We start from the raw sequence: 53,413 nt of genomic DNA, 5'->3' as shown, positions 1-53,413 counted from the left end.
TCATCTAAATCAGAATCATCCCAATCATCATAATCCTCATCATCTAAATCAGAATCATCCCAATCATCATAATCCTCATCATCTAAATCAGAATCATCCAAATCGTCTAAGCTATCATCCAACCCATCATCAAAATGATTAATACCTATTATATCATTTACTGCGTCGTTTCCATCTATGGTTATATTTTCATGTGCACTTGCTGCTGAAATAGACAGCACCAATATAAGCAATGAAAATATAATTACTTTAGTTTTAGATTTCATTCATTAAACCTCGATTTTAATTTTTATTCCTAATTCTCTTTAAAAACTAGAAATAATGTTTTTAGCTTTAAATGATATTATTTCCAATATTAAAATGCATTATTCAGTACATTATTTTTAAAAAATAATAAGATCCAAGCTAAAAAAATTATTCCCAATATTTAAAATTAAGAAAAAATATTTTTCATTAATTTAAATATTTTATAAAAATAGTGGGAAAATCCCTAAAATTTTTTTAAGGGATTTTGATTTCAATTACTCCAAATAATACAAAAATAGAAGTATCTTCTACAATAAATGGAGAAATAACATTATGTTTTTTAAAGAGAACATAATCGTGGTTATCTTCTTGTTCATCACTGGTAATGGTATCAATTTCACTAACTTTTGGAAGATTTTCATAACTCTTATAATGTTTAGTTAAGTTAGTGTTAGTGCATTCACATCCAATCATATGATAAAAAGTAGATTGAATATTTTCTGGTATATTGTTAGATAAACAATTAATCTGTTGGTCAAATTTAAAACTTTGTATTGCTAAAGTTTTATCAGAATTGTCTTGTGCATCACGCCAACTACCTACATCATCAGATAATTGTAAATCAGATTCCATATCAAATGAATTAATACAAACATCAGGGATTGTATTTAAATCAGATGTTTGATTCATTAATGTTATATTGTCGCGAATAATCAGCATATCCGAAATATTACTATCATCAGAACCTATAAATAATTCCATTTCATCATTCAAATCATGCGAATTGATTATTAAATCTACATCCTGATAAATACTGTAATCTGAATAATTAGAATCGTATTTATGGTTTCTTAGCATTGGATTATAATTGGACGATGGAATATTCGTCATTACATTATGAGTAGATGGCGAGTTCATGATTTTATCAAAAATATCAAGAAATGCATTTACATCAATTAAATTGATATAAGAATCAACATATTCCGCCCCAAAGTCCATAAAATTAATCAAATCATATTTCAACTGATTAATCTTCATAAAATCAACAATATGGCTGTTGCTATTAAAAACATCTCCAATTTTATTTTCTTCAATTAATTTTTCTAATGAATCGGATTTTAAATAATCAAAATATTGTCTGTAACTGGAGTATGTTTCCGCAAAAATGTCTTCGGCATGAATGTCATTAATAATATCATTTAATGCTTCAACACCTATAGCATCAGGGGATTGAAACTTAGAAAGCATTCCATTAATACTATTTTCATTATCTCCAACATCTGCGTCATCAACCTTTGAATAATATGAAGATGAAGATGATTTGTGAATAGCAATATCCTTAATTGAAGAAGATTTATGATAAGATACGCCATTAAATCCATAGTCTGCAGAGGCATCATGCTTGTCCCATGAGCCAGGACATGTATCCTGTTCAATATCCTCTTCTGAGATATTTTCATCATCATCCATAACCTCATCATCTAGGATGGGATTCTCGCTAATGTTATTTTCATTATAACCTTGACCGGAGTCAAACTCAACATAATCTGAAGTTGAATCAGTTCCATCATCAACTGTTATATTTTCTTCTGCACTAACGGCAGACATTAGCATGAATATTGTTATTAATGAAAAAATAATAATTTCTTTTCTAAATTTCATATTCGCAACACAATGACAAATTTATCGATTGACATATAAATAATTTTTGTTTTACTATTTCACCTGCCCATGCTTAAAAACAATAAAAAATAAAGATTGATAAGTTAAACTAATATTAAAATGTTAAAAATCATATAATAATTATATAACTAATTTTAAGATTAAAAAAAAGAAAAAATAAACAAGAAAGTTCAAACGATTCTTTGTGCGGGAATTGAGCGATACCACCCCACATCCCAAATTTTAAGTTAGCTCATCAAAATATTTTTAAAAAGATCTTCATTAAATTCCATCCCCCCTCATAAAAAGATGATTAACAAATATCTGATTTGGAATATCACACTAAAGATAAGATTAACAAACATACTCCAACCATGATATTTAAGTATTCCTTGTTTTTATATCCTAAAAAAATTATTATTAAACATAATATTATTTGAATTATTGTTAATATTATCCTTAACATTAATTAGCCAACTCTTTTAAGTTTTTTAATTGAATGTAGGAAGTATTATATACTACTGAACTAGAAAAATATGAGTAGATATTATGGGAAATTAATCCCATAATATACATTTCAGCAGTTCAATTAATGCAGTGATAAACATTAGAACTGCTGAGATGAAGCTCATTTTTTCATCATCCATTGTAGTATCACCTCCCTACGAAATAAATATTTATTTATCCGATTATATAAGTTTTAAGAAATGTATGGCCTTAAAAATTGTTTTCACTATTCAAAATTGCTTTGAAAAAACCATACTATATAAATATTTCCACAATCTTAAAAAAAAAATAATTATCTGTCCATTTCATGAAAATGTAAACTATTTAAAGGACAAAATACAGACAAATATTAAATAAAACAGAGGTGAATGCACATGGCAAAACCTATTGGTGAAACTCCAACATTATATGGTAAAGAAGCTAGAGACTTTTTAAGAAAAATGAATGAACCTCCTAGCAGAGAAGACCGTGAATTTAGAAAAAAATGCGAATCTCAAAGAATAGTTCTATTTTAACTTTTCTTGAGATCAAGATAGAAATAAAAAGTTTGTTCAGGATTTTGTTTAATAATCCTGTCCAACTTCTCTTTAATTAATTTATCATCTCTTTTTAAATTTGAAAAGTGATTATGAACTGCATAAAAATTATAAGCACTGGCATAACCTTCAACAACAATAAACCTTAAACCTACATCATTTTCAGATAATTCCCTAATGGAGTTTATGACATTTCTGAGAATATGCGAACCTAAACCATTATTTGTATATTTTTTATCAATTGCAAATCTTCCTATTTTTATCGCAGGCAATTGCTTCTTTTTGGGAACTTTTTCAATATTTTCATTGTAATGATGTTTTAATTTTAACCGAATATTTTCATCACGAATATTCTTTAAAGGGATAGTATCAGTTAGTAATGATACAAAGCCAATTATCTCATCATCACAAGTGATTAGCTTAGTGATATTTATTTTATCCTGTTGTTGGATTAATGCATCATTTTTAACAAAATCATTTAAATCATCAGAGCCACATTCAAAATTACTTAAATCATGTTTTTCAGTTAATGTTTCAAATTTATAATTGTCTTTAATATATTCAATATCCATAATACAACCTTTATTTATTTTATTTTACATTACAAAAGAAAATTCATCTCAATTTAATGATTTAAAACATTTGACTAATTTCAATTGAATATAAAACAGATTTAATATTACTTTAGTAAAAAATAATACATATTAACTTCTGAAATGCGACAGTATGTAAAATCACAGATATTAAAAAACAGGACGAACCACACGATACCATCCTACTTATGAAAAATTCAAAATTAAACATTAATCGTTTAAAATAATAAATAAAACTACAAACTTATTGAATTAATTCAAAACAAGTTAAAAAATATACAATAATCAAATAACAAATTATTAAACTAAAAAAAGAAAAAATAAACAAGGAAATCTATACGATTCCTTGTGCGTTCATAGCATCAACAACTTTCTTGAATCCTGCAATGTTTGCTCCTGCAACATAGTTTTTGTCCATACCGTATTCTTCAGCAGCAGCTGCAGCATTTTCGAAAATGGTTTCCATAATAGTTTGGAGTCTACCGTCAACTTCTTCAAAAGTCCAGGATAATCTTTCTGAGTTTTGTGACATTTCAAGTGCAGAAGTTGCTACTCCACCAGCGTTTGAAGCTTTACCAGGTGCGAATAATACGTCATTTTCTTGTAAGAATTCGGTTGCTTCAATAGTGGTTGGCATGTTTGCTCCTTCAGCAACTGCTAAAACTCCGTTTTCAACTAATGTTTTAGCGTCTTCTAATTGTAATTCGTTTTGGGTAGCACATGGAAGAGCGATGTCACATTTAATGGTCCATACGCCTTTGCCTTCGTGGTATTCAGCACTGTCTCTAGCTTCAGCATATGCAGTTAATCTTTCTCTTCTAATTTCTTTTACTTCTTTTAATAACTCAACGTCGATTCCTTCAGGGTCATAAATCCAACCGGTTGAATCGGAACAGGTTACAGGTTTACCGCCTAATTGTTGAGCTTTTTCGATAGCATAAATTGCTACGTTACCTGCACCGGAAACTGCAATGGTTTTGCCAGCAATGTCAATGTCATTAGCTTTTAACATAGCGTTGGTGAAGTATAATAATCCATATCCGGTAGCTTCGGTTCTTGCAAGGGATCCTCCGAAGGTTAATCCTTTACCAGTTAATACTCCTTCGTATAATCCTCTGATTCTTTTGTATTGACCAAATAAGAAACCGATTTCCCGGCCACCTACACCGATATCTCCAGCAGGCACATCAGTGTCTGCTCCGATGTATTTGCATAATTCAGTCATAAAAGATTGACAGAATGCCATGATTTCTCTGTCGGATTTTCCTTTAGGATCAAAGTCAGATCCACCTTTTCCTCCACCAATTGGAAGACCGGTTAAGGAGTTTTTGAAAATTTGTTCGAAACCTAAGAATTTAATAATACCGAGGTTTACAGATGGGTGGAAACGTAATCCGCCTTTGTAAGGTCCGATTGCACCGTTGAATTGTACACGGTATCCGGTGTTTACTTGCACTTGTCCGTTGTCATCTACCCAAGGGACACGGAATTTGAATTGTCTTTCCGGATTTGTTAATCTTTCAAGAAGTGCGTTTTTCTTAAATTCATCTTCATTTTCTTCAATTACAACCCTTAAGGATTCCAATACTTCGCGTACAGCTTGGTGGAATTCAGGTTCGGAAGGGTTTTGTTCTATAATGGTTTCTATTACTTCATCTACGTATGACAAAAAACATTCCTCCAAATTTATAATTTGAATTAATAAATATTATTAAAATAATTTTTATGAAAGCAACATATTTTAACAATATAATTAGATATTTGAATCTCATAGTATTTAAATATTTTTCAATATTTGATAAAAATATACATATATTATTCAAAAAAAATTAGATTTATCTTATACATATTATAATATATATAAAAAATATTAAGAAAATAATTAAATCTTTTTGGATATTAATTCAAAATGTCTAACTAAAATTATCAATTATTGTACAAAGTCGGAATACATTTGCCACCAAAGAATTCCGAGTAGTGGAAAATTAAAATGTACAAATAATTTAACACCGCCACCCAAAATACCGAACATAATCTCCCATTTCACATATAAAAATAAACAAAATAATACCAAAATGAAAAAAGCATATCTCTTTATATACAATAATTTACATAATAATCTACAGTAACATAGCGAATTTTAAATTTAATCAACAAATGGAGAAAAAAATAATGAAAATTACCAAATCCCAATATGATGAATTGAAAAACAGCTATTTATCAAAAAACAGAAGCATGCATTCATTGTATATGGAAATAAATAAAGAAAACACCATAGATAAACAGTTATTCTTTAAATTAATCAATAAAATAAGAAAAGAAGAAGGATTAAGTGATTTTTACACTCCAAAATCTAAAAGAACAATGTTTCCAGATGAAAACCCTTATGTATCAGTTTAAAAAAAAAAATGGAAAATAACCACATCAGAATTAATGTGATTAATATTCAACATAATACCTCAATATCGCAGCAATTCCACCAAAAGCCCTGAAGAGTTGCATTCCCTCTTCGGTTTCAGTAGAAATAAACTCGACATCAGTATTCATTTCTTCAGCTTTTTCAATAAAATCGTCAGCCAGATCCATGGAAGATTCTTCTTTTAATGTTTCACCACAGTTAGGACATTTTTCCTTAAGGCCGTCGGCTTCTGATTGATTCTTAACTGTGACTTCCTTTTGAGTTCCACAGCTTGGACAAGTCAACACTTTGCGCATGCTTGTCAAATCTTCAGATAAAAGCAAAATGTCAACAGCACCCATAATCAAATTGTTTCTAACTTCATTTTCACCATAAGAGCAAAGGCCTTTGTCTTTGGTCAGTTCCTTGATGAATCTTTGGACAAGTTTCTTTTCATGCATTACATCAAGATTTTCCAAGTCATCAGCAGATTTGGCAATTACTTCACGGATACCCTCATCACCAGTGTAGGAAGTATCGACAATAGTTATTACCTTTTCCTTAAGTTCATAATGTAAGTATTCCCCATCATAGAAATCCTTCTTGGTAAAACCAGGCCCTCCGATAATGATTCCTTTCAAGTCATCTTTCAAAGGAAGGAATGCTTCGTTCATATGGTCCCCAATACGTTTCAAGAACTGGTGAGCCAAATCTTCAATTACACGGTCGAACCTTCTTTGTGATTGTCCCCCGGCTTTGTGTTTTCCAGGAACACCACTGGTCAAATGACCTAAAATGGTTTCTTTTTTACCTTTTAGTGTAGCGTAGGTTGCTTCGTTTCTGTCAATAACAGCAACACCATAAACATCACGCTCTTCAATCATATATTCCAAAGGTTCAACGAAAAATTCGTTGTTACATTTGTACCAATAGGTTGTAACCGGTTCAGGAGGTTCAATAATGTATTTTTCCATCTTTTCAGTACCTGGACCTCCTTTTGGAATCATTCCAACAAAAAGAACCAGCCCGTTTTCAGGAGGCTGTCTGTATAACTTGATACTTTCTAAAATTACAGCAATTGCAGATTGTACATTTTTTCTTGTTTGTTTACTCTTAATGTTAGCACTCTGACCCATTTCATCTCTCATGTGCTTACCAACATCACTTAATTGTTTAGTTGGTGGAATATAAACGGAAACAAGCTCTGTACCTCTACCTCTTTTATTTGATAACTCTTTTAAGGTTTTTTTAAATTCATATAATTCTTTTGATGATACGTCTGCCATGTTATCCCTATAAAAATTAAATTAATATAATAGTAATAAATATCTTTTTTTAAATATAAATAATTAATGAAAAAATCACTCTAATTTATCATTTCCATATTTTTCAAATAATTTAAGATTGTCATCGTCGATGGTATTCATTTCAAGCAAATCCATTCCGGTAATGTCCATTATTTCCCTTGCAAGGAAAACGTAAGTGTCGGGATAGTCATTATATCCGAATATGTGCCAGATTACATCGCCATTGAAGACAATCTCAAGATACCAGTCATAACCTTCCAAATCATCAGGATCATATGCATTTGACTTAAGATGATATTCATTCTGGCTCCACATGTAAACATGATACTTTTCAAGAAGATTTAAAATCAACTCTCGAACAGAGGTAGTAAGTTCCCCTTCAATATATCCGTCAATCGTACCCCTTTCAAAATTAATAATCAGTCTTGGATTTGGCAGTTCATAAGGATAACAGCGATAATGACCGAATTCTATGCATTTTACATCAAGCTTAACTCCGTCCAGATAGACTCCATCCCTTCTGATGTCATGATACAATGGAGTGGCCAATGCCTTTTGATGGTTGAGATGCAGTACGTCAAAGCCAAAGAAGTCACACAGAAGCTTGCCGAATTCAATCCAATTTGGAGGAAAGTTATTCTTAAACGAATATTCTTCATAGCCATCGGAGGAATAGATTATCACAATGCATGAGTAAATCATCTCTATCTTTTCAAAATAGGAGAACTTTTCAGACTGATAATTTTCAAACAGCTTCAAATCATTGAAATGGCTTAAAAAATCACCAGCATCTTTATCTTTAAATTTTCTTATTTCGCTGGTCATATTGCGTCTCAAATCCACCAAAATATCTATCCATGAATCGTCGCATAGGCTGTTTTCATCCAAAAACTTGTCGCCGCTGCCCCTCTCTGAAATTTTATAGTATGCCATATTGGCCAGAAAATCAATTGTAAAACATTCATAATGGCGATTGAGGCGCTTGAAATTAAATCTCTGAGTAATCTCTATTTTTTCAATCATGCTAACTAATATTATCTATTACAACTTTAATATAATTATTTGAAAAATCAATTAAAAAAATATATAAACAATTAATATTTAATTAATAAAATAAGTGATATTATGATGAGACGATGTCCGCAATGCGGTTCCGCAGGTGACGATATATATGGATTTTGTATAAAATGTGGATATGAGTTTCCGAAAGTTGAGCATGACAAACACACATGTCCCCTATGTGGATTTACGAATCCTGATGAAGCGGATTACTGCGTCAAATGCGGCAGCCCTTTAATTTTTAAGAAATCATTTGAAAACCAGAAAAATGTAATCAATCCTATTGTGGTTAAAAAAGAGTTTTCAACAGGACATGATATTGAATACAAAAAAACCAGCAGATTGCTGATATTCATAGGATATTTCTTTGCAATAATCGGAAGCATAATCGGACTTCTGATTGCACTCTATCTGATAACCCGAAAAGATCCGAGTGCAAAAAGACACGGATACATTCAGATTGCTATAATACTGTTCTACCTAGTAATACTTGCAGTACTATTCATAACAGGTTCAATCCCACCGGAAGTTCTAACAGACTACAAAAGCTTACTTATAGGCAACTTTACCCCTTTCCATAGGTAAATACATTATAATGGCTCCTTCGCCACTTTCATAATATCCCGGAACCACACGGTCCTTTATGAAATTGAACCTTTCATAAAACTCAACCGCACCAGCATTACTTTCTCTAACCTCAAGATAGATTGCATCAATCGGAAGCATTGAAAGAATGGAAATTGCACGTATGAGCAATTCTGTTCCAGCTCCCTGACGGCGATAGTTTTTATCAACAGCTATTGAAATTATATGGCCTTGATTTTCATATTTTACCCAGAACATCACATATCCGACAACATAATCGTCCTTTTCAGCTACCAGAAAACCAATTCCCATTTCATACAACTGCTGAAACATGTTTATTCCATATGATTGGTCAAATGACATGTTTTCAATTTCAAAAACCCTCTTTAAATCTTTCGGAACAAACTTTCTAATTTTCATACAAAAAAATATTATAGAAAAGCATATATTTAATAATTTTGATTGATTAAATTATTCTAAGGAGTAAATAAAATGTGGCAAGATTTCGCAGAGTATATCCTGAATGAGGTTGGAGATGAAGATGTCAAAATTGCAGAAGTTGCAGTTGGAAAATTCGGCATGACTGCAGAGATGCTGTCTTCAAAGGAAAACATCAAATTAATCAAAACAGACATCAGCCCGGCCGATGAAAGCGTGATAAAAGACGACATTACAAATCCAGACTTTAGGATATATGAAGGCGTTGACATGATTTATTCAATAAGGCCCCCAAGTGAACTGCAGCCCCATCTGGTAAATCTGGCTCAAAAAATCAACTGCCAGCTAATTATCAAACCATTGACAAACGAAGATTTGAATACACCTGGAGTTAAAATGAAACTGAAAAATTTCAACAGGGCAAGCTTTTACATTTTAAGGTGATAACATGAGTGACATACTTACCCGATACGACACATCACTGGACGGACTCAGCTCAAGTGAAGCTGAAAAAAGACAGAAGAAATACGGCCTGAATGAAATTGCCGAAAAACCACCTACACCATTGTATATACTATTTCTATCCCAATTCGTAGATATCCTGATTGGACTTTTAATCGTTGCTGCAGTTGCTGCATTTGCAATTGGAGACGTTATAGATGCAGGAGTGATAATTCTTGCGGTTATGCTGAATGTGATTATGGGATTTATCCAGGAATACAGATCACAAAAGGCCATTGAAAGCCTTAAAAGCTTCATTACAAAGCATGCCATCGTAAAAAGGGAAGGCCAAATTAGGGAAATTGATGCAAAAACATTGACTGTTGGAGATATCGTAGTTCTTGAAGAAGGTTCAAAGGTACCTGCAGATTTGGTTTTGATTGAAAGCAATTCCCTCAGCTGTGACGAATCACAACTTACAGGAGAGTCCAAAGCAGTAGCAAAAGAGATTGACGACAAACTTTACATGGACTCCAACATCCTTTCAGGGAACGGACTTGGCGTTGTTGAAAACATTGGAATGGCCACAGAAATCGGAAAAATTGCAGACATTGTCCAGGAGGATGATGAGGAAACCCCTCTTGCAAAGCGTGTTGGAAAACTTGGAAAGACCTTGTCTGCAATTGCAATAGTCGTATGTATAGCCATATTCATCATGGAGTTTTTAAAGGGAATACCTCTTGTCGAAACATTCATGACTGCAGTTTCACTGGCAGTTGCAGCAATTCCTGAAGGTCTTCCGGCCGTATTGACATTGACACTTGCCCTTGGAATGTCTGAAATGGCAAAGTCCAATGCAATCGTCAGAAAACTCTTATCAGTTGAGACTTTAGGATCATGTACTATCATCTGCAGTGACAAGACCGGTACATTGACCGAAAATAAAATGACTGTAGTCGAGAGCTTTTACACAAATGAAGATAAAACACACTTAATAGGAAAATTATGCAACAATGCAGTTCTTGACAATGACAAAATCATCGGAGATCAAACCGATGGAGCCATTCTAAAGCATTGCAAGGAATACGATGCATCACTTGAAAGGATTGATGAAATACCACTTGACAGCAATCGTAAAATGATGACTACTATACACATATTGGATGGTGAAAATAATATTGTTTTATCCAAAGGTGCTCCAGAAATAATTTTAGACAAATGTAAATACATAGATAGAAATGGAAGTATTGAAATTATTGATGCTGAAACCAAGGAAATGATACTTGAAAAGATTGGTGAAATGAGCGGACATGCACTCAGGACAATCGGATTTGCATATAAGATAAATGACACCGAATCGCCGGAAGAAGATTTGACATTTACAGGACTGCTCGGTTTAATCGATCCACCTAAAAAGGATGTAAAAAAATCAGTAAATGAGTGCATAAATGCAGGAATCGGCATAATAATGATTACTGGAGACCACGAAAAGACAGCCTGTGCAATTGCAAAAGACATAGGCATTCTAACCGACGGAAAGGTAATGACCGGAAAAGAACTTGACCAGTTAAGCGACGAAGAATACCTGAAAATCGCTCCTGAAATTCAAGTCTATGCTAGAGTAAAACCAACACAGAAAATGAAAATCGTGGAAACACTTAAAAAACTGGACAACATTGTTGCAATGACAGGTGACGGAGTAAATGACGCTCCAGCACTTAAAAAAGCATCAATTGGAGTTGCAATGGGTGACGGAACAGATGTTGCAAAAGAAGCATCAGACATGATTCTTCAAAACAATGACTTTACAACAATCGTGAAAGCCATTGAAGGGGGAAGGAAAATATATGACAACATCAAAAGATTCGTCAAATATCAGGTTTCCACAAATGTAGGGGCAATATTGACAATCGTCGGGACTTCCCTTCTGAATCTGCCACTGCCATTCAATCCGGCACAATTGCTATGGCTCAACATCGTAATGGACGGACCACCAGCACAAATGCTCGGTATTGAAGGAGCTGAAAGGGACATTATGGAAAGGCCTCCTGAAAAGGGAGACATACTGACCAAAAATACAATGCTTCAGATATTGATTTTAGGCATAGTGATGGCAATCGGAACAATATGCGTATTCACATATGAAATATCCACCGGCGTTTCAACAACAAAGGCAATGACAGTTGCATTCACATTATTTGTAGTATATCAATTGCTGAATGCATTCAATGGAAGGGCAAACTCAGAAAAATCAAGCAAATTCCTCTACTTAGGAATCATCATATCATTCCTGCTTCAGCTGTTGATTTTATACATTCCGCAGTTGCAGATAATATTCAGAACCACATCAATAGACATGATTGATTGGATAATAATTTTGATTGTATCATCAACAATACTGATAACTCAAAAGATAATGGATAAGGTGATGAAATGAAAATACTCCTGCTTGGAGGAACTAAGGACTCAACAAACATCATAGAATTTATTAAAAGCAGATATGATGCATACATCCTAACGACAACCACCACAGAATATGGTGCAAAACTGGCCATGCAAGGCGGAAGCGACGATACCATAGCTTGTCCACTTCCAAAGGATGAAATCATCAATATAATAAATGAAAATGACTTTAACATTCTTATTGATGCAACCCACCCATTTGCAAAGCACATTACACAAACCAGCACAAGCATAGCAAAAGAGTTAAAAATTCCATATCTTCGTTTTGAAAGGCCCATCACCGACCTGAAAAATATCGATACATCACACATCCATTATGTAGATTCATTTGACGATGCGGGAAAATTGATAGCTGAGAGTTTCAATGAAGGAAATGTTCTGCATTTTGCAGGAGCCAACACCATGGAAGACATCCTGAAATATGTTCCCGCCGAAAGGTTCTATCCAAGAATTCTGAAGGTGGAAAGCTCACTTGAAAAATGTGAAAAACTAAACATCGACCCAGGCCACATCATCCCAATGAAAGGAGCTGCAAGCCTTGAAGAAAACATAGAGCTTATTGAAAGATACGATGCATCAGCAATGATTACAAAGGAAAGCGGTGAAATAGGCGGAGTCGTTGAAAAGATACAGGCCGCAAATGAAAAGGACATTGCAGTAATAATGATTCAAAGACCAAAAATAGATGAATTAAATAAAAATGATATTGTATCTAATATGGATGAATTAGATATTAAATTAAAAAACTTTTTTTAAAAATAGATGTAAACGCCGAGACTGGGATTTGAACCCAGGCGAGGGAAACCTCACAGGATTTCAAGTCCTGCGCCTTACCAGACTAGACTATCTCGGCATATGAAAAGGAATATTTAGAAGGATTCTAAATATTTATCCTTTAAGTTCAATTTCGATACTAACATTATCAGGAACATTGACTTTCATAACTTGTCTCATTGCACGTTCATCAGCTCCAATACCGATTAAACGTTTGTGAATCCTGAGTTCCCATTTTTCCCAAGAAGCTTTACCTTCTCCATCTGGAGATTTTCTTGTAGGTACAACTAATTTTTTAGTTGGTAATGGAATAGGACCAGATAAGTCAACACCAGTTCTTTCAGCAATTTTTTTAAGTTGATCACATACGTATGCTAATTTTTCTGGGTCAGTTCCTGTAAGCTTAATTCTTGCTTGATTCATTTATTCTCCTCCAAAAAAACAAAAAGAAAAGAAAGTATGAAATACTTTCTAATTATTGTTTACAAACTTATTTTGCTGGGGTAATGTTAAGACATAAACCTGCTGCAACAGTTTGACCCATATCTCTGATAGCAAATCTACCCATTTGAGGGATTTCTTTTGCGTTTTCGAGACACATAGGTTTGGTAGGTTTGATTTTTACAATAGCTGCGTTACCGGTTTTTAAGAAGTCAGGGTTTTCTTCGTCAACAGCACCAGTAGCAGGGTTTAATTTTTTGGATAATTCTAAGAAAGTACATGCTACTTGGGAAGTGTGACAGTGGAATACAGGAGTGTATCCAACGGTAATTACACCAGGGTGTTGTAAAACAACAATTTGTGCATCGAATTCTTTAGCTACAGTAGGAGCGGAATCAGTGTGTCCTGCAACGTCTCCTCTTCTGATATCGTTTTTACCTACACCTCTTACATTGAATCCGATGTTGTCACCAGGTTCAGCGGAGTCGAATACTTCGTGGTGCATTTCGATAGATTTAACTTCTCCGGAAGCTCCAGCAGGTTCAAAGATAACGTTTTCACCTTTTTTCATTACACCAGTTTCAACTCTTCCTACAGGTACGGTTCCTACACCAGTAATGGAGTAGACGTCTTGAATAGGAATTCTTAAAGGTAAGTTAGTAGGTTTTTCAGGTGGGGTTAATTTGTCTAATGCATCAATTAAGTTGTCACCTTTGTACCAAGGAGTGTTAGGAGATGCATCGTTAATGTTGTCCCCTTCGAATGCAGATAATGGGATGAAAGGTACATCTGCAGGGTTGAATCCTACGGTTTTAATTAAGTTTGATACTTCTTCTTTTAATTCGTTGTATTTGTCTTCGGAGTAATCAACTAAGTCGATTTTGTTGATAGCAACGATTAATTGGTTGATACCTAAAGTTTTGGATAAGAACACGTGTTCTTTAGTTTGAGGCATTACACCGTCGTCTGCTGCAACTACTAAAACACCAGCGTCTGCTTGGGAAGCACCAGTGATCATGTTTTTAACGAAGTCTCTGTGTCCAGGACAGTCTACTACAGTGTAGTCGTATTTTTTGGTGGAGAATTTTTGGTGAGCTAAATCGATAGTTACTCCTCTTTCTCTTTCTTCTCCTAATTTGTCCATAACAAATCTGAATTTGTTTTCTCCGTCATCTAATTGTTGTTCAGCGATTGCACCAGCTTTTAATAATAAGTGTCCAACTAAAGTGGATTTTCCGTGGTCAACGTGTCCAATAAATGCTAAGTTAAGATGTTCTTTTTCTTTTGCCATAATAATAACCTCTTTTGTAATATTATCAACATATATTTATAAGCCTAAATGATAGCTTAAATAAACTTTATCATTCAACATATAAAAAGATAATGTTTTTTTCATGATTTTTAATAAAAAAATTAAAAAAATTAAAAATATAATTTTTAAATTTTAAATTTATAAATCTCCTAAGTAATGACTTGGAGGGAAAGGTTCAGCAGATAATCCTTTTCTTTGTCTGATTTCCCTTACGATTTGATTTTGCATCTCACGTGGGAGTGGTTCAAATCCTGCAATTTCAGTAGACCATAAACATCTACCTTCAGCAGCAGATCTGATGTCTCCAGCGAAACCGAACATTTCAGCTACAGGTACTTTGGATTCAATTCTAGCCATGTCACCAGTCTCTTGACCCATGTTGACAATTTGACCTCTTCTGTTTTGAATCTCACGAGTACATGCACCCATGTAATCGTTAGGAGTATCAATGACTACTTTTTGCATAGGTTCGAGTAAAGCAGGTTCTGCTAACATCATAGAACCTAAGATTGCATTTCTGATAGCAGGCAATACTTGTGCAGGTCCTCTGTGAACTGCGTCTTCGTGAAGTTTTGCATCGTTGAGTTTGAATTTTAATCCCATGGAGATTTCTTCACCTAAAGGACCACTTTCTAAAGTGGATTCAAATCCTTCGAGTAATAATTCTTTAACTTCGTCCAAGTATTGAATACCACGAGTCATGTTAAGGAAAATGCTTCTGTTGTGAACAGCCCATACTCTTCTAGCTTCTTCTTTATCTAATCCAGCTTCCATGAAGTCGTTAGCTGATTCTTTACCTTTAACTCTACCTTCTTTGATGTCACCATCAGCGATTGCATCGTAAAGGCTTGGTTCAATAGGTTCAACAGTAATGTAGAATCTGTTGTGTTTGTTTGGAGATTTACCTTCAACTTGTGGAGAAAGTTTTTTAACGGTTTCTCTGTATACAACGATTGGTTCGGATGTGGTAATGTCTACACCTTTATCTTTAATTCTGTAACCAATAACTTCTAAGTGAAGCTCACCCATACCGGATACTAAGTGTTCACCGGTTTCTTCGTTAATATCGATTTTAACGGTAGGGTCTTCTTTACCAGTTTGTCTTAATACTTCAATTAATTTTGGTAAATCTTTAGTATTTTTAGCTTCTACAGCAACAGTAACTACAGGTTCTGAAATGTGTTCTAAACCTTCGAACTCTTTGATTTTGTCTTCAGGTGAACAGAGAGTTTCCCCAGCGATAGCACCTTTTGCACCAGCAACATATACAATGTTACCTGCAGGTACCTTATCGGTGTTAACTCTTTCAGGACCGAAGTATACACCTACTTGTTGTACTCTGGATTTACCGTGAGAACCAACGAGATATACTTCTGTACCTTTTTCGATTGATCCACCGTATACCCTACCAGTAGCGATTTCACCAGCGTGTTTGTCTACAGATACGTTGGTAACCATTACAGCTAAAGGTCCTTCAGGTGCGGTTTCAACCATACATTTACCTGCAGGAGATTCGATGTCTCCATCCCATATGTTAGGTACTCTGTATACTTGAGCTTCTTTAGGGGAAGGTAAGTGTTCTACTACCATACCTAATAATACATCAGATAAAGGTACTTTTTGAGCTAATTCTTTTTCATTTTCAGCGTTACAATAATCAATGATGTCTTTGAAGTTAATTCCAGTTTCTTGCATAGTTGGTACGTTAATAGCCCAATTGTGGTATGCTGAACCGAAAGCTACACTACCATCAGTGAAATCTAATTTCCATTCTTCTTTTTTCTCTTCAGGAGCCATGTTTTTGATTAATTTATTAGCTTCCATGAAGATTTTTAAGAATCTGTTTTGTAACTCTTCAGGTTCTAATTTTAACTCGTTGATTAATCTGTCAACTTTGTTAATGAATAAAACCGGTTTAACATTTTCTTTTAATGCTTGTCTGAATACTGTCTCAGTTTGAGGCATAATTCCTTCTACAGCACAAACTACTACTACTGCACCATCTACAGCTCTCATAGCACGAGTTACGTCTCCACCGAAGTCAACGTGACCTGGAGTATCGATTAAGTTGATTAAGTATTCACTATCTTTGTAATCGTGTACCATGGATACGTTAGCTGCATCAATAGTAATACCACGTGCTTGTTCTTGTTCATCAAAATCTAAGAATCTTTGATCACCAGCAAGTTCTTCGGAAATCATTCCTGCACCTGCGAGCAAGTTATCAGATAAGGTAGTTTTACCGTGATCGATGTGAGCACAAATACCAATATTTCTGATTTGTTCAGGTTCATACATCAATTCTTTGATTTTTGCAATCATTTTGTCTCTTCTACTCAAAATAACCACCTATATATAAGCATTATGATTAGTGCGCTGCTTTAGCAACTCTTTCTTTCTCTTCAGCTTTTTGTAAAGCGAAACTTCTTGAATCTTCTTCAGAAGCAAGAATTAATTCATCAGCTAAACATTCAGCAACAGATTTTCTGTTTTTGAATGAAGATTGTAAAGTACCTCTGGTCAAGAATCCTAATGAAAGGTCTACTCTTCTTTGTGGTGAGATATCTACAGCTACTTGGTATCCAATACCACCGTATTTAATACGAGTAGTTTCTTCACGAGGTGCAGTGTTTTCAACTGCAGTAACTAAAACTTGAACAGGATTCTTTTTAGTTCTTTTATTGATAATTTCTAATGCATCTCTTACGATGTTGTAAGCTTTATTCTTTTTACCAGAGTTGAGATGGGTTCTCATTACTTTGTTCATTAATCTTTCAACAATAGATACTTTAGATTTTGCGAATTGTCTTTTTACGTGTCTACCAGAAGTATGTGGAACTAAAGTTTCATCTAAGCAGATATATTTTACTAAACCTAAGTCCTCAACTTTTACTTCATCGAGATCCCATTTATTGAATAATTTACTCATAAATATAACTCCTTATCTTACAGGTTTTTCTATTTTTCCACTTACCATTTCAGATAAAGCTACGTTGTTAACTTTGGAAACTTTCCAACGAACCCCTGGAATATCTCCCATGGATCTTCCGGATGGTCCACCGATTCCTTCAATCATCACTTCATCGTGTTCATCGATAAATCCGATAGCTCCGTCACCTGGTGCGAAAGCAGTTAATTGTTTACCGTTTTTGATTAATTGAACACGAACACATTTACGGATAGCAGAGTTAGGTTGTTTTGCTTCTATCCCTACTTTTTCGATTACAATTCCTCTTGCTTGAGGAGCTCCTTCGAGAGGGTCTGCTTTAACGTCTAATCTTAAAGCTCTCCTTTTGTAATCCACGTCTTTCCACTTAAAATTTTGTCTATTTTTTTTAAGTTTTTTTGCAGCAAAAAGTCCTGGCATATTTTATTCCTCTAATCTTTTTGTTAAAAGCGTATCTAAGAATCCACCGCTGCGATTTATACTATAATCTACATAGTACAATCTAAATTCTGAGATACAATCAGTAATAATAATTAATTTAGATAAATAAGTTATCTAAAAGAAGATATCTTGAAATAATTATTAAAAACAATGACAAAAAGCACACATAGTCATGTTATAAAACAGTACAGATATCTTATGATAGAATATATATTTCAACCTTTATAAAGGTATGTATTTGTTTTATAAATATAAATAAAAAAAAGTATTTTTCAAAAAAAAAATAAATTAAAATAAAATAGCTCGAAAGCTATTTTAAAATAATATTGTCAATATTATGTTGTCTGTTTGCTAATAATTTAGCCCTTTCAATATTGATTCCATTTTTACCGATAGCAATACGTTTGTTAGTATTATCTGCTGTAACAGTAGCTATTTTTTTACCTGACTGCTTTTGACTTACTTTAACAGATTGTACTTTAGCAGGAGATAAAAGATTTTTAATGAATTGTATAGGGTCATCATCTAATTCAATGATTTCTACACCTTTATCTACTGCTCTTTGAACTTTAGATACGGAACTTCCTTTCTTACCAATAGCGAGTCCCATGTCACCATTCTTTACAACGAAAGTAACTTTACCGTGTTCATCATCGATAATGCAATCTTTAACCATTGCTCCAGTCATATTTTCGAAAAGAGCTATGTATCTTATTTCATTTGCACTAAATTTAATAGACACTTAAATCTACCTCAAATCGTCTAATATAGTAGAATCTCCTGGATCGTTTACGATTAATGTAGCAACAGTAAAAGGTTTACCACAAACAGAACCCAAATCTACACTAGTTCCATCATATACTAAGGATGGAATTTCGGAAAGATTTGCGTAATATTCAACATCTTCAAGAATTTCTTTAGGAGCGTTACTAGCAACAACAACAAGTTGTCCTTTTCCTAATTTTAAAGATTGAATTGATTTTTCAGAGCCTAAAGTCACATCACCAGTGTCGACAGCTACCCTGATTCCTCTATCTACGTCCATCATCTAGCCTCCTATTCATTTTTATAATCCATTTTGACACCGACAGAACCGGTACCAAGAGGTATTGGTTGTCCAATAATAATATTTTCGATGATACCAGTTAAATCATCCACTTCACCGCGAATACTTGCACGAAGCAAATGTTTACCAGTTTCTTCAAAAGCTGCACGAGCTAAAACACTTGATTTTTCACCACTAATACCATGTCTTCCAATGGATTTTACAACACCTTCTGAAGTCATGATATCTGCAACTAACATAATATGTCTTACATCTACACTAAGACCTTGTTCTGAAAGAGTATTTTGAGCTTCGTTAATAATAGATTGACGAGCTGCTTCGATTCCTAAAACCTCACCGATTTCATGAATGTTATTGGTGGTAGTTCTCACATGATCAATACCTTCCATGTCAAGAATTTCTTTAAGGTTGGATCCTTCGGTATGGATAATCCATTCATCATCACGACGAATAATAACTTTTCCGATACCTTTTATACCACTAATCTGTAAATCACGAACCTTATCTGCTAAGAGACGAAGTTCCCTAATTTCAAATTTAACATCTGAGGATTTGGAATCCGGTTTTCCTGATGGAATAACAATTTCATCATTATTAATAACAGCTTTCTTGAAAGTTTTTCCAATTATAGCATTGATTTCTTCACGATCAAGTCTTTTTTCCTCAATCTTTTTACTGTCTAAAATTGCTTCAACTTCCATAGTACCATAATTTAAATTGAAATCAGAAAGAATATCGTTTATAGTACTTTTACCAATCTTGTTAGCTAAAGTTCTAACAAACTCTTCATCATTACGTCTTTCTTCATCAAAGTAAATATCCATAGTTGGAGTAGCAATCTCTTTTCTTGCATCAACAATCTCAATAAGTCTCGGAAGACCTAATGTTACGTTTAGCTCAGTTACCCCTGCATAGTGAAAAGTACGCATAGTCATCTGAGTACCTGGTTCACCAACAGATTGAGCAGCTACTGTTCCAACAGCCTCTCCAGCTTCAACATGAGCTCGGTCATAGGCATTTTTAAGCTTGATTACTAATTTTCTTAACTCATCATCAGATAAATCATTTTGAATATAAGCTTTAGCTAAATCTTCGATATAACTATCTGGAAAATCAATGTTGAGATTTTCTGAATCATTAATTTCAGCAATTGTGTCATTTATCTTAATTATAATATCATCCATAGTTACACCTACTTACCTTCCATTCTGATTTCATCAATAAGTTTATTTAAGTCAGCTGGTTTACCAAAGTCTGATTTTGCAGGATCCACACCATCTTCACCGAACATGGTTTGGATAACATTACCTTGGTTGTCAGTAACAAGTCCTGACTGTTTAACTTGTAAATCTTGCAATGCGTTTACGAGTCTTCTTTGCATGTAACCGGATTGTGCGGTACGAATCGCTGTATCTACAAGACCTTCTCTTCCTCCCATTGCGTGGAAGAAGAACTCAATTGGGTCAAGACCTGATTTGTAACTTGAGTGTACAAATCCTTTCGCTTTAGCCCCTAACTCACCTTTCTTGAAGTGAGGTAAGGTACGGTTTAGGTAACCCCTTTCGATACGTCCACCCCTAACCGCTTGTTGTCCTACACAAGCAGTAATCTGAGTAAGGTTCAACATGGATGCCCTTGCACCGGTACGTGCCATTACTACAGAGTGGTTTTCAACAGCCATTACATGTTCGTATGAGTCATCATCAGATTGTTTACCCATTGTGAGGTAATTTTCTGCAATCTGACCGGACATATCCCTAGCTTCCCCGAGAACTTGCATGATTTTCATCTCTAAAGTCTCTTCAAGACTTCTACCAGGTAAAGCTTGGAGATAACCTTCTTCATAAGATTCAACAAGTTTATCTACTTCAGCCATCTTTTTATCCAAGTGCTCGTTAATACGATCTTGAGCTTCGGAAGGAATTTCTTCATCGTTTAATGAAGTGGTAATTCCTGTTTTCATGATTCCACAGATAGCAAGGTCAGTGGAACGGTCTAAGAACTCCTTAGCTCTTCCAGGACCATATTCTTTAACGATTTTATCTAAGATTTTACCTGAAAATGATCCGTAAGCGGATTCATCGATTACACCTTGAGTCAAGATACCGTTTTTGATAACAACGCTTGCATCTGTTTCAGGGTATACTACAGGACATTTTGAAATCTCAGCACTGTAAGATAAGTTTAAGTCATTTGGTAATAATAATGAGAACAATTCTTTACCTGTCCATTTATCTCCTTTGTCTTTGTAGATAAATGATTCTTCATCGTGGTCAGAGTCATATTTTAAAATCCATTGACCGGACTTGAATTCAGGTATTTTCAAGTGGGATTTGCGTATGATTTGTAGTGCTTCTTCTTCTGTGAATTCGACACCATCCCTGGTTAAAAGATAAGCACCGGAAATGTGGTCGTGAATAGCACCGATAATTGGTCCTCCGAACCTTGGAGATAGAATGTGTTCCTGTACACGCATCAAGGATTTAGCTTCTGCACGAGATTCATCAGTCTGGAATACGTGCATGTTCATTTCGTCTCCGTCAAAGTCCGCATTGTATGGAGGACATACGCATAAGTTTAATCTGAAAGTCTTGTATGGAAGTACTCTTACTTCGTGAGCCATCATACTCATTCTGTGAAGTGAAGGCTGACGGTTGAACAGTACCATATCTCCATCTTTCAAGTGTCTTTCAATAATGAAACCTGGTTCCAATTGTTCTAGGATTAACTCTTTGGTTTCTTCGGAATGCACTCTGATTTTTCTTCCGTCTTTTCTGATTACATAATTTGCACCAGGGTGAACTTCAGGACCGTTTTCAATGTATTTAATCATTTCATCCATGTTCCATTCGTTTACATATACTGGTACGGTTACTTCTTTTGCAATCATTTCAGGAACACCGACCTCATTGATACTGATGTTTGGGTCAGGTGAAATTACAGTACGTGCAGAGAAGTTTACACGTTTACCTGAAAGGTTTGATCTGAAACGACCTTCTTTACCTTTTAACCTTTGGGTTAATGTTTTGAGAGGTCTTCCGGATCTGTGTCTTGCAGGTGGAACACCACTAGCTTCATTATCAAAGTAAGTAGTAACGTGATATTGTAATAATTCCCATAAGTCTTCAACAATCAATTGTGGAGCACCAGCTTCCATGTTTTCGAGCAATCTTTGATTGATTCTTAAGATATCTACAAGCTTGTGAGTCAAGTCGTCTTCAGACCTCTCACCAGTATCCAAAGTAATTGATGGCCTTACAGTTACAGGAGGAACAGGAAGCACTGTTAATACTAACCATTCAGGTCTTGCAACTTCAGGATTAACACCTAAAACAAATGAATCATAATCAGTGATGTTTTCAAGTCTTTCACGTACTTCAGATGCAGTCAACTTGTAATCTCCACGACGGATTGTTACAGGTTTGTCTAAAAGAATAGGTTCTTGGATTAATTCTTGCAAGTATTGTTTGACGAAATCTCTTAAACGTCTTTTGAATTCTTTTTGAACTTTATCTTCAGATTTTTCTTCAGCTTCAGCAAGAATATCGGTTTTTTCCTCTTCTAACTCAACAATTGCATCTTTATCAACTTCATCGCTTTCTTGAAGTTTTTCAATTTTCTTGTCGATTTTGGCAACCTTTTTCTCGAATTCCTCTTCGACATCTTCAACTATCTTGTCATGAAGTTTGTGTAAATCATCAGCATTTTTAGCTTCAATCATATCATAGCTTGCTTCAATATCAGCCATTGATTGATTTTTCTTACAGTGTGGACAGAGCTGTTTTGGGTCAATGTATTTGAAGTGAGGTTTTCCCTCAGTTTCATCTCTTTCCATGTAAGCTTCAGCATAAAGTTGATCCAAAATGTTCAATAATAAATCTTCACTATCAGCATCATCATAGTTGTCTTCTCCTTCAGGATAGACTTCTTTCATGATTTTATCAACAATGTCATTCTGTTTAGCATCAGACATTTCGACTTTTTTGGTTTCGTTTTGTAGTTTTTTCAAAATTTCTGAAATGCTTTCCTTGTTTTCCATTGCTTCAGTAATTTTTTTGGTGTATTCTTCAAGAACGTTTTCAGGTAATAGAACACGACCGCAACTGTTACAGGTTGAACGTAAAATCTTATGAATTACATCACCAAAACCAATGTGGATAACAGGTCTTGCGAGTTCAATACTACCAAAGTGTCCTTGACAGTCCCCACCTCTGAAACCACAAGTTCTACAAACTAAACTTGGGTCGATAACACCTAAACGAGGATCCATTAAACCTTTTTCAATAGGAAAACCATCATCCTCATAGGTATCCGGAGTTTCAACAGTAACAACAGACATTTCACGAATGTCATCAGGAGACATTAGCCCAAAATTTATTTGCTCAATTTTTTTAATATAACCGTTCATATGTTGGCTCCTTATATCAATTTAATTATGCTTTGTCTCCTAAAACTAATTTAGGGAAAATACATAAACTCTTAAGTTCGTCTAATAATAATTTAAATGCATAAGATATTTCAACAGGGTATGTTTCGACATCTCCACAAATTGGACAGTATTTCTTATTTCTATTCTTATCATATACTGCTAACATACCACAGTTTTCACAGACAATAGCTTCGTATTTGTCTGATTCATCTAAAAGTCTTTCTTTTAAAGTTAATGCTGCACCGTGTGCAATAAGACAATCTCTTTCCATTTCTCCAAATCTTAAACCACCTTCACGTGCTCTACCTTCAGTAGGTTGACGTGTAAGCACTTGTACTGGACCTCTAGAACGAGCATAAACTTTATCAGTAGTCATGTGGTGTAATTTTTGGTAATAAGCAACACCGACAAATATTTCAGCATCCAATCTTTCACCGGTTACTCCACTGTAGAGTGATTCGCATCCTGCAGATTCAAAACCGTTGTTTAATAATTGCTGTTTGATTTCATCTTCAAGAGCTTGGTTGAATGGAGTTGCATCCACCCTTTCACCTTCAAGACAACCTGCTTTACCTGCAACCATCTCAAGCACCTGTCCAATAGACATCCTTGATGGAATAGCGTGAGGGTTAACAATTAAATCAGGCACTACACCAAATTCAGTAAATGGAATGTCTTCAGGAGATAATATTAAACCGACAACCCCTTTCTGACCGTGTCTTGATGCGAATTTATCACCAAATTCAGGTTGTCTTGTATCTCTTACTCTAATTTTTGCTAATCTTGAACCTTCAACAGTTTCTGATAAAAGAACTGCATCAACAATACCTTTTTCACCATGTCTTACAGTTACGGAAGTTTCTCTTCTTCTATCAGCAACAGTACCAAAGTCCTCTTCCAAGAATCTTGGTGGTGAAGTTTTTCCAATCAATACATCACCGGATTTTACGACAGATTCAGGGTTAACTACACCGTCATCGTCCAAGTTTCTGTAAGCTTCCTCGGATCTGTATCCTTTAATGTTTTTGTCAGGCACTTCAAATTTGTCAACTTGCCCACCGGCGTATCTTTTTTCTGAAGTATCGTAAGCCCTGAAGAAAGAAGATCTAGCTAAACCTCTTTCTAAAGCACCTTTGTTAATGACCATTGCGTCTTCCATGTTGTATCCTTCATAAGACATTAATGCAACAACAAAGTTTTGACCGGATGGTCTTAAATCGTAATTAGTTGAATCGATAATACGTGTTTTTACAATAGGAGTTTGTGGATGGTGTAACAAGTGAGCCCTTGTATCAGTACGTAATGCGTAGTTGGATACATATAAACCTAAAGCCTGTTTTGTCATACCTGCTTCCATTGTATTCCTTGGAGAAGAGTTGTGATCAGAGAATGGGATAATTCCAGCACAGATACCAAGCATGGTAGCTGGGTCAATTTCTAAATGAGTGTGTTCTTCATTCAAATCAGCTAAAGACATTGCAATGTATGAGTTTTCTTCCTCTTCAGCATCCAAATATTCGATAAGACCATCATCTATCAAATCGTCCCATCTTAATTTTCCATTAGCGATTTTATTTAAATGATCTTCTTTAAGAAGTGGAACGCCCTCTTTAACAATGATTAATGGCCTTCTTGCCCTTCCAGGATCATTAAATATATAAATCTCATTATTGTCTTCGTAATAGGTAATATTCATTTCATGAGAGACTTCACCATTTCTTCTTTTTTCTCTCATTTCTTGAGTAAACTCAACCGGATTTTCACAAGCCCCGAGAAGTTCACCATTTATGTAAATCTTACATTTTTGCAAATAAATTCCCTCCTTAGCTTATTTAATTAATACATCCATACTTTCAATAACATCTATAATTTCCTGTTCATCAGAACCTTCAGAAATATTACACATTAAAGCTAAATTCTTTACCAAACCACAGTTAGGTCCCTCAGGAGTTTCGTTTGGACATATTTTACCAAATTGAGTTGGATGTAAATCTCTTGCTTCAAAGTGAGGTTGACTTCTGGTTAATGGAGATACAACACGTCTTAAGTGAGAAAGTGTACCCATGTAACTAGTTCTGTCTAATAACTGACTAACACCAGCTCTTCCACCTACCCAATTACCGGTAGCAATAGCGTGCTTAATATTTTCAGTTAAAACATCACTACGAACAGCTTGCTTAATTGAAAGGTCTTTTCCACGGGAAAGACTTCTTTCAAGTTGATAACTCATATCTCTGGTCAAGTTAGTGAAAGCGACTCTGAATAAATCTTCCATTAAATCTCCAGATACTCTGAGTCTTTTGTTAGTATAATGGTCCTTATCGTGAGGTTCTCTTTTTTCTTCAATAACTTCAAGTAACATTTCAGTCATTTCAGCTAAGTAAATAGCCTTATCATAACATCTTTCAGGTTCAGTACCCATATGAGGCAATAAGTAACGGTTTATTACATCGGTAGCACGTTTTGTACGATAGTCGGCAGGCATGTTTTTAGCTACTCTGTTACCTATGTATTTAATAGCAGCATCCTGCATGTATTCTCTTCTTTCATCAAGAGTCATGCTATCCATTTCAGTTTGATCCAATTTTAAAGCTTCAAGTGAAACCTGAATATCGTCTGCAACCATCATCTGGAAGTTATTGTCATCAGATATTGCTGTAATAATTTCCTGATCGGTAGATAATCCAAGAGCCCTTAATAAAATAACTAATGGAATTTCACCCGGAAGGTATGGGAAAGAAATTCTTAAAAATACACCATTCTTACGTGGTTTTTTATATTCCAAAGTAATTCTAGCTCTGAAACCACTTTTAATTGAAGTTACGACTGCTTTAGCATGCCTATCTTCAACTTCATCCAATCTTTCAAGAATGATTTTATTTGGAGCAATTTCTTCCATTGTAACAACAGCTCTTTCTGAACCATTTACAATAAAGTAACCTCCTAAATCTTGAGGATCTTCATGTTTTTCAATTAATTCTTCAGCAGTTAAACCATTGAGGTGGCAAATATCAGATTTGAGCATAACAGGCAATTCGCCAATGTATACTTCTTCCAAAGGATTATCTTCTCCTTCAGCATTTAATGCCATTTCAAGGTACATGTCTGCAGAATAATTTAAATTTCTAAGTCTTGCTTCAGTCGGGTCAATAATACTGCTTGATCCGTCTGCTTCTTTATTAGATGGTTTCTCAATACGTACTTTACCAGTTTTTAAAGTATATTTTCCATCATCTAATGTAATAGGTTCAGTAATATCAATGATATTTTGAATCCTATTATTTACAAAATCATTATATGACTTAATATGGTGATCTACTAAATCATATTTATCGAAAAATGCATCAACTAATTTCCAATTATTCTCTGTCATGGACTTCCTCCAGCATTTACGTAAACGCTATAAAAATAATAAACTAAATAAAAGTAAATAATAAGATTAGGTAAAAACCTAACAACTAATTCATTTAATCATTATTCTTAATTTACTCATAACTATCTCCTATAAGATAATTCCTCTCAAACTAAGTTAAATTTATTATAATGAATTTCTAAAAAGAAAAAAACACAGAAATTATACTATATATAAATTTCACTAACTCTAAAATTATATTTAAATTAATCTTCCACTATCCTATAAGTAACAAACACACCCGCAGTTTGACTTTCACGAGTAATCCTTAAAATATCTCCTGGTTTTGCATCAATAGCTTTTACAACAGGATCATTTGATCTAATTTTAGGAAGATTTTTAAAATCATACTCAACATCACTAAATTCATCAGCAATTTCATCTTCGGTCATGATTTCATGTGTTGGTACTAACATATGGTCTTGAATATCAATTTTCAAATTTTTTCCTCCAGATAGAAAAGTTAAAATATAAAATTAGAAACAGGCCTGACGGGAATTGAACCCGCGGCCGCTTGGTTAAAAGCCAAGCGCTCTGCCAGACTGAGCTACAGGCCTACATGAATTTTTATCATCTAGTATTTGAAGCGCCCTGGCCGGGATTTGAACCCGAGTCGCGGGCTCGACAGGCCCACATGATAGCCCCTACACCACCAGGGCAAGAAATACTTAAACGATAATGTGTAATAATACACTATTTAATAAATATTTACATCATCATATATAAATGTTTTGGAAAATAGCAATATTTTGCTAAAAAATAACATATGATAACAAATAAATAAATATTGGAATCCCGCCTGCCGGACTTGAACCAGCAACATTTGGATCTACAGTCCAACGCTCTGCCAAATTGAGCTAAGGCGGGAAAATGGGTCCGCCCGGATTTGAACCGGAGTCTCAGGCTCCCAAAGCCCAAAGGATCGACCAAGCTACCCTACGGACCCATGCATAACTATGCATGAGATAGCATACTAATAATAATATAAACATTCTATTATATAAAGGTTACTATAATTTCAACAAAATGATGAAAAATCAAAATTGAATATAAAATTATAAAGCCCCGGACGGGAATTGAACCCGCGACCACGAGATTACAAGTCTCGCGCTCTACCAGACTGAGCCACCGAGGCATAACTCTATATTATAGAACAATGTAATTTATGTTAAAAGTAGTTTAAATACTTTACTATAAATCAACCAAAAAATATGAAAATATAAATATTATAGAATTTATAATTAATAATCATGACAAATCAAAAAGAAAGTTTACTTAATAGCATTAATGAAACTTTATCTCAAATAAAAGAAAAAAATCCTTTAACACACTGCATAACCAATTCAGTTACAATCAATGATTGTGCAAATGCAGTTCTTGCAATTGGAGGATCACCATTTATGGCTGAAGATGCAGAAGAGCTCGAAGAAGTTGTAACAATAGCAGATGCATTAGTTATAAATATAGGCAAATTAAGCAAAGAACAAATCAATTCCATGAATGTAAGTGCCAAAGTAGCAAATGAAACCGACACTCCAATAATACTTGATCCGGTAGGTGTTGGCGTAACAGAACTTAGAAACAAAACAACCATGGACCTAATTAATAATTACAATATGGCCGCAATACGCGGAAACATTACAGAAATCAAATCAATTGCCAAATTAGTTGGTGTTATCGATGAAAATAACACCGCAAAAGGCGTTGATGTAAATATTGATGACATAATTACTGAAGAAAACCTATCTGCAAATGGAGAAATCATAAGAGAACTTGCAGAAAAATTGGATACAACAATTTTAGCAAGCGGACCAATAGACATACTAAGCGATGGAAAAACAACAATAGCCATTGACAATGGAGACGACATGATGCCTTTAATTACAGGCAGCGGATGCATGTTGTCATCTATAGTTGGAAGTTGTATTGGAGGATCAACTCCACTTGAAGGAAGCTTGGTGGCAATTTTGGCAATGAACATTGCAGGTGAAAAAGCAAGAGCAAAAGTAGATGAAAAAGATGAAGGAACAGGATCATTTAGAGCTTATTTAATTGATTACCTTTATAAAACCAATGCTGAAAGCTTAATAAATGAATCAAACATCAGGATATTATGAATAAGATAGACTTATCACTTTACCTCGTCACCGACAATAGTGATGATGTAGAAAAATTCTTAAATACAATTGAAGAAGGAATAAAAGGCGGAGTAACTGTAGTTCAAATTAGAGAAAAAACAGCAGAAACTCTGGATTTTTATGAATTAGCACTGAAAGTTAAAGAGATTACCACAAGATACAATGTTCCATTAATTATCAATGACAGAGTTGACATAGCACTAGCCATTGATGCCGACGGTGTGCATGTTGGACAATCAGACATGCCTTGTGACGTTACAAGAAAACTAATCGGAAAAGATAAAATATTGGGCGTTTCAGCTGCAACCATTGAAGAGGCAAAAAAAGCTGAAAGAGATGGTGCCGATTACATTGGAACAGGTGCGGTTTTTCCAACAGCAACCAAAGACGATGCTCCTTCAATTACCAAAGAGGATTTAAAAGAAATTGTCGAGTCAATAAACATTCCGGTTGTTGCAATTGGAGGAATAAATTTGGACAATGCATCCACCTTAATTGACACCGGAATCGCAGGATTATCTGTCGTTAGTGCAATAATGAGTTCTGAAAATCCTAAAAAATCATCTGAAGAGTTATTAAATATTTTTAATAGCTAATTTTATTTATTTTAAGGGTTTTGTCAATAATTTAAATTATTGATAGTTTTTCTTATTTTTCTTATTTTTGTAGTAAATTGAATTTCATTATTGAAAGTCATGATTTTTAACCTAAATTCAATTTAAAATAATGATTATCTTATATCAAAAAATATTAAATAATAATATAGAAATGATTAATTGAGGAAATTTAGATGGCAAGTCCAATTGAAGTTATTTTAGTGCCGACAATAATGATTCTGTTAGGAGTATTTTTAAGGCAAAAGGGTTTTCTAAAAAAATCAGATAGGGAACTTCTTTCAAAGATTGTTTTATACATTGCACTTCCTGCAATGATTTTTATAAATCTGTATGATGCCCAGATATCTCATAACATGCTCTTTTTACCTGTTCTGGGTTTTACCCTGACATGCATACTTATAGTCATAGCATATGCTTACTGCAGAGTGAGAAATTACTCTAAAAAGACCACATGGACAATAATTATTGCAGCATCAATCATGAATACTGGGTTTATAGGATTTCCAGTATCATTAGGGGTTTTTGGAAATGAAGGATTTATCAATGCGGTGTTTTATGATCTTGCAACATCAACATGGGTAGTTCTCTACGGCGTTATCCTTGCAACTAAATTCGGAGGCAACAGAAAGGAGGCATTAAAAAAAGCACTGACCTTTACTCCGGTCTGGGCAGTGATATTTGCATTAATATTTAATGTTTTCAATATTCCGTTAATCTATGTTGTTGAAAACACTCTAAACTATTTCGGACAGGCTACAATACCATTAATCATGCTGTCACTGGGTCTTTCACTTGATTTTGGAAATGTGAAAAACTATCTCTCCCCTTCAATAGCAGTATCTGTCATTAAGCTGGTGATTGCTCCTGTGATAATGTTTGGACTGCTTTCAATATTCAAGATATCAGGTATGGCTTTTAACATTGCAATTCTTGAAGCAGGAATGTCAACTGCAGGAAATGCACTGGTGCTTGCTATAGAATATGGCCTTGATGCTGATTTGATGGGATCTTTAACATTTACAAATGTTGTTTTAAGCGTGTTTACATTAACTGCAATCATAGGCTTTTTAAGCTAAAAAATAGTTTGTAGTGTGTGGAAGATTTAGTTAAAAATCTCCCAAGGATTAAATAGAGAAAATTAAAAAATTACCGATTTATTGACAAATCCATTAGAAAAAGATATAAAAGTAAAAAAAATATTATTTTTTACTATTTTTCAAAGCTTCTACAGCAGCAAGCTTTTTACCTGCCAACATACTAATACAAGCTCCGCCACCACTACTTAAATGGCTCATATGTTCTTCAAGACCTAAACCAGCAGTAGCTGCAGCAATATGACCTCCACCAATTAAAGTGAAACCTTTTGAGGTAGCCATAGCATTAATCAAGTCTTCAGTACCCATTGAAAATTTAGGATCTTCAAATACACCTGCAGGACCATTAGCGAATATGTATTTGGCGTCCCTGATTTCTTTTGCATAATATGAAATAGTCTTAACACCAATGTCAAAAATGGATTTATTAGGAATTTCTTTAAAATCAATGTCAACCCTTTGACCATCAATATCACAAGCAACATCAATAGGATATTTTACCTTATCGCCAAATCTATCGATTAATTCTTTGGCTTTTTCGACCATGTCCCTATATCCTCTGCTTGCAATGAAATCCTTATTAACCTGACCGATATCAACACCTGCAGCCCATAAAACAATGTTTCCAACAATACCTGTTGTCAATATGGAATCAGCAGTACCGTTGCTCAATACGTTTTCCATAACATCGATGGAATCTTCAGGTTTCATTCCACCAAGCAAGAATACACATGGATGTTCCACATTATCGAGCGCATCTTGAATTACTGTCAATTCTTTTTCCATAACACGTCCTGCAGCTGAAGGAGTATCAACCGTAAAACCAACCAATGATGCTTGAGATCTGTGAGCAGCTGCAAAAGCATCGTTTACAAAGTAATCAATTAATGGATACAAATGCCTTACAAGTAAAGTTTTTGACTGTTCTTCAGGAGTTCTTGAAAGGGACTCCTCTGAAAAGAAACGTGCATTTTCAAGTAATAAAATTTCATGCGACTTAAGAGATTTGATTGCTTCTTTAGCAGCATTGGAAAATAATGAATCAGTGTATTTAACCCTTAAATTTAGAATATCTGACAATGCCTGTGCATGTTGGGACAAGGTTGTGAAATCCTTTTTGCCCGGACGGCTTTGATGAGCAAGAAGTACTACTTTAGCCCCTTTATTAGACAATTCCTTAACAGTCTGAGCATGCAATTTTAATCGAGTGTCATCCAATATAATCCCAGAGCTTGGATCTACCGGAGAGTTAATATCAATTCTAACCAATACAGTTTTATCTTCAATATCAAAATCATCAATTGTATTAAAATCCACCATTATCTCACATCATCACAATTTACTTACCAAATCAAGTAAGGCTTCTTTTGGACTTTCTGCTTTAATAATTCCGGATGCAAGCAATACTCCATCAGCACCCAAATCCATAGCAGCTTTCATGTCATCACCAGTAGTTATTCCAGCACCACATAAAACCTTAACATCTTTATTGATGGCTTTAACTTCTTTTACTGAATCTTCAACAACTTCAGGTTGAGCTTGTGAAACAGGAATACCAGTACCTATCAATTCAGGAGGTTCAACAGCTACTGCAGTAGGTGCAAGAGCAGCAATAGCTTTTGAAGTTTCAATATTGTTAGTACAAACACATGATTCAATTCCATTGGCTTTACATAATTTTACAACTTCATCGATGTCAGCCAACTTCATCCTATTTTCTGAATGATTAATTAAAGAACCGCTTATTCCAGCATCAATTAAAGTATTGATTAAGTTGGATCCTGTGTGTCCACCTGGAGAAATCGGATCTATATGTTGAGCAAAAATTGGAATGGAAGTTTCTTCACTAATTCTATAAATATCAGCAGCCTGTGGAGCTGCAACCATAGTAATTCCAGATTCACTTGCAGCGCTTTCTAAGTCATGTGCAAGTTCTAATGCATTCATACCACTTGATTCCAAATAAGTTTTATAGTTTAATATAACAATTGGTGTGTCCATAATAATCCCACAACTACTCTTTGATAATTATATTTGAATAACATTATTAAATAAATTTTTGATTGGAAATTCTTTTTTCAGCCAATTCAACATATTCCCTTTTAATGTCATAAGCAATATAGCTACGATTGTTTTGAACTGCTGCAATGCAAGTTGTACCACTTCCGCAAAAAGGGTCTAAAACGACATCACATTCATAGCTATAAAGATTTATAAGTCTATGAGGCAATTCAAGAGGAAATGGAGCAGGATGACCAATTTTTTTAGCGTTTACTGCCGGAAATGTCCAAATACTTTTTGTCCAACTGATAAAATCATCCCTTTCAATAGTGTCCTTTTTGGCTTGTTTTTTATTTTTGGAATATGAACCTTTTGAAAATACCAGAATATATTCGTGATAATCCCTAAGAACAGGGTTTGAAGCTGACATCCAACTTCCCCATGCACATGACCCTCCACCACTGGCAGATTTATCCCAAATAATTTCTCCACGCATTAAAAAACCCAAATCCAACATTATTTCAATTATCATTGCATGAAGTGGAATATATGGTTTTCGTCCAATGTTTGCAATGTTTATGCATGCCCTTCCACCAGTAACCAGTTTTTTATAGCACTGGCGAAATACTGATGTCAGCAATTCCAGATATTCATCCAAGCTCAAGTCATCATCATATTCCTTTCCAACGTTATACGGAGGAGACGTAATCATCAAATGAATACTGTCATCTGGAATCTCATCCATGTTTTCGCTGGATTTACAATATATCTTATTTAAATCAGCATCATCAATGGCGTTCTCTTTAAAATCAATGCTTTTTGGAACTTCAAAATCCTTAAATAATTTTGAACTGTAAAACTTCTTTGAACTATGAGATTCTCTGACAACAGAACCAAAAGATGTTGTTTGTGTTTTTCTAACCAATTTAAGACCTCTTTAAAAGATTTAAAAATTTCAATCCTTTTTGTTTGCAATTATCTTCCATATCTGCCATTTCAATATATTGACCTAATGATTCCAAATCCTGCATTCCAGAGAAGAAATTTAAATTTTGATTAAATAAACGATTTAAATGTATTTTTAACTCCATACTTGAATCCATCCTTAAAAAACCAGACTTGGGAGTTGTTTTTCTTGTATTTCCATGATTTAATGGAAATGGATTTAAAGACCAGAAACCCTGAATAATGCCTGCACTTTTCAGATAATCCGCCTTCTTGCAGAATCCATTTGACAGTGGAGCGTTGCCCAGAACAATTATTGGTATTTTAGACGCTTTAAAATTTGAAACACGAATATCAATACATTTTCCAATAGCTTTTAAGATTGAATCTGAACGTGTGAAACTTGGCTTTCCCTGATGAGTTCTATAATCACCAATTTCCAAAATTTCATTTGACTCTACATCATATTGCCAATTCCACACTATTGACATCTTAACCTCAAATATTACTTTAACTTCACTGGCTTTTAAAATTTTTTTATCAACAGTTGAAATTACAATATCTGCAGGAGACCTTGATGTGATGCCCAAAGCAGGTATTCTTGCCTGATTGACCACATGCAAATTTTCATCATATATTAGGCTTTTCAAAAGATTTTTAACCCAATTTTCAGTATAGTTTCCAATTAATGAATTCCTAGACTGTAATGTCGATTTAACACCCCTATAACTTTTCGGCCAGTATGCCAAATGCCGACCGTCTTCATCCAGATAGAACAGATGATTTGCCTTTGCAAGTTTTAGGGATTCTGTAAAAAATAACTTTTCTTGATTTTTATTCCACAAATTCATAATAAAAAATATTATTATTAAACATATAAATACTTTTAATAATATAATTATAATATTGTTCAATATATGTTAAATTGTTTTTGACTTGAATAAATGTATATACTATCAAAACTAAACATTAACTTGATTTTATGTCATTCAATGAAAGCCAAATAGAAAAATTAGAAAAAAGTGGATACAGATTCGTCGGACAACATGGCCATGCCGCAGTCAAGACATGCCATTGGACACGCCAAAGTATTGTTGATAAAGGCGTTTGCTATAAGGAAAAGTTCTATGGAATCGAATCACACAGATGCTTGCAAATGTCTCCTGCAGTTCCCAACTGCCAACAGGAATGCGAATTCTGCTGGAGAGACCTAACATATACCCAAACCAATTGGGAAGATGAAGAATATGATGACCCGAAAACCATAATCGACGGAGCAATTGAAGCACAGAATAATCTATTATGCGGATTTTATGGAAATGACAAAGCAAACAAAAAAAAGTTAGATGAACTGAAAAAGCCAACCAATGCAGCCATTTCCCTGGCCGGCGAACCTACACTCTATCCGAAAATTGATGAATTGATTGGAGAGTTTAACCGAAGGGACTTTACAACATTTGTAGTGAGCAATGGCCAATGCGTAGACAGACTAAGAAATCTGGAAAACGATCCGTACCAACTATACCTTTCCTTAGATGCGCCTAACGAGAAAATATTTAATACAGTCTGCAGACCTAGAATAAACGATGCATGGATTAATTTAAATGAATCACTTGAAACATTATCAAGTTTCAACTCCAGAACATGTATACGAAATACCTGTGTCAAAGGAAGAAATATGGGAAATCCCGAAGAATATGCAAAATTAATCGATAAGGCAAATCCCGATTATGTTGAAGTAAAAGCATACATGTGCGTAGGTTCATCACGAGACAGATTAACACCAGACAACATGCCGACATTTGATGAAGTTACCGAATTCGCAACAAAAATAGGAAATGAATGCGGCAGAGAAATAGTTAATGAATCCAAAGTTAGCAGAGTAGTCCTACTAGAATAACTCTTTTTAATATAAAAAATAGGTTTGAAAGTCATCATTACATCATGTAATGACGACAATTAATTTTAATGCAAACAATTAAGATTTAATGAAATATTGATTAAAACTAAATTATTTAGCTTTTAACTCATTGCATAACTCAACAGCTTTAAGAGCAGCTTTTTCCATTGAAACTTCATAGGAAATGCCAGCTTCTTCTAAAATTCTTTGACCTTCCTCTTCATTAGTACCTGTTAGTCTAATGACAATAGGAACCTTTCTTTCACAATGTTCTAAAGCTTTAATTACACCACGAGCAACATCATCCGCCTTAGTAATTCCACCTAAAACATTCAGGAACACAACTTTAACAGGTTCATAACTCAATACAAGGTTTAAAGCCTGATCAATTATTTGTTCTGAAGCTCCACCACCAATATCTAAAAAGGTAGCTGGTTCTCCGCCGTTAAGTTTAATCATGTCCATAGCAGTTAATGTTAAACCTGCACCATTACCGATTACGGCAATGTCACCATCCAATTGCACAAAGTCAACAGCTTTCTTTTTGTAGTGAAGTCTTTCAACCAAGTCCTGATGTCTGAATAATGCATCATTTTCAACAACAAGTTTTGCATCAGCAGCAATCAATCCTTGAGGAGTTGAAACTAACGGGTTGATTTCAGCAGTATCCGCATCATACTTTTCAAATACATTATATAATTTCCAAATCATGTCACCCATTTGTGAAATTAATTCAGATGGAACACCCATTCTACGTGCAATTTCACGTGCCTCATAAGGTAAAAATTCAATTAAAGGATTTGGATAATATTTAATGATTTTTTCAGGGTTTGTTTTTGCTAAATTTTCAATTTCAACCCCACCTTCCATACTTGCCAAGATAACAGGTTTTCTAGCACCCCTATCTACGGATACAGTTACGAAAAATTCATTTAAAATTTCGGCTTTTTTCTCAATCAATAAATGTTTAACTTTTTCGCCTTTGATTTCCATTCCCAAAATTTCATCAGCTACTTTTAAAGCTTCACCAGGGTTATTTGCAAATTTTACACCACCTGCTTTACCTCTACCACCGGTTAAAACTTGAGCCTTTATCACTACAGGAACGCCCATTTCAGAAGCGATAGTCATAGCTTCCTCAGGAGAGTAAGCGACATGTCCTTCTAAAATTGGTATGCCTTCTTGATTAAAAATTTGTTTTGCTATATTTTCAAAAAATCTCATTGTAACACCTATTCAACTAAATTAAATCCAGCTTCAAAAGCTTTAATATTTTTTTCTTCAGTTCCTTTAGGAACACTATCCTCAATGGCTTTAATAGCCGCATCTTTAGATATAACATTAGTAATTTTTGTAATTGCTCCAACCATAACTATATTTGCCACAATTTTTAAACCTATTTCATCAGTTGCAGTTTTAGTAGCCGGAGCTTCATGAACTTTAATATTATGTTCGTCAATAAACTCCCTTACATCTTCAACATCTGTTGTTCCAGGGTCAACAATTAAAGTTCCATTATCCTTTAAATCAACAATATATTTAATTAAAGCCTCATTAGACATGGCAATTAAAATATCTGGACTTTGAACTTTAGGATAATCAACTTCACTATCACTAATAACAACTTCACATTTAGAAGCCCCTCCACGAGCTTCAGGACCATAAGATTGAGTTTGAACAGCTTCCTTTTCATCAAACAAACTTGCAGCTTTACCTAATATGATACCTGCAAGGATTACACCTTGACCTCCAAATCCACCAATTCTTATTTCAGTTCTCATATTTCCACCTATAATTTAGATTCAAATGCGGAATTGATAATAGTTTTTTTACCAGATTTTTCCACACTAATTTTTTCAATGCCTTCAGTAAATTCATCTCTTTGAGAATTAGCAAATTCACCAACAACAATTTTTCCCTCTAATTCTTTTGCTCTCATTCTTTCTGCAGCAGATTTGAACACAGTATTTGCTTTCATAACAGCAGCCATTGCAGTAGGAGTTTTAAGTTTATTTTTACGACCAAAATAAGTAGGACATTGAGTTGCAACTTCAATAAATGAAAATCCAGGATTTTTCAAACCTTCTTTAATTGATAAAACAAGATTTTCAATTTGAACAGTAGTCCACCTTGCAGAATAAGATGCACCGGCAGCTGCAACAAGTTCAGCCAATTTAAATGGAGCATCACGATTACCGTAAGGCGCAGTTGTTCCAAAACTACCTTTAGGAGAGGTAGGACTAATCTGGCCACCAGTCATACCATAAATATTATTATTGATACAAATAACAGTAAGATTAATATTTCTTCTTGCGGCATGAATTAAATGATTACCTCCAATAGAAGCAGCATCACCATCACCAGTGAAAACAACAACATCCAAATCTTTATTAGCCACTTTTAAACCAGTTGCAAAACTTAAAGCTCTTCCATGAGTTGTATGAAGTGAATCACAGTTTAAATAACCAGGAATTCTTGAAGAACATCCAATTCCAGAAACCATAGCAATATTATCAAAATCCATTTCTGCTTTTTCCATAGCTGCTAAAAATGCATTGATAATCGCACCATTTCCACAACCCGGACAAAAAATATGAGGCAACCTATCTTCCCTTAAATATGGGAGAAACCTATTTTCTTTTTGTTCTGACATTTAGTTTCCTCCTATTCTATTAATTTGAACTAATATTTCATCAGGAGTTGGCATGGCTCCTCCAATTTTACCCATCAAATGAACATTAGCACTTCTTTTAAGAACACGATCAACTTCATAATACATTTGACCTAAATTCATTTCCACCACAATCACATCATTTGCATTAGATGACAATTGAATAACCTGTTCTTCTGGGAACGGCCATGGAGTGTCAAGTTTAATATAACCAACTTTTTTACCTTCATCCCTAGCTTTGTTTACAGCTTCGACAACAGACCTTACCGGTGAGCCATATGATAAAATTATAATATCTGCATCTTCACATTTATCTGATTGAACAGAACATATTTTATCCCTATTATTTAAAATTTTATCACAAATTCTTTGAACTAATTTATCATGAGTTTCAGGATTGTTTGTATCCGGATATCCCCTTTCATCATGAGTTAATCCAGTAACATGAATATTAAATCCGTCACCAAAAGAAGGCATAGGATTAGTTCCATTTTCAACATTTTTAAATGGTAAATATTTATCTGATTTTTCAGGTCTTTTTCTTGGAACTATTTCAATATCATCTTCAACAGTGATTTTTTCTCTCATATGACCAACAATTTCATCAGCCATGACAAATACAGGGCATCTAAATTCTTCAGCTAAGTTGAATGCCTTAATTGTGAAATCAAAAAATTCCTGAACGCTTGATGGTGCTAATGCGATTGGTTCATAATCCCCATGAGAACCCCAACGAGCTTGCATCATATCCCCTTGTGCAGTCATTGTTGGTTGAGCAGTTGAAGGAGAACCTCTTTGAACATCAACAATAACCATTGGAGTTTCACTAATAAATGCGTAACCAATATTTTCCTGCATTAATGAAATACCAGGTCCTGAAGTTGCGGTCATTGATTTGGTTCCTCCCCAAGAACCACCAATTATCGCACCTGCAGAAGCAATTTCATCTTCCATTTGAACAAATGAACCACCTACTTTAGGCAATTCTCTAGCAAGAGTTTCTGCAACTTCAGTAGAAGGAGTAATGGGATAACCTGCAAAAAATCTACAACCTGCAGTTATTGCGCCTTTAGCACATGCTTCATTACCTTGAATAAAAAATTCTTGAGCCATTTTTTAACACCTACTTTTTGCCATTTGTAAATTTAGGATTGAAGTTTGTATTGTTATCTTCATCCATCCACCAGTTTTCACCTAAATCTACTGTAATAGCCTGATCAGGACATGCAACTTCACAAGTACCACATTTTGTACATCTTTCTTCAAACTTAACAAAAGGCAATTGCACACCTTTTTTATTAACTTCTGAAGAAATTGCATATACATTCTTGTAGCACATAAACAAGCAAAGGTGACATCCTTTACACAAATCTTCATTAATAATAATCAATTTTAAAATCTCCTAAAAAATCTATAATAAATAAATACAGATTATGATATATCTTTGTTAACAAACATTTAAATATCTTATTAAAATATCATCTAAAATAAAAATTATATAAAAAATACAACACAAATATATTTAATGATGAAAGAATTAAAAACACCAATCACAGATAGTGACTTGAAAAATCTTGATGTTGGCGATAAAATCACCATTTCCGGAACCATTTATACTGGCCGTGACGCAGCACTCCCCCAATTTGTCAAATTAATCAAGAAAGATGAAATACCATTCGACATGAATGGAATGGTCATAATGCATACAGCATTTAGCGATGCAGGAATAGCTCCAACAACAAGCAATAAAGAGGAAATTGAATCCACAATTCCTTTTTTAAGTGAAAATGGTGTTAAAATTCATATCGGAAAAGGAACATTAAGTGATGAAATAGCAATGGAATTAAAGAAAAACAATTCCATTTTTGTTATTACACCGCCAGTAGCTGCATTGCTTACAAATAAAGTATTGGAAAAGAAATGCGTTTTATTTGAAAAAGAAGGTATGGAAGCCATGTTTGAATTGAAGGTAGATGAAATACCTGGAATTGTGGCCATCCATAAAGGAAAAAAGATTTAATCCATTTTTACATCACGTATATACTTTGCCGGAACCCCACCAACAATGGTGTTTTCATCAACATCCCTGGTTACAACAGCTCCTGCTGCAACAATAGCACCATCACCGATTGTGACACCTGCAAGAACTGTAGCATTAGATCCAATCCATACATCATTGCCTATTTTAATTGATGAAGGTTTCAAATTACCTCTTTTGGCAGGATTTTCATCATGGTTTAAAGTGGCTATGACAACATTATGGCCAATGAGCACATTATCCCCGATATAGATTCCACCCTGATCCTGGAATTTGCAGCCTGCATTGATAAAGACATTTTTTCCAAGATGTATATTCTTTCCGAAATCTGTGAAAAATGGTGGAAAAACTCTAAAATCATCACTGACATTACAACCAATCAATTTTGAAAATAAATCCCTGATTTCATCAAAATCATGGTAAGTATAATTAATTTCACAAGTAATCTTTTGTGCTTCCCTGGAATAATAATTACAAGCATCAGCAGCTTCTTCATCCATTACCAATGTTTTGCCTTCATTAAAAATATCTAAAAGTTCATTAAGTTGTAACATGAATAATGGTTTATAAAAAATAATATTTAAAAATAAGTAAAAAAAGGAGTTATTATTAAAAATAACTCAGAAAATGAATCTATTCTTCGTCTTCTTCGTCGTCAGATTCTTCTCTTTTTTCGAATTCATCTACGAAATTAACTTTGGTAATTTCTTCGATGTTGTCCCAGATGTCTTTAGCAATTCTGAATCTTGCAAAGGTAATGTCCATGTAAGATTGTTGGTCGAATTTAGCCATTTCATCTAATTTAATATTTGCAACGCCATCAACGATGTCAATTTCAGTTTTTTCGATATCGACATTAGGATTAGAGTAGTGTAACTCAATCATACTTTTAATTTTATCTTCAGGATTGTCAATGATTTCAGTTACTTCAACATCGTAAATTAAGTCTTTTCCTGCTAATTCGTGGTTGAAATCAACTTTTACTCTTCCACCGTTAACGGTTAAGATTTTACCGGTTGAACCTTCAGATTGGATTTTCATACCAGGATATGGAGTCATACCTTGTTTTTTGAACTCTTTCATAGGTACTAATTGAATCATTTTAGGATCTCTTGGTCCGAATGCATTATCTGATTCAACTTCAACATGTTTGGTGTCTCCAGCATCTAATCCTTTAATTGCTTCTTCAATAGCAGGTAATAAATGATTTCCTCCAACAACAATTGGAATTGCTTTGTAAGTTTTATTTTCTTCGAAAATTCCTGCTTCTTGTGCTATTTCTTCATAAGTAGTATCAAATACGTCATCAGTTTCTTTTATTTTACCAGTAAAGTTTACTCTAACAAAATCTCCGTTATCTATAGCCATAAAAATTACGCTCCATAATAATTTTGATTAAATAATTTGTTAATAAATATAACATATAAAATTTTAGTAACCATTACTTATTAAAGTTTTGTTTATATGAGAATTTAATGTAAAAAATAAGTGTTGCTGAAAAAATATAAAATATTACAATAATACTTTTCATACGCTCTCTGTAAAAGAATAATATATAAATAAAACAATAACATAATTCATGAAAAGAAGAGGAGCAGTCAATTTACCATTACATGGAGGTCATCCACCGGCATGGCTATTTTCCAGAATGGTTGATTTGTCAGGAGCACTAGCTTCGGTCATCATCGAAGAATATAGCTTGAATGAATTTCTAAACAGAATTTCAAATCCATACTGGTTTCAGGCATTCTCCTGCGTTTTAGGTTTTGATTGGCACTCTTCAGGAACAACCACAACCACATTAGGAGCTTTAAAGGCATCACTATCTCCTGAAGAACATGGAATTTATCTGACAGGAGGAAAAGGCGCGAAATCCAGAAAGACTCCCGAAGGAATTGAACATGCTGGAGAGGTATTTAACCTAAAAACCAAAACAACCGAAACATTGGTTGAAACAAGCAGATTATCTGCCAAAATTGACAACTCCTGCATTCAAGACGGATACACATTATACCAGCACAACTTCTTCATTACCGAAAAGGGTAATTGGGCTGTCATCCAGCAGGGAATGAACACAGAAACCAAATACGCCCGCAGATACCATTGGCTAGGCGAAGAGGTTGATGAATTATTAAATGATCCTCACAGCGGAATTTCATGCGACAAAAAAACTCCAAACACATTGAACATGTCTTCAAAGGATAGTGAGGAAGCTCAAAAAATTAGCGTTGATTTAATCAACGACAATCCAAACCACCTAAGACAATATTTCAAAAGAAAAGACAATCAAATGCTTTTGGAAGATTTTACAATGCCTGCACACCATCCTGTGCTTGACATGGACATTTCAGACAAGGAATTTGAAGTGCTGACAAAGGCATGGGAAATTCAGCCCGAAAACTATGAAGAGCTAATTCTTCTTCAGGGAATTGGACCTAAAAAAATAAGAGCATTGGCATTGATATCCGACTTGGTATACGGAGAACCTGCCAGCTGGAAGGACCCCGTCAAATACAGTTTTACCCATGGAGGAAAAGACGGTTTTCCCTATCCTGTTGACAGGGAAGTCTACGACAATTCAATTCAAACCATCAGGGATGCAATTGACCAGGCACGCATAAAAAAAGACACAAAACTAAAAGCAATCAAAAGATTGGATGACTTCATTTCCTAACGGTTTTCATTATGGATATTGACATTTTTTCCATGAGCAGTCGGAATAACTTCAAGTACAGGATTTTCAAATTCCAAATCAAACTCCTTGCCATCCATCAGCAGATGTTGGAATACTGCAAGAGATGATACTTCAGAATGAGGCTGAGTTGTAACGGAAACATTCCAATCTGCTGCCTTATATACTTTTCCAGGAACTTTGGAACCGCCAACAATGATTAAAATATCAGAACCATCTGCACGAACTTCAGGAGCGACTTCATGAGCTTGTGATCCATACATTGTCAGGTGAACTACTTTTCCGCCATCAGCTTTCCACTTATTGATAACTCCCATATAACCTTCAGCATATTCTATTTCAAAGTTGCCTCCAAAACGTGAAGCGGTATCCCTCACATTTTCCATGAGCTTATTGTCCCTTTCTCCTGCAAGATATATTTTGCTGGCTCCGAATGCGCGGGCAGTCAAACATACATGAGTTGTTATACGAGTATCTCTTTTTAATCTGTGATCTAATCTTAAAACATTTACATTCATAATATCAAAAAAATAAATTAATTAATCTAATATTTTAAATTTTGAATATTTAAAAATTTGTATGAATGATGACGGGCCACTCACCACTAATTGAAACAGGATTGGATGATGTTTGCTTATGAACGAAGTTGTATTTAAAAAATGGAGGTGATGAATATGTAAACTGGTGAGTGACACACATCAAAACTAACTATATAGAACCTGCTTAATAAACTAATGCTTTTTAAGAAAGCAATTTTAATTTTAACACACTAAATTGCTTTAAAAATGAAAAATTAGAAGAAATATAAAGCTACAGCCATAAACAACAATGCCATTAAACGACCTACTTCGTTACTCATTCCCAAAACATCACCGTTGGCAAGCACGAAATTCCTTCTGGCAATAAGAGCAATGATGATGCCTGAAAACATAGCCCCTAAAGCTCCGCAGACTCCAACAACACCACCCAATAAAAATGATATTATGCAAACGAATATTGTGGATATCAAGTAATTTGACGGAGTTGTTTCAAGCATGAAATAACTTCCAATTCCAGGAGTTAACGGTTTTGATAAAAGCGCAGTTGTAATAAGGGAAGTCTTTGCAACCATTTCACAAATAATTATTCCAGATATGAAATTATAATCCAGAATATTGTATAAGCCCGCTATTGTTAAACTGGCCACTAAAAACAGTGTTGCAACACCACCTGCACCTACGGACGGGTCTTTCATCACCATGATTTTACGTTCAGGCTCACCATGAACCATTACCCCATCAGCCATGTCCATTACACCATCCAAGTGATTATAACCTGTAATAATCATCAAAAATGCATAGACAATTACGGCCGTGAAAAATGTATTCAGATGCAGGAAATTCAAAGAGACATAACCGCAAGCTGCTGCCAAAAGGCCTATGAATATATGTAGAAATGGCCAGCACCATGTCAATTTGGTCATATACTCTATTGAAGTATATACGCGAATCGGCAAAATTGTTGAAAATGTCAAAAGGCCCAGCAAAGACCTTATCGGTGAAAATTCCTCATCTTCAAAATAGCCATCATCTTCCATAATCATTCCTCAAAAATTTTTGAAACACAACCGGCTATCAAACCTGCAAATACATCCTCCAAAAAAGGAGGCAAGCCATAGATAATGCCAGGTTTTGCTTCAAAGTATCTCCTAAAGTTGAAAGTTGCTTTTGTTCCTGCAATCTGGTTAGAAACAGCTAAACCCAGCACATCATCAGCATAGTGATTTGAATCATCACCCATATTGATTTCTCTAATATGGTCTCCGGCCAGGTCCTGTTCTGTTCTCATTGCAGCAACTATCAGAGTTATAACATCAATGTCTGCCAATGATTTCAGAATCTGCGCTTCCATTTTTTGTTTTAAATCATCATTAACTTCATCATCATCAACAAGCTCCAAACCAGCTTCAATCAAATCCCCTATAAGAATACCTTCGGCCACAAGATAATCCAATATTCCAAAAGTCAAATCAAGTCTTTTAAATGCATCTTCAAGACTTATTTCAATCGCTTCTTCAATTTGAACTTTTATCTCTTCAAAATCAATTTCATCATATTGGGCATTATTGATATCAAGGCTTTCGCCATCGCTTTCGGGAATATTTGAAAGAACTGCAAGAAACTCATTGGTATTCAAAATGTTTTGAATGTGAATAGGCAATGCCATGCAGGCCAAAGCCTTTGCCTTAATATTGGTAACCGCCTTAAAGATTTTAAGCAAGTCTTTTGGGGATAAAACCTTATCAATGTAAACAATATGGCTTAAGTTAATTCTTGCATCCAGAAATCCTTTAGGAGAATTGGCCACTTTTAATTGTTTGGTAAACTCCTCGACAACAACATCATTTGCCATAAATGTAAAAATAGTCAAGTCCCCATAAGTATTTTCAAAATAATCCAAAGATTCACTTGCCTGTGCAATATAAGAACCTTGAGACTGATTGAAAACTTCCGCTTTTTTTGCAGTTGATTTAAAATCATCCTTAGCCTTAACAACATTGACATTTTCAACAATGTCAATACCGTCACTAACCGTGAAGTCGCTGAATGCCAAAAAATGCTTTGGGTTATTAATGCAAATCCCATAATCTTTTTCAATGACACCAATTTTCATGTTATAACCTAATCAATTATACATATAAATATATTAATTATTTAATTTAAATTTTATATCAATCACAAAAAAGGACATCATACTATGACAATTATTATTGACCCCCAATCCAGCGGAATTGCTGGAAATATGATTATAGGTGCTTTGGTTGACTTAGGTGCAAATAAAGATGAGCTAAAGGAAATAATGGAAAAATCAGCTGAAGCATTCGGTAAAGTGAAAGTATCATTCAATAAAATCTCAAAACATGGAATTGATTCGACATTCTGCCATGTGGAAATGATTGAACATCAACCTCCAGTCAATTATCCTGAATTCATTGAAAAAATTGAAAGCTTGGACATAGATGAAAAAGTTAAAGAAACTTCAATAAATGTTTTTGAAAGAATAGCTAAAGCCGAATCAAAAGTTCATGGAAAAACATTGCAGACAGTACATTTTCATGAAGTCGGTGCAAGTGATGCAGTAGCAGACGTAATTGGGTCAATATATGCTTATTATTCACTTAATTTAAATCAGCAAAAAATAATCGGCCTTCCAATAGCTGTTGGCGGAGGTAGAGTAAAAACTGCCCATGGAACAATACCTGTTCCGGCACCTGCCGTTTTAGAAATCCTAAAAGATGCAAATATTGTTGGAGGACCAGTGGACAGCGAACTTGCAACACCTACAGGCAGTGCGATTTATGCTGAAATTTGCGATGAAATAAGCGAATTCATTCCACCAGTCAAACCTAAAAAAATAGCTTACGGTGCAGGCAAAAAGGATTTTGACCATCCAAACATTTTAAGGATTATAGAAACATCAGACATATCCGAAAAGGATACTATAGATGTTATTGAAACGAATCTGGACCATTTAACCGGTGAAGAAATTGGATATTTATTTGACAATCTCCTGGATAACGGAGCAAGCGACGTGTCAATCACACCAATAATCATGAAGAAAAACCGCCAAGGAAGTCTTTTAAAAGTAATTTCAAAAAGAAAAAATAGAAATCAACTTGTAAATGTAATTTTTAAAGAAACCGGAAGTTTAGGAATTAGAATCGCTCCAAATTTACACAGAGGAATAGCAAAAAGAGAATTTGTTAAAAAAGAGTTTGAGATAAATGGCGAAATATTTGAAGTCACATTTAAAAACGGCTATGTTAACGGCGAGATTATTTCATCAAGAGCAGAATATGAAGATTTGAAAAAAATCGCACAAAAGACTGGCCTTCCATTAATAAAGGTAAAAGAGATGATAAGATGAAAAAAGCGATTTCAGTTTTATCCGGAGGACTTGACTGTACTGTTGCAACAAGCGTTTATTCAAAGGACTATGAAATCCATGCAATTACATTCAATTACGGTCAAAAAAGTTTTAAAAGAGAACTGCAAGCATCAAAAGAAATTTGCGAAAATATGGGCTTTAAGCATTACGTAATTAATCTTCCATGGCTTGCTCAAATCAGCACATCCAGTTTGAATACTAATGAGGACATTCCAGAAATTAAAGAAAATGAATTGGACAATCTGGAAAAAAGCCAAGAGACTGCAAAAAGCGTCTGGGTTCCTGCAAGAAATATGGTGTTTACATCAATTGCAACATCATTTGCTGAAAGCATTGGCGCTGAAATAATCATTGTGGGCTGGGATGCAGAAGAAGCTGCAACATTTCCAGATAACTCAAAAGAATTTATGGATGCATTCAATGAGTTAATAAGCATTGGTTCGCCTGAAAATATAAAAATTGAAGCACCAGCCATTGATTTGAATAAAGAGGAAATTGTTAAGTTAGGTGTTGAAGTTGGTGCTCCAATGGAATTAAGCTATTCATGTTATGCAGGTAGAGACAAACATTGTGGCATTTGCGAAAGTTGTATGAGGCGGAAACGAGCATTTAAAAAATTAAAAATTAAAGATTTAACCGAATATGAAAAATGACTAATCATACTTTCTTAATTCAGCATCCCAATTGGCATCATCTAAATCCATATTTTTTCTCATAGAATCTGCAGCGCAAGCAACTGAATAATATGCATCATTAATTCCAGCATTAGATTTCTCATAGTTTGCAATTCTGGATTTTTTAAATCCGATTGAACCCGCTTCGCCATAAGAGTCAATATCAGCACCAATGAAAATAAATTCCCAACTATGACTTGAAATCATGTTTTTAATTTGCTTTTTGGAATATTCAATGGAGGAATTTTCCATACCGTCAGTCATGACAACAAACAATACCTTATTTTCAATTTTGCTGTTAAGTGATGTAATTGTCCTTCCAATCGCATCCAAAAGAGCTGTTGAACCTCCAACATAGTATTCTTTGGATGTTAATTCACCAACATCTTCAATTGCTTTTCTTTCATATAATACTTCATATCCATCATTGAAAAGGATTGTAGTTACTTTAGTATTAAATTCCTTGTTCTTTTCTTTTTCAATGAAAGCATTGAAGCCACCCATGGTGTCTTTTTCAGACCCCCACATTGATCCACTTTTATCTATTACAAAAATCAAATCCAAGTCCTGATTTTGAGGTAAATCCTTCATGATATTCACATCCCAAATATTGTTAATAAGTTGTTAATAACTTACACACAATATATTAACCAAATGTAGTATATAAATGTTTCGGAAAATACAAAAAATTATCATGAAAAATATAAAATAAGACCTAAAATAAAAAAATAAGCATTTAATGAAGCTTAATTCCACAATTAGTGCAGAATGAATCATCACTACCGACTGAAGCACCACAATTAGGACATTTTAATTCAACTTCAAATTTAGCACCACAATTTGTGCAGAATCTGTCACTTAAATCGGCAACAGTGCCGCAATTTTGACAATATTTCTTATTTCCGCTTGCAAAATTAGACTGTTTGAATTCATCTTTTGGAGTTGGAACCTCACTTAAAACAGGATTTGAATAAAAATCCTTTTGATTTTCAATTTCCACAATCAATTCATTCATGACTGCAATTCTTTTGCTGTCTGAAGGATGTGTTGAGAAAAAATCATGATCATTTGGATTTCCTCCAGCCATGCTCTACCAAAAATCAGGAATTCGAGAAATATCATAGCCTGCCCAATGGATTATCATCATTCCAAGCTTGTCCGCTTCCAATTCCTGGTCTCTTCCCCATGGATTCATCAGGAAAAATTGAGACCCTATACTTGCAACATTGGTTGCAGCCCTTGTAAGGTCACCGACTCCGCCCAAACCTACAAGATCAAGAGCGAAACTACCAAACCATGCAGCCGAAGTAATAGTATTTTGAGCATTTTGAGCACTGATTCTAGTTCGGGCATGGTCAAGCAGTGCATGAGCCATTTCATGACCTAAAATAAATGCTACTTTCTCTTCACTATCTGCAACGGATAAAATACCTGAAAACATGACAATTTTACCACCAGGCATACAGAATGCATTCACCGCATTGTCTGCAATCAAATGAAAGTCCCAGTCATAATAATCCTCAGTATAATCACTTCTGCCTATTTGAGCCAAATAGTTTTCAACCGCCTGAATCAATCTTATGGCAACGTTTCTAACCAATTGACCTTGAGATGTGTTGTCAAGAAGCTGTGACTGATTGACCATAGCATAATACTCATTATATGAATCCTGCAAAAACTTATCGTCATTAATTATATCAAAATGGGATTTTCCAGTAAGTGGGTTTATAGCGCTCCTGTCATCCTTTGCCATATTACATCACAATAATTATATTTACAAGTTGTGTTTAATAAGTTTTTTAATATATGATGGATATAATTAAAAGCAATATGAGTAAAAAAATATTTATCTTCATGATAGCTATTCTATTTATTGGAGCTGTTTGGGCTCAAAATGACTCAAACATTACTCTAAACAATGTCAATTTTGAAATACCTTCCAAATACAAAGGTGGAGAAATAGACAATAACCGATATGAATTAAATAATGAGTTTTCCATTGAATGCGTTGATGACAATCTTGAAAAACACATTGGACTTTGGGCCTGTGAGAAAGAATATGAAAAGAATTTGACAATAGGCAAACATCCAGTTAGATATTACTGCCAATACAACCAATATGTCCATGACAACCAATCCCATGTATATTTTGCATCTGGAGATTCAATTTATGAAATTGGATGGACCGGCAATGAAATTACAAAAGAAATTGAAGACATGATTAGAAACACTCCCCCAGCCCAAATAGATTATGATGAATTCTATTATGAATTAGATAAATCAATTGACCTATACAAAAAAGAAAGAACCGGCAAATTAAATCAAGAGGGAGAATATAATTATTTAGAAGCCAAATACAAATCATCCCCACATACAAACGAAAAAAAAGATGACACTCACTTTAAAGAAATATTGTTAACTCATTACAGAAAGTGATAACTTTTAAATAAGTTAAAAACTAAATATATAATAAAATACATTAAGTATCGTATTTCTTTAAATATTACTTAAAGTTTAATTTGCATCAAATCAAAGCGAGTGAATTAAATGAATAGGACAAAAAAATTAATCATAGCTATTCTTGTTATCGTTCTTATTGGATTAATAGCAGTAATCTTTGGAGCGTTATTCAGCGGTCCAGATTTATCAAGTGAAACCAAGAACATACTAGTATTAGCTTCTGATAAAGAAGAACAATCCAACGGTGGAGTGGACATGGCATTTATGATTCGTTTAGAAAACGGATCTTTGAAAAACTATACTCCAGTATACCCTGGAGGAATGACACATCCTACACAGCCCGCCCCAGGAGGTCTGGGAGGTAACATGTTCCTACACGATTGTCTGTGGGATGGAGTAGGTCAAGGTATGGAGTATGCTAAAGAGATAGTTGAAGCTAATACCGGAATGAAATCAGATGCTGTCGTGGTTGTTTATGATGTTGCAGTAGATGATATCATAGATTCTGTTCGTCCACTTAAAGTAGATGGTGAAGTAACAAACCTTTCTGCTACTGAAATTATTCGTCAAAACGACGCGTACCAAGGTTATCCAGGTAATGAAAATGTTCAAGGAAACATGTCAAGAGGAGATTCCGTAATGGTATTAGTTAAAGCACTTGCTAATGCTTCCAAAGATCCTGATAAGAAAAATACCATGGTACAAACTGCACTAAAAGAGTATTCTAACGGAAACATCATTATGAAACCAGAAGGCTCATTCACTAGATTACTTGCTTCAAGAGGATTTGAAAGTTTAACAGGATAATCTTTAAAGGATTTAATTCAAATTCTTTAAAGAATTTTTTTTATTTATTTTAGGACATCACCAATAATTTGAATTTTGGTGGTGGCATCTTTATTTTTTATTGAATTTTAATTATAGTCAACTTCAGATTCAGAAACTATACTGAATTCAATGATTAACATTATTCAAATTTTACAAATGATTAATTAAATCAAAAATATTTCACATTAACCCATTTTAATCAATGCTGCATCAACATTAACAACAGCTATTTCAAAATATAGTTTTGAAAAACTCTAGGATATATATCAAACAATTCAAAGCAAAGCAAAACTAAAAAATCCTAGTGTTAATGTTTAAGAGTTTGCATTAATCAGATAAAAAAAGAAAATTGAAGGAATATTAAATCCCTTCCTTTAATTAACAACCACATTTACCTTTTTGGAAGTTCCTTTGAAATATTTATCACCTGCAAACTTAATGGTTCCAACAAATGTGCCTTTTTTATTCAAATTTTTAACTTTAAAGACGGCTTTACCTTTTTTGTTGGTTTTGACTTTGTAGGTTTTTCCTTTGATTTTCAAAGTAACTAATTTTCCTTTCAATAACTTTTTGCTATTGAATTTCACTACTGCAACAACATTCTTGACTTTTGCATTGACTTTAGCTTTTACTGTTTTTGCAGTTATTTTGGTTTTTGCTTTTTTAACAACCACATTGACATTGCTTTTGCTTGCAGCCTTATAGACGCCATCTGCGGCAGAATTAATTGTTGCCTTATAGGATTTAGGAGCTAAAGTTGAAATGTCAATTGAAATTTTACCTTTACTATTGGTTTTCAAAGTTTTTGAAATGCTTCCAACTTTAACAGTTACTTTTTTACCTGATACAACGCCCTGACTGTCTTTTAATGTAATTACAAGTTTTTTATCAGATTTGTATGCTGCAGTGACAGCAGATGCAACGATTTTTGGTTTATCCTTTGTGACATTTAGGGTAAATATTTTTGACAAATAGTCATATTCATCGTGTCTATCTTCGAAATCAATAGCATATAGAACGATTATTTTATGTAAACCTTCTGAAAAGCGACCTAAGTTAACTTTACCTCCGCCTTTTTCCCAAAAATCTTTCATGTCACTGCCCCATAAGTCAATGGCAAAGTCACTTACAGGCCTTCCAGATTCAAAATGAGGATCAATCAATGCAATTAATCCCGCACGGATTGTATACTCTTTGTCTTTTGGTTTGTTTGTGGAAAGTGTAATATATACATCCTGACTGGTTAGAGCAGTTGAAGGCATGCTGGCATCAATAGGCGCATCTTTGGTTAAAGTGGAGAATGAAGCATTATAAATCACCATTCCATCATTTAATTTAATTGTTACAACGAATTTGCCTGATGTTAAGCCTTCCAATATATTAAGGAAACTTTGATTAAAATCAGCTAATTTAAATTCACCATTAATCAATTTTATTGTAGCTGCCTTTATGCCATTGAGATACAAAGCCAACTCATTTTTTAGCAATGGATTGATAATATTTGTTTTGATAACAGGTAAATTTTTTTCAATAAAATTCAACAAATCCAAAATTGCAAAGGCTTTTTCTCCGACCCCCAGATTTATATCATTGTCTATGCTTTTTCCCAAGATATTGTCACTGCCATAGACTTCAAGTCCGACAGCAGATTTTTCACTTTGGTTAAAGTTGTCATATCCGCTAAATGCTAATGTCTCACCGAATACTTTAGTATTCTCGTTTTCCAGAGTGTTTTCTTCATTGATATCATTCAAGTCCTCGTTGAGAGATTCTTGTTCTTTAGATGATACAATTACAGTGCCGTTTGCATTATCTGGAACTTCAACACCAAAATTGTCCTCCTGATTTGAGGTGTCAGTGTCGTACTCCCTTTCAGCACCTATAATGTGCACATTGTCTTGACTTAATTCACTTGACCCGTCATCCACCAGGGCATCTATCTGAGATTCACCAACAATCACCTCATCATTGCTGTTTTCAAGAGCAGATGCATCCATATCCTGTGACGCACTAACTGCACCAAGTGTTAAAACTGCAAGTAACAGGAGCGTTACGAACATTATCTTTTTAAATTTCATAATACCACATATTTTTAACATGTCTTTCAAATTATCTCTTATCAAGTTTGTTTAAAAATTCAAAAATATTGGGAAAGATTACAAACAATTGCAGTCTGAGTGTCATGTTTTCCCAACCAATTTCAAATCAAACATTGTTTAAACAAAAGATATGTATCTATATGTTTCGTATGATATATAACTTATGCAAATGAGGTCTTGTTGAAATCCTTTTTTAAATTTTTGTTGAAAGATCAATATTATAAACTAATGTTTTGAGTCTTGTTTCTTTATTTTGTAAACGTGTGCTTTTA

The 53,413-nt window shown here is 34.2% G+C and carries 53 protein-coding genes and 6 tRNA genes; 16 read left to right on the top strand and 43 right to left on the bottom strand.

Translation table 11 applies throughout. The features are described 5' to 3' along the window. Positions 1-266 (bottom strand): hypothetical protein (locus tag QZN45_RS06845; protein WP_296812006.1); only part of this gene is annotated, 266 nt, incomplete at its 3' end. Positions 267-501: 235 nt separating this feature from the next. Further along, the gene (locus tag QZN45_RS06840) at positions 502-1,908 is read right to left on the bottom strand and encodes a hypothetical protein (protein WP_296812003.1); all 1,407 of its coding nucleotides are present in this window, start codon (positions 1,906-1,908) and stop codon (positions 502-504) included. 881 nt (positions 1,909-2,789) lie between these two features. Between QZN45_RS06840 and QZN45_RS06835 the strand changes: the two genes are divergently transcribed. Then, positions 2,790-2,930 (top strand): hypothetical protein, encoded by a 141-nt coding sequence (locus QZN45_RS06835; RefSeq protein ID WP_292783246.1) that lies wholly within the window; start codon positions 2,790-2,792, stop codon positions 2,928-2,930. Here QZN45_RS06835 and QZN45_RS06830 read toward each other — a convergent pair. Together QZN45_RS06830 and gdhA are read right to left on the bottom strand one after the other, a co-directional pair. Continuing rightward, entirely contained in the window at positions 2,927-3,523 is a 597-nt protein-coding gene (locus QZN45_RS06830; protein ID WP_296811996.1) for an N-acetyltransferase, read from the bottom strand. The genes QZN45_RS06835 and QZN45_RS06830 overlap by 4 nt on opposite strands. A 355-nt stretch (positions 3,524-3,878) precedes the next feature. Beyond that, positions 3,879-5,213 carry an NADP-specific glutamate dehydrogenase gene (gdhA, locus tag QZN45_RS06825; protein ID WP_292606478.1) on the bottom strand — a complete coding sequence of 445 codons (1,335 nt, stop codon included), beginning with the start codon at positions 5,211-5,213 and terminating at the stop codon, positions 3,879-3,881. Between the two features lie 503 nt (positions 5,214-5,716). Between gdhA and QZN45_RS06820 the strand changes: the two genes are divergently transcribed. Beyond that, positions 5,717-5,944 carry a hypothetical protein gene (locus tag QZN45_RS06820; RefSeq protein WP_292882970.1) on the top strand — a complete coding sequence of 76 codons (228 nt, stop codon included), beginning with the start codon at positions 5,717-5,719 and terminating at the stop codon, positions 5,942-5,944. A gap of 39 nt (positions 5,945-5,983) precedes the next feature. On the opposite strand, the gene prf1 is transcribed toward QZN45_RS06820, so the two are convergent. Both prf1 and QZN45_RS06810 read right to left on the bottom strand, forming a co-directional pair. Continuing rightward, positions 5,984-7,228, bottom strand: coding sequence for a peptide chain release factor aRF-1 (gene prf1 / locus QZN45_RS06815; protein ID WP_292606474.1), 1,245 nt, complete (start codon positions 7,226-7,228; stop codon positions 5,984-5,986). 75 nt (positions 7,229-7,303) lie between these two features. Next, positions 7,304-8,272, bottom strand: coding sequence for a hypothetical protein (locus QZN45_RS06810; protein WP_292606473.1), 969 nt, complete (start codon positions 8,270-8,272; stop codon positions 7,304-7,306). Between the two features lie 102 nt (positions 8,273-8,374). Here QZN45_RS06810 and QZN45_RS06805 point away from each other — a divergent pair, with 102 nt between their 5' ends. Then, positions 8,375-8,893: a zinc ribbon domain-containing protein gene (locus QZN45_RS06805; RefSeq protein ID WP_292606471.1), complete on the top strand. Its 519-nt coding sequence runs from the start codon at positions 8,375-8,377 to the stop codon at positions 8,891-8,893. Here the strand turns inward: QZN45_RS06805 and rimI are convergent. Then, the gene (gene rimI, locus QZN45_RS06800) at positions 8,858-9,313 is read right to left on the bottom strand and encodes a ribosomal protein S18-alanine N-acetyltransferase (RefSeq protein ID WP_296811990.1); all 456 of its coding nucleotides are present in this window, start codon (positions 9,311-9,313) and stop codon (positions 8,858-8,860) included. The genes QZN45_RS06805 and rimI overlap by 36 nt on opposite strands. 72 nt (positions 9,314-9,385) lie before the next feature. On the opposite strand from rimI, the gene QZN45_RS06795 reads away from it, so the two are divergent. The 3 genes from QZN45_RS06795 to cobK are packed head-to-tail and all read left to right on the top strand — an operon-like array spanning position 9,386 to position 12,991. After that, positions 9,386-9,775, top strand: coding sequence for a UPF0146 family protein (locus tag QZN45_RS06795; RefSeq protein ID WP_296811988.1), 390 nt, complete (start codon positions 9,386-9,388; stop codon positions 9,773-9,775). A gap of 4 nt (positions 9,776-9,779) precedes the next feature. Next, the gene (locus QZN45_RS06790; protein WP_296811986.1) at positions 9,780-12,209 is read left to right on the top strand and encodes a calcium-translocating P-type ATPase, PMCA-type; all 2,430 of its coding nucleotides are present in this window, start codon (positions 9,780-9,782) and stop codon (positions 12,207-12,209) included. Further along, positions 12,206-12,991 carry a precorrin-6A reductase gene (gene cobK / locus QZN45_RS06785; protein ID WP_296811984.1) on the top strand — a complete coding sequence of 262 codons (786 nt, stop codon included), beginning with the start codon at positions 12,206-12,208 and terminating at the stop codon, positions 12,989-12,991. The genes QZN45_RS06790 and cobK overlap by 4 nt, the downstream gene beginning before the upstream one ends. A gap of 13 nt (positions 12,992-13,004) precedes the next feature. Here the strand turns inward: cobK and QZN45_RS06780 are convergent. The 18 genes from QZN45_RS06780 to QZN45_RS06695 form a co-directional block, all read right to left on the bottom strand. Further along, positions 13,005-13,088 (bottom strand) — tRNA-Ser (locus QZN45_RS06780). Between the two features lie 35 nt (positions 13,089-13,123). Continuing rightward, positions 13,124-13,432, bottom strand: a complete 309-nt coding sequence (rpsJ, locus tag QZN45_RS06775; RefSeq protein ID WP_042691424.1) for a 30S ribosomal protein S10 — start codon at positions 13,430-13,432, stop codon at positions 13,124-13,126. 67 nt (positions 13,433-13,499) lie between these two features. Beyond that, on the bottom strand, positions 13,500-14,741 hold the full coding sequence (gene tuf / locus QZN45_RS06770) for a translation elongation factor EF-1 subunit alpha (RefSeq protein WP_292606460.1): 1,242 nt from the start codon (positions 14,739-14,741) through the stop codon (positions 13,500-13,502). 159 nt (positions 14,742-14,900) lie between these two features. Next, positions 14,901-17,102, bottom strand: coding sequence for an elongation factor EF-2 (locus tag QZN45_RS06765; RefSeq protein ID WP_292606458.1), 2,202 nt, complete (start codon positions 17,100-17,102; stop codon positions 14,901-14,903). A gap of 28 nt (positions 17,103-17,130) precedes the next feature. Continuing rightward, the gene (locus QZN45_RS06760; protein WP_292606456.1) at positions 17,131-17,691 is read right to left on the bottom strand and encodes a 30S ribosomal protein S7; all 561 of its coding nucleotides are present in this window, start codon (positions 17,689-17,691) and stop codon (positions 17,131-17,133) included. A 12-nt stretch (positions 17,692-17,703) separates the two neighbouring features. Continuing rightward, positions 17,704-18,129, bottom strand: a complete 426-nt coding sequence (locus QZN45_RS06755; RefSeq protein ID WP_067044341.1) for a 30S ribosomal protein S12 — start codon at positions 18,127-18,129, stop codon at positions 17,704-17,706. A gap of 331 nt (positions 18,130-18,460) precedes the next feature. Continuing rightward, positions 18,461-18,892 carry a NusA-like transcription termination signal-binding factor gene (locus tag QZN45_RS06750; RefSeq protein ID WP_292606452.1) on the bottom strand — a complete coding sequence of 144 codons (432 nt, stop codon included), beginning with the start codon at positions 18,890-18,892 and terminating at the stop codon, positions 18,461-18,463. A gap of 6 nt (positions 18,893-18,898) precedes the next feature. After that, positions 18,899-19,198, bottom strand: coding sequence for a 50S ribosomal protein L30e (locus QZN45_RS06745; protein WP_292606450.1), 300 nt, complete (start codon positions 19,196-19,198; stop codon positions 18,899-18,901). Positions 19,199-19,206: 8 nt separating this feature from the next. Beyond that, positions 19,207-20,400, bottom strand: coding sequence for a DNA-directed RNA polymerase subunit A'' (gene rpoA2 / locus QZN45_RS06740; RefSeq protein WP_292606448.1), 1,194 nt, complete (start codon positions 20,398-20,400; stop codon positions 19,207-19,209). A gap of 8 nt (positions 20,401-20,408) precedes the next feature. Further along, positions 20,409-23,579, bottom strand: a complete 3,171-nt coding sequence (locus QZN45_RS06735) for a DNA-directed RNA polymerase subunit A' (RefSeq protein ID WP_394346767.1) — start codon at positions 23,577-23,579, stop codon at positions 20,409-20,411. Between the two features lie 70 nt (positions 23,580-23,649). After that, positions 23,650-25,455 carry a DNA-directed RNA polymerase subunit B gene (rpoB, locus tag QZN45_RS06730; protein ID WP_292606444.1) on the bottom strand — a complete coding sequence of 602 codons (1,806 nt, stop codon included), beginning with the start codon at positions 25,453-25,455 and terminating at the stop codon, positions 23,650-23,652. Between the two features lie 18 nt (positions 25,456-25,473). Beyond that, positions 25,474-27,018 carry a DNA-directed RNA polymerase subunit B'' gene (locus QZN45_RS06725; RefSeq protein WP_292606442.1) on the bottom strand — a complete coding sequence of 515 codons (1,545 nt, stop codon included), beginning with the start codon at positions 27,016-27,018 and terminating at the stop codon, positions 25,474-25,476. A gap of 245 nt (positions 27,019-27,263) precedes the next feature. Next, positions 27,264-27,497 (bottom strand): DNA-directed RNA polymerase subunit H, encoded by a 234-nt coding sequence (locus tag QZN45_RS06720; RefSeq protein WP_292606440.1) that lies wholly within the window; start codon positions 27,495-27,497, stop codon positions 27,264-27,266. 43 nt (positions 27,498-27,540) lie between these two features. Beyond that, positions 27,541-27,614: transfer RNA gene (locus QZN45_RS06715), tRNA-Lys, on the bottom strand. Between the two features lie 30 nt (positions 27,615-27,644). Further along, positions 27,645-27,716, bottom strand: a tRNA-Asp gene (locus tag QZN45_RS06710). A 134-nt stretch (positions 27,717-27,850) separates the two neighbouring features. Then, positions 27,851-27,924, bottom strand: a tRNA-Tyr gene (locus QZN45_RS06705). 4 nt (positions 27,925-27,928) lie between these two features. Continuing rightward, positions 27,929-28,003, bottom strand: a tRNA-Pro gene (locus QZN45_RS06700). A 115-nt stretch (positions 28,004-28,118) separates the two neighbouring features. Continuing rightward, positions 28,119-28,192, bottom strand: a tRNA-Thr gene (locus QZN45_RS06695). A 115-nt stretch (positions 28,193-28,307) separates the two neighbouring features. On the opposite strand from QZN45_RS06695, the gene thiM reads away from it, so the two are divergent. The 3 genes from thiM to QZN45_RS06680 all read left to right on the top strand — a co-directional run bounded on the left by thiM (position 28,308) and on the right by QZN45_RS06680 (position 30,888). Further along, entirely contained in the window at positions 28,308-29,174 is an 867-nt protein-coding gene (gene thiM, locus QZN45_RS06690) for a hydroxyethylthiazole kinase (RefSeq protein ID WP_292606438.1), read from the top strand. Next, positions 29,171-29,791 carry a thiamine phosphate synthase gene (gene thiE, locus QZN45_RS06685; RefSeq protein WP_296811976.1) on the top strand — a complete coding sequence of 207 codons (621 nt, stop codon included), beginning with the start codon at positions 29,171-29,173 and terminating at the stop codon, positions 29,789-29,791. Before thiM ends, thiE begins: the two co-directional genes overlap by 4 nt. A 194-nt stretch (positions 29,792-29,985) precedes the next feature. Further along, on the top strand, positions 29,986-30,888 hold the full coding sequence (locus tag QZN45_RS06680) for an AEC family transporter (protein WP_292606436.1): 903 nt from the start codon (positions 29,986-29,988) through the stop codon (positions 30,886-30,888). 123 nt (positions 30,889-31,011) lie between these two features. Here QZN45_RS06680 and QZN45_RS06675 read toward each other — a convergent pair whose 3' ends face one another. Genes QZN45_RS06675 through QZN45_RS06660 form a run of 4 tightly spaced genes read right to left on the bottom strand, consistent with a single transcriptional unit; the run spans position 31,012 to position 34,703 of the window. Then, positions 31,012-32,229, bottom strand: coding sequence for a phosphoglycerate kinase (locus tag QZN45_RS06675; RefSeq protein ID WP_292606482.1), 1,218 nt, complete (start codon positions 32,227-32,229; stop codon positions 31,012-31,014). Between the two features lie 9 nt (positions 32,230-32,238). Beyond that, a complete protein-coding gene (gene tpiA / locus QZN45_RS06670) occupies positions 32,239-32,907 on the bottom strand; it encodes a triose-phosphate isomerase (RefSeq protein WP_292606434.1) in 669 nt (222 codons plus the stop codon). A gap of 46 nt (positions 32,908-32,953) precedes the next feature. Further along, positions 32,954-33,832, bottom strand: a complete 879-nt coding sequence (locus tag QZN45_RS06665) for a site-specific DNA-methyltransferase (RefSeq protein ID WP_296811974.1) — start codon at positions 33,830-33,832, stop codon at positions 32,954-32,956. A 1-nt stretch (position 33,833) separates the two neighbouring features. Further along, positions 33,834-34,703 carry a hypothetical protein gene (locus tag QZN45_RS06660; RefSeq protein WP_296811971.1) on the bottom strand — a complete coding sequence of 290 codons (870 nt, stop codon included), beginning with the start codon at positions 34,701-34,703 and terminating at the stop codon, positions 33,834-33,836. A 131-nt stretch (positions 34,704-34,834) separates the two neighbouring features. Between QZN45_RS06660 and twy1 the strand changes: the two genes are divergently transcribed. Continuing rightward, positions 34,835-35,752 carry a 4-demethylwyosine synthase TYW1 gene (gene twy1 / locus QZN45_RS06655; protein ID WP_296811969.1) on the top strand — a complete coding sequence of 306 codons (918 nt, stop codon included), beginning with the start codon at positions 34,835-34,837 and terminating at the stop codon, positions 35,750-35,752. A gap of 111 nt (positions 35,753-35,863) precedes the next feature. Here twy1 and sucC read toward each other — a convergent pair whose 3' ends face one another. The 5 genes from sucC to QZN45_RS06630 are packed head-to-tail and all read right to left on the bottom strand — an operon-like array spanning position 35,864 to position 39,813. Beyond that, positions 35,864-36,976 (bottom strand): ADP-forming succinate--CoA ligase subunit beta, encoded by a 1,113-nt coding sequence (sucC, locus tag QZN45_RS06650; protein ID WP_296811967.1) that lies wholly within the window; start codon positions 36,974-36,976, stop codon positions 35,864-35,866. Positions 36,977-36,984: 8 nt separating this feature from the next. Next, positions 36,985-37,533, bottom strand: coding sequence for a 2-oxoacid:ferredoxin oxidoreductase subunit gamma (locus tag QZN45_RS06645; RefSeq protein WP_292606424.1), 549 nt, complete (start codon positions 37,531-37,533; stop codon positions 36,985-36,987). An 8-nt stretch (positions 37,534-37,541) separates the two neighbouring features. Then, positions 37,542-38,405 (bottom strand): 2-oxoacid:ferredoxin oxidoreductase subunit beta, encoded by an 864-nt coding sequence (locus tag QZN45_RS06640; RefSeq protein WP_296811963.1) that lies wholly within the window; start codon positions 38,403-38,405, stop codon positions 37,542-37,544. Then, positions 38,406-39,536, bottom strand: coding sequence for a 2-oxoacid:acceptor oxidoreductase subunit alpha (locus QZN45_RS06635; protein ID WP_296811961.1), 1,131 nt, complete (start codon positions 39,534-39,536; stop codon positions 38,406-38,408). 10 nt (positions 39,537-39,546) lie between these two features. Next, complete coding sequence (locus QZN45_RS06630; protein ID WP_292880565.1) at positions 39,547-39,813, bottom strand: ferredoxin family protein; 267 nt, start codon at positions 39,811-39,813, stop codon at positions 39,547-39,549. Positions 39,814-39,951: 138 nt separating this feature from the next. Here QZN45_RS06630 and QZN45_RS06625 point away from each other — a divergent pair, with 138 nt between their 5' ends. Then, the gene (locus tag QZN45_RS06625) at positions 39,952-40,443 is read left to right on the top strand and encodes a fumarate hydratase C-terminal domain-containing protein (protein ID WP_296811958.1); all 492 of its coding nucleotides are present in this window, start codon (positions 39,952-39,954) and stop codon (positions 40,441-40,443) included. Here the strand turns inward: QZN45_RS06625 and QZN45_RS06620 are convergent. Together QZN45_RS06620 and QZN45_RS06615 are read right to left on the bottom strand one after the other, a co-directional pair. Further along, a complete protein-coding gene (locus QZN45_RS06620) occupies positions 40,440-41,015 on the bottom strand; it encodes a DapH/DapD/GlmU-related protein (RefSeq protein ID WP_296811955.1) in 576 nt (191 codons plus the stop codon). The two genes, QZN45_RS06625 and QZN45_RS06620, sit on opposite strands and share 4 nt — an antisense overlap. A 79-nt stretch (positions 41,016-41,094) precedes the next feature. Further along, positions 41,095-41,829 carry a peptidylprolyl isomerase gene (locus tag QZN45_RS06615; protein WP_292606412.1) on the bottom strand — a complete coding sequence of 245 codons (735 nt, stop codon included), beginning with the start codon at positions 41,827-41,829 and terminating at the stop codon, positions 41,095-41,097. Between the two features lie 211 nt (positions 41,830-42,040). Between QZN45_RS06615 and QZN45_RS06610 the strand changes: the two genes are divergently transcribed. Further along, positions 42,041-43,135 carry a DUF763 domain-containing protein gene (locus QZN45_RS06610; RefSeq protein ID WP_292880560.1) on the top strand — a complete coding sequence of 365 codons (1,095 nt, stop codon included), beginning with the start codon at positions 42,041-42,043 and terminating at the stop codon, positions 43,133-43,135. Here the strand turns inward: QZN45_RS06610 and QZN45_RS06605 are convergent. The 3 genes from QZN45_RS06605 to QZN45_RS06595 all read right to left on the bottom strand — a co-directional run bounded on the left by QZN45_RS06605 (position 43,132) and on the right by QZN45_RS06595 (position 45,805). Next, entirely contained in the window at positions 43,132-43,674 is a 543-nt protein-coding gene (locus QZN45_RS06605; protein WP_292606480.1) for a tRNA (cytidine(56)-2'-O)-methyltransferase, read from the bottom strand. The two genes, QZN45_RS06610 and QZN45_RS06605, sit on opposite strands and share 4 nt — an antisense overlap. A gap of 272 nt (positions 43,675-43,946) precedes the next feature. Beyond that, the gene (gene cobS, locus QZN45_RS06600) at positions 43,947-44,729 is read right to left on the bottom strand and encodes an adenosylcobinamide-GDP ribazoletransferase (RefSeq protein WP_296811951.1); all 783 of its coding nucleotides are present in this window, start codon (positions 44,727-44,729) and stop codon (positions 43,947-43,949) included. Between the two features lie 2 nt (positions 44,730-44,731). Continuing rightward, on the bottom strand, positions 44,732-45,805 hold the full coding sequence (locus tag QZN45_RS06595; RefSeq protein ID WP_296811948.1) for a phosphatidylglycerophosphatase: 1,074 nt from the start codon (positions 45,803-45,805) through the stop codon (positions 44,732-44,734). Between the two features lie 84 nt (positions 45,806-45,889). Between QZN45_RS06595 and larC the strand changes: the two genes are divergently transcribed. After that, a complete protein-coding gene (gene larC / locus QZN45_RS06590; RefSeq protein ID WP_296811947.1) occupies positions 45,890-47,059 on the top strand; it encodes a nickel pincer cofactor biosynthesis protein LarC in 1,170 nt (389 codons plus the stop codon). Next, complete coding sequence (gene queC, locus QZN45_RS06585; RefSeq protein WP_296811945.1) at positions 47,056-47,733, top strand: 7-cyano-7-deazaguanine synthase QueC; 678 nt, start codon at positions 47,056-47,058, stop codon at positions 47,731-47,733. The genes larC and queC overlap by 4 nt, the downstream gene beginning before the upstream one ends. Here queC and QZN45_RS06580 read toward each other — a convergent pair whose 3' ends face one another. The 3 genes from QZN45_RS06580 to QZN45_RS06570 form a co-directional block, all read right to left on the bottom strand. Next, entirely contained in the window at positions 47,734-48,345 is a 612-nt protein-coding gene (locus tag QZN45_RS06580; protein ID WP_296811942.1) for a vWA domain-containing protein, read from the bottom strand. 145 nt (positions 48,346-48,490) lie between these two features. Beyond that, on the bottom strand, positions 48,491-48,841 hold the full coding sequence (locus QZN45_RS06575) for a zinc ribbon domain-containing protein (protein ID WP_296811940.1): 351 nt from the start codon (positions 48,839-48,841) through the stop codon (positions 48,491-48,493). A 3-nt stretch (positions 48,842-48,844) separates the two neighbouring features. Continuing rightward, positions 48,845-49,507 (bottom strand): M48 family metallopeptidase, encoded by a 663-nt coding sequence (locus tag QZN45_RS06570; RefSeq protein WP_296811937.1) that lies wholly within the window; start codon positions 49,505-49,507, stop codon positions 48,845-48,847. Positions 49,508-49,584: 77 nt separating this feature from the next. Between QZN45_RS06570 and QZN45_RS06565 the strand changes: the two genes are divergently transcribed. Beyond that, complete coding sequence (locus tag QZN45_RS06565; RefSeq protein WP_296811934.1) at positions 49,585-50,190, top strand: hypothetical protein; 606 nt, start codon at positions 49,585-49,587, stop codon at positions 50,188-50,190. Between the two features lie 111 nt (positions 50,191-50,301). Further along, complete coding sequence (locus QZN45_RS06560) at positions 50,302-51,021, top strand: DUF4012 domain-containing protein (protein ID WP_296811932.1); 720 nt, start codon at positions 50,302-50,304, stop codon at positions 51,019-51,021. Between the two features lie 395 nt (positions 51,022-51,416). On the opposite strand, the gene QZN45_RS06555 is transcribed toward QZN45_RS06560, so the two are convergent. Beyond that, positions 51,417-53,120: a hypothetical protein gene (locus tag QZN45_RS06555; protein ID WP_296811929.1), complete on the bottom strand. Its 1,704-nt coding sequence runs from the start codon at positions 53,118-53,120 to the stop codon at positions 51,417-51,419. Between the last annotated feature and the right edge of the window lie 293 nt (positions 53,121-53,413).

It is taken from the genome of uncultured Methanobrevibacter sp., assembly GCF_900314695.1.
In the GTDB taxonomy this organism is placed as follows: Archaea; Methanobacteriota; Methanobacteria; order Methanobacteriales; family Methanobacteriaceae; genus Methanocatella.
This window is presented reverse-complemented; position numbering and strand designations above follow the sequence as displayed.

Excerpts from the sequence above, each read along its gene's own strand:
- larC (WP_296811947.1), top strand. The coding sequence starts at position 45,890 with ATGACAATTATTATTGACCCCCAATCCAGCGGAATTGCTGGAAATATG.
- QZN45_RS06735 (WP_394346767.1), bottom strand. The coding sequence starts at position 23,579 with ATGTCTCCTGATGACATTCGTGAAATGTCTGTTGTTACTGTTGAAACT.
- rpoA2 (WP_292606448.1), bottom strand. The coding sequence starts at position 20,400 with ATGGATGATATTATAATTAAGATAAATGACACAATTGCTGAAATTAAT.
- QZN45_RS06580 (WP_296811942.1), bottom strand. The coding sequence starts at position 48,345 with ATGAAGGATTTACCTCAAAATCAGGACTTGGATTTGATTTTTGTAATA.
- twy1 (WP_296811969.1), top strand. The coding sequence starts at position 34,835 with ATGTCATTCAATGAAAGCCAAATAGAAAAATTAGAAAAAAGTGGATAC.
- prf1 (WP_292606474.1), bottom strand. The coding sequence starts at position 7,228 with ATGGCAGACGTATCATCAAAAGAATTATATGAATTTAAAAAAACCTTA.
- QZN45_RS06820 (WP_292882970.1), top strand. The coding sequence starts at position 5,717 with ATGAAAATTACCAAATCCCAATATGATGAATTGAAAAACAGCTATTTA.
- QZN45_RS06830 (WP_296811996.1), bottom strand. The coding sequence starts at position 3,523 with ATGGATATTGAATATATTAAAGACAATTATAAATTTGAAACATTAACT.
- QZN45_RS06795 (WP_296811988.1), top strand. The coding sequence starts at position 9,386 with ATGTGGCAAGATTTCGCAGAGTATATCCTGAATGAGGTTGGAGATGAA.
- QZN45_RS06790 (WP_296811986.1), top strand. The coding sequence starts at position 9,780 with ATGAGTGACATACTTACCCGATACGACACATCACTGGACGGACTCAGC.
- rimI (WP_296811990.1), bottom strand. The coding sequence starts at position 9,313 with ATGAAAATTAGAAAGTTTGTTCCGAAAGATTTAAAGAGGGTTTTTGAA.
- QZN45_RS06635 (WP_296811961.1), bottom strand. The coding sequence starts at position 39,536 with ATGGCTCAAGAATTTTTTATTCAAGGTAATGAAGCATGTGCTAAAGGC.
- thiE (WP_296811976.1), top strand. The coding sequence starts at position 29,171 with ATGAATAAGATAGACTTATCACTTTACCTCGTCACCGACAATAGTGAT.
- QZN45_RS06760 (WP_292606456.1), bottom strand. The coding sequence starts at position 17,691 with ATGAGTAAATTATTCAATAAATGGGATCTCGATGAAGTAAAAGTTGAG.
- rpsJ (WP_042691424.1), bottom strand. The coding sequence starts at position 13,432 with ATGAATCAAGCAAGAATTAAGCTTACAGGAACTGACCCAGAAAAATTA.
- QZN45_RS06555 (WP_296811929.1), bottom strand. The coding sequence starts at position 53,120 with ATGAAATTTAAAAAGATAATGTTCGTAACGCTCCTGTTACTTGCAGTT.
- QZN45_RS06755 (WP_067044341.1), bottom strand. The coding sequence starts at position 18,129 with ATGCCAGGACTTTTTGCTGCAAAAAAACTTAAAAAAAATAGACAAAAT.
- tpiA (WP_292606434.1), bottom strand. The coding sequence starts at position 32,907 with ATGGACACACCAATTGTTATATTAAACTATAAAACTTATTTGGAATCA.
- QZN45_RS06810 (WP_292606473.1), bottom strand. The coding sequence starts at position 8,272 with ATGATTGAAAAAATAGAGATTACTCAGAGATTTAATTTCAAGCGCCTC.
- QZN45_RS06625 (WP_296811958.1), top strand. The coding sequence starts at position 39,952 with ATGAAAGAATTAAAAACACCAATCACAGATAGTGACTTGAAAAATCTT.
- tuf (WP_292606460.1), bottom strand. The coding sequence starts at position 14,741 with ATGGCAAAAGAAAAAGAACATCTTAACTTAGCATTTATTGGACACGTT.
- QZN45_RS06835 (WP_292783246.1), top strand. The coding sequence starts at position 2,790 with ATGGCAAAACCTATTGGTGAAACTCCAACATTATATGGTAAAGAAGCT.
- QZN45_RS06640 (WP_296811963.1), bottom strand. The coding sequence starts at position 38,405 with ATGTCAGAACAAAAAGAAAATAGGTTTCTCCCATATTTAAGGGAAGAT.
- QZN45_RS06660 (WP_296811971.1), bottom strand. The coding sequence starts at position 34,703 with ATGAATTTGTGGAATAAAAATCAAGAAAAGTTATTTTTTACAGAATCC.
- QZN45_RS06595 (WP_296811948.1), bottom strand. The coding sequence starts at position 45,805 with ATGAAAATTGGTGTCATTGAAAAAGATTATGGGATTTGCATTAATAAC.
- QZN45_RS06560 (WP_296811932.1), top strand. The coding sequence starts at position 50,302 with ATGAATAGGACAAAAAAATTAATCATAGCTATTCTTGTTATCGTTCTT.
- QZN45_RS06610 (WP_292880560.1), top strand. The coding sequence starts at position 42,041 with ATGAAAAGAAGAGGAGCAGTCAATTTACCATTACATGGAGGTCATCCA.
- QZN45_RS06725 (WP_292606442.1), bottom strand. The coding sequence starts at position 27,018 with ATGACAGAGAATAATTGGAAATTAGTTGATGCATTTTTCGATAAATAT.
- QZN45_RS06840 (WP_296812003.1), bottom strand. The coding sequence starts at position 1,908 with ATGAAATTTAGAAAAGAAATTATTATTTTTTCATTAATAACAATATTC.
- QZN45_RS06615 (WP_292606412.1), bottom strand. The coding sequence starts at position 41,829 with ATGGCTATAGATAACGGAGATTTTGTTAGAGTAAACTTTACTGGTAAA.
- cobK (WP_296811984.1), top strand. The coding sequence starts at position 12,206 with ATGAAAATACTCCTGCTTGGAGGAACTAAGGACTCAACAAACATCATA.
- queC (WP_296811945.1), top strand. The coding sequence starts at position 47,056 with ATGAAAAAAGCGATTTCAGTTTTATCCGGAGGACTTGACTGTACTGTT.
- QZN45_RS06680 (WP_292606436.1), top strand. The coding sequence starts at position 29,986 with ATGGCAAGTCCAATTGAAGTTATTTTAGTGCCGACAATAATGATTCTG.
- QZN45_RS06645 (WP_292606424.1), bottom strand. The coding sequence starts at position 37,533 with ATGAGAACTGAAATAAGAATTGGTGGATTTGGAGGTCAAGGTGTAATC.
- QZN45_RS06570 (WP_296811937.1), bottom strand. The coding sequence starts at position 49,507 with ATGGCAAAGGATGACAGGAGCGCTATAAACCCACTTACTGGAAAATCC.
- QZN45_RS06565 (WP_296811934.1), top strand. The coding sequence starts at position 49,585 with ATGAGTAAAAAAATATTTATCTTCATGATAGCTATTCTATTTATTGGA.
- QZN45_RS06805 (WP_292606471.1), top strand. The coding sequence starts at position 8,375 with ATGATGAGACGATGTCCGCAATGCGGTTCCGCAGGTGACGATATATAT.
- QZN45_RS06575 (WP_296811940.1), bottom strand. The coding sequence starts at position 48,841 with ATGGCTGGAGGAAATCCAAATGATCATGATTTTTTCTCAACACATCCT.
- thiM (WP_292606438.1), top strand. The coding sequence starts at position 28,308 with ATGACAAATCAAAAAGAAAGTTTACTTAATAGCATTAATGAAACTTTA.
- QZN45_RS06620 (WP_296811955.1), bottom strand. The coding sequence starts at position 41,015 with ATGTTACAACTTAATGAACTTTTAGATATTTTTAATGAAGGCAAAACA.
- cobS (WP_296811951.1), bottom strand. The coding sequence starts at position 44,729 with ATGGAAGATGATGGCTATTTTGAAGATGAGGAATTTTCACCGATAAGG.
- sucC (WP_296811967.1), bottom strand. The coding sequence starts at position 36,976 with ATGAGATTTTTTGAAAATATAGCAAAACAAATTTTTAATCAAGAAGGC.
- QZN45_RS06745 (WP_292606450.1), bottom strand. The coding sequence starts at position 19,198 with ATGATGGACGTAGATAGAGGAATCAGGGTAGCTGTCGACACTGGTGAT.